This is a genomic window from Streptomyces sp. NPDC100445 (assembly GCF_044759735.1).
Taxonomy (GTDB): Bacteria; Actinomycetota; Actinomycetes; order Streptomycetales; family Streptomycetaceae; genus Streptomyces.
In genome coordinates this window covers 428,828-479,723 of the sequence record NZ_JBIVZV010000005.1, presented here as the reverse complement: position 1 = coordinate 479,723, position 50,896 = coordinate 428,828, and the positions used below count along the sequence as shown (strand labels likewise).

44 protein-coding genes (1 of these 44 only partly in view) are annotated in these 50,896 nt (G+C 73.6%); 18 read left to right on the top strand and 26 right to left on the bottom strand.

Annotated features, from left to right (window positions below; genetic code table 11):
- Nucleotides 1-217, top strand: a 217-nt coding sequence (locus tag ACIQVT_RS16275) for a hypothetical protein (protein ID WP_403752960.1), incomplete at its 5' end; no start/stop codon positions are given.
- Between the two features lie 93 nt (nucleotides 218-310).
- On the opposite strand, the gene ACIQVT_RS16270 is transcribed toward ACIQVT_RS16275, so the two are convergent.
- A complete protein-coding gene (locus ACIQVT_RS16270; protein ID WP_403752957.1) occupies nucleotides 311-1,315 on the bottom strand; it encodes a stage II sporulation protein M in 1,005 nt (334 codons plus the stop codon).
- A gap of 142 nt (nucleotides 1,316-1,457) precedes the next feature.
- On the opposite strand from ACIQVT_RS16270, the gene ACIQVT_RS16265 reads away from it, so the two are divergent.
- Nucleotides 1,458-2,378: an RDD family protein gene (locus tag ACIQVT_RS16265; RefSeq protein WP_403752954.1), complete on the top strand. Its 921-nt coding sequence runs from the start codon at nucleotides 1,458-1,460 to the stop codon at nucleotides 2,376-2,378.
- A gap of 46 nt (nucleotides 2,379-2,424) precedes the next feature.
- Here the strand turns inward: ACIQVT_RS16265 and ACIQVT_RS16260 are convergent, their stop codons facing one another.
- From ACIQVT_RS16260 to ACIQVT_RS16225, 8 genes are all read right to left on the bottom strand, one after another.
- Nucleotides 2,425-3,039 carry a hypothetical protein gene (locus ACIQVT_RS16260; RefSeq protein ID WP_403752951.1) on the bottom strand — a complete coding sequence of 205 codons (615 nt, stop codon included), beginning with the start codon at nucleotides 3,037-3,039 and terminating at the stop codon, nucleotides 2,425-2,427.
- A 165-nt stretch (nucleotides 3,040-3,204) separates the two neighbouring features.
- The gene (gene ahcY / locus ACIQVT_RS16255; protein WP_403752948.1) at nucleotides 3,205-4,662 is read right to left on the bottom strand and encodes an adenosylhomocysteinase; all 1,458 of its coding nucleotides are present in this window, start codon (nucleotides 4,660-4,662) and stop codon (nucleotides 3,205-3,207) included.
- Between the two features lie 557 nt (nucleotides 4,663-5,219).
- A complete protein-coding gene (locus ACIQVT_RS16250; RefSeq protein WP_403752945.1) occupies nucleotides 5,220-6,200 on the bottom strand; it encodes a cation diffusion facilitator family transporter in 981 nt (326 codons plus the stop codon).
- 141 nt (nucleotides 6,201-6,341) lie between these two features.
- Nucleotides 6,342-7,493 (bottom strand): mannose-6-phosphate isomerase, class I, encoded by a 1,152-nt coding sequence (gene manA / locus ACIQVT_RS16245; protein ID WP_403752942.1) that lies wholly within the window; start codon nucleotides 7,491-7,493, stop codon nucleotides 6,342-6,344.
- 101 nt (nucleotides 7,494-7,594) lie between these two features.
- A complete protein-coding gene (locus tag ACIQVT_RS16240; RefSeq protein WP_403752939.1) occupies nucleotides 7,595-8,722 on the bottom strand; it encodes an SIS domain-containing protein in 1,128 nt (375 codons plus the stop codon).
- 128 nt (nucleotides 8,723-8,850) lie between these two features.
- Nucleotides 8,851-9,021 (bottom strand): Trm112 family protein, encoded by a 171-nt coding sequence (locus ACIQVT_RS16235; protein ID WP_403752936.1) that lies wholly within the window; start codon nucleotides 9,019-9,021, stop codon nucleotides 8,851-8,853.
- Between the two features lie 70 nt (nucleotides 9,022-9,091).
- Nucleotides 9,092-10,456 carry a phosphomannomutase/phosphoglucomutase gene (locus ACIQVT_RS16230; protein WP_403752933.1) on the bottom strand — a complete coding sequence of 455 codons (1,365 nt, stop codon included), beginning with the start codon at nucleotides 10,454-10,456 and terminating at the stop codon, nucleotides 9,092-9,094.
- A 147-nt stretch (nucleotides 10,457-10,603) separates the two neighbouring features.
- On the bottom strand, nucleotides 10,604-10,981 hold the full coding sequence (locus ACIQVT_RS16225; RefSeq protein WP_403752930.1) for a DUF3499 domain-containing protein: 378 nt from the start codon (nucleotides 10,979-10,981) through the stop codon (nucleotides 10,604-10,606).
- Between the two features lie 398 nt (nucleotides 10,982-11,379).
- On the opposite strand from ACIQVT_RS16225, the gene ACIQVT_RS16220 reads away from it, so the two are divergent.
- Complete coding sequence (locus ACIQVT_RS16220) at nucleotides 11,380-11,766, top strand: metallopeptidase family protein (protein WP_403752927.1); 387 nt, start codon at nucleotides 11,380-11,382, stop codon at nucleotides 11,764-11,766.
- Nucleotides 11,767-11,867: 101 nt separating this feature from the next.
- Here ACIQVT_RS16220 and ACIQVT_RS16215 read toward each other — a convergent pair whose 3' ends face one another.
- The 3 genes from ACIQVT_RS16215 to ACIQVT_RS16205 form a co-directional block, all read right to left on the bottom strand.
- Nucleotides 11,868-13,361, bottom strand: coding sequence for a DUF5719 family protein (locus ACIQVT_RS16215; RefSeq protein ID WP_403752924.1), 1,494 nt, complete (start codon nucleotides 13,359-13,361; stop codon nucleotides 11,868-11,870).
- A complete protein-coding gene (locus ACIQVT_RS16210; protein WP_403752921.1) occupies nucleotides 13,358-17,026 on the bottom strand; it encodes a glycosyltransferase in 3,669 nt (1,222 codons plus the stop codon). The genes ACIQVT_RS16215 and ACIQVT_RS16210 overlap by 4 nt, the downstream gene beginning before the upstream one ends.
- A gap of 236 nt (nucleotides 17,027-17,262) precedes the next feature.
- Entirely contained in the window at nucleotides 17,263-17,526 is a 264-nt protein-coding gene (locus tag ACIQVT_RS16205; protein ID WP_003975777.1) for a WhiB family transcriptional regulator, read from the bottom strand.
- Nucleotides 17,527-18,202: 676 nt separating this feature from the next.
- On the opposite strand from ACIQVT_RS16205, the gene ACIQVT_RS16200 reads away from it, so the two are divergent.
- The 4 genes from ACIQVT_RS16200 (at nucleotide 18,203) to ACIQVT_RS16185 (ending at nucleotide 22,284) form a co-directional block, all read left to right on the top strand.
- Complete coding sequence (locus tag ACIQVT_RS16200; RefSeq protein ID WP_403752918.1) at nucleotides 18,203-18,745, top strand: cysteine dioxygenase; 543 nt, start codon at nucleotides 18,203-18,205, stop codon at nucleotides 18,743-18,745.
- A gap of 135 nt (nucleotides 18,746-18,880) precedes the next feature.
- Nucleotides 18,881-19,864, top strand: a complete 984-nt coding sequence (cofD, locus tag ACIQVT_RS16195) for a 2-phospho-L-lactate transferase (protein ID WP_403752915.1) — start codon at nucleotides 18,881-18,883, stop codon at nucleotides 19,862-19,864.
- Complete coding sequence (locus ACIQVT_RS16190; RefSeq protein WP_403752912.1) at nucleotides 19,861-21,210, top strand: coenzyme F420-0:L-glutamate ligase; 1,350 nt, start codon at nucleotides 19,861-19,863, stop codon at nucleotides 21,208-21,210. The genes cofD and ACIQVT_RS16190 overlap by 4 nt, the downstream gene beginning before the upstream one ends.
- A 57-nt stretch (nucleotides 21,211-21,267) precedes the next feature.
- Entirely contained in the window at nucleotides 21,268-22,284 is a 1,017-nt protein-coding gene (locus ACIQVT_RS16185; RefSeq protein ID WP_403752909.1) for a DNA-3-methyladenine glycosylase family protein, read from the top strand.
- Nucleotides 22,285-23,070: 786 nt separating this feature from the next.
- Here ACIQVT_RS16185 and ACIQVT_RS16180 read toward each other — a convergent pair.
- Entirely contained in the window at nucleotides 23,071-24,153 is a 1,083-nt protein-coding gene (locus ACIQVT_RS16180) for a sugar phosphate nucleotidyltransferase (RefSeq protein ID WP_403752906.1), read from the bottom strand.
- Nucleotides 24,154-24,322: 169 nt separating this feature from the next.
- Nucleotides 24,323-25,708: a peptidoglycan recognition protein gene (locus ACIQVT_RS16175; RefSeq protein WP_403752903.1), complete on the bottom strand. Its 1,386-nt coding sequence runs from the start codon at nucleotides 25,706-25,708 to the stop codon at nucleotides 24,323-24,325.
- A 129-nt stretch (nucleotides 25,709-25,837) separates the two neighbouring features.
- Here ACIQVT_RS16175 and ACIQVT_RS16170 point away from each other — a divergent pair, with 129 nt between their 5' ends.
- From ACIQVT_RS16170 to ACIQVT_RS16155, 4 genes are all read left to right on the top strand, one after another.
- Nucleotides 25,838-26,593 carry a TIGR03089 family protein gene (locus ACIQVT_RS16170; protein WP_403752900.1) on the top strand — a complete coding sequence of 252 codons (756 nt, stop codon included), beginning with the start codon at nucleotides 25,838-25,840 and terminating at the stop codon, nucleotides 26,591-26,593.
- Nucleotides 26,594-26,714: 121 nt separating this feature from the next.
- Nucleotides 26,715-27,887 (top strand): LCP family protein, encoded by a 1,173-nt coding sequence (locus ACIQVT_RS16165; protein WP_403752897.1) that lies wholly within the window; start codon nucleotides 26,715-26,717, stop codon nucleotides 27,885-27,887.
- A 231-nt stretch (nucleotides 27,888-28,118) separates the two neighbouring features.
- Nucleotides 28,119-29,912 carry an LCP family protein gene (locus ACIQVT_RS16160; protein WP_403752894.1) on the top strand — a complete coding sequence of 598 codons (1,794 nt, stop codon included), beginning with the start codon at nucleotides 28,119-28,121 and terminating at the stop codon, nucleotides 29,910-29,912.
- A gap of 82 nt (nucleotides 29,913-29,994) precedes the next feature.
- Nucleotides 29,995-31,641 (top strand): LCP family protein, encoded by a 1,647-nt coding sequence (locus ACIQVT_RS16155; protein ID WP_403752891.1) that lies wholly within the window; start codon nucleotides 29,995-29,997, stop codon nucleotides 31,639-31,641.
- A gap of 64 nt (nucleotides 31,642-31,705) precedes the next feature.
- On the opposite strand, the gene ACIQVT_RS16150 is transcribed toward ACIQVT_RS16155, so the two are convergent.
- A complete protein-coding gene (locus ACIQVT_RS16150) occupies nucleotides 31,706-32,734 on the bottom strand; it encodes a glycosyltransferase family 2 protein (RefSeq protein WP_403752888.1) in 1,029 nt (342 codons plus the stop codon).
- A 251-nt stretch (nucleotides 32,735-32,985) separates the two neighbouring features.
- Between ACIQVT_RS16150 and ACIQVT_RS16145 the strand changes: the two genes are divergently transcribed.
- Entirely contained in the window at nucleotides 32,986-34,368 is a 1,383-nt protein-coding gene (locus tag ACIQVT_RS16145; protein WP_403752885.1) for an LCP family protein, read from the top strand.
- 58 nt (nucleotides 34,369-34,426) lie between these two features.
- On the opposite strand, the gene ACIQVT_RS16140 is transcribed toward ACIQVT_RS16145, so the two are convergent.
- A complete protein-coding gene (locus tag ACIQVT_RS16140; RefSeq protein ID WP_403752882.1) occupies nucleotides 34,427-34,975 on the bottom strand; it encodes an acyl-CoA thioesterase in 549 nt (182 codons plus the stop codon).
- Between the two features lie 117 nt (nucleotides 34,976-35,092).
- On the opposite strand from ACIQVT_RS16140, the gene ACIQVT_RS16135 reads away from it, so the two are divergent.
- Entirely contained in the window at nucleotides 35,093-36,370 is a 1,278-nt protein-coding gene (locus tag ACIQVT_RS16135) for an LCP family protein (protein ID WP_403752879.1), read from the top strand.
- Nucleotides 36,371-36,438: 68 nt separating this feature from the next.
- Here ACIQVT_RS16135 and ACIQVT_RS16130 read toward each other — a convergent pair whose 3' ends face one another.
- Together ACIQVT_RS16130 and ACIQVT_RS16125 are read right to left on the bottom strand one after the other, a co-directional pair.
- Nucleotides 36,439-36,801 (bottom strand): four-helix bundle copper-binding protein, encoded by a 363-nt coding sequence (locus tag ACIQVT_RS16130; protein ID WP_403752876.1) that lies wholly within the window; start codon nucleotides 36,799-36,801, stop codon nucleotides 36,439-36,441.
- Between the two features lie 173 nt (nucleotides 36,802-36,974).
- Entirely contained in the window at nucleotides 36,975-38,147 is a 1,173-nt protein-coding gene (locus ACIQVT_RS16125) for an acyl-CoA dehydrogenase family protein (RefSeq protein ID WP_403752873.1), read from the bottom strand.
- A gap of 190 nt (nucleotides 38,148-38,337) precedes the next feature.
- On the opposite strand from ACIQVT_RS16125, the gene ACIQVT_RS16120 reads away from it, so the two are divergent.
- Nucleotides 38,338-39,681 carry a UDP-glucose dehydrogenase family protein gene (locus tag ACIQVT_RS16120; protein WP_403752871.1) on the top strand — a complete coding sequence of 448 codons (1,344 nt, stop codon included), beginning with the start codon at nucleotides 38,338-38,340 and terminating at the stop codon, nucleotides 39,679-39,681.
- Nucleotides 39,682-39,772: 91 nt separating this feature from the next.
- Here ACIQVT_RS16120 and ACIQVT_RS16115 read toward each other — a convergent pair whose 3' ends face one another.
- Nucleotides 39,773-40,279, bottom strand: a complete 507-nt coding sequence (locus ACIQVT_RS16115) for a CGNR zinc finger domain-containing protein (protein ID WP_403752868.1) — start codon at nucleotides 40,277-40,279, stop codon at nucleotides 39,773-39,775.
- An 84-nt stretch (nucleotides 40,280-40,363) separates the two neighbouring features.
- Here ACIQVT_RS16115 and ACIQVT_RS16110 point away from each other — a divergent pair, with 84 nt between their 5' ends.
- Nucleotides 40,364-40,723, top strand: a complete 360-nt coding sequence (locus tag ACIQVT_RS16110) for a VOC family protein (RefSeq protein ID WP_403752865.1) — start codon at nucleotides 40,364-40,366, stop codon at nucleotides 40,721-40,723.
- A gap of 67 nt (nucleotides 40,724-40,790) precedes the next feature.
- Nucleotides 40,791-41,177, top strand: coding sequence for a VOC family protein (locus ACIQVT_RS16105; RefSeq protein WP_403752862.1), 387 nt, complete (start codon nucleotides 40,791-40,793; stop codon nucleotides 41,175-41,177).
- 3 nt (nucleotides 41,178-41,180) lie between these two features.
- On the opposite strand, the gene ACIQVT_RS16100 is transcribed toward ACIQVT_RS16105, so the two are convergent.
- The 3 genes from ACIQVT_RS16100 to ACIQVT_RS16090 are packed head-to-tail and all read right to left on the bottom strand — an operon-like array spanning nucleotide 41,181 to nucleotide 44,022.
- Nucleotides 41,181-42,368: a dipeptidase gene (locus ACIQVT_RS16100; RefSeq protein WP_403752859.1), complete on the bottom strand. Its 1,188-nt coding sequence runs from the start codon at nucleotides 42,366-42,368 to the stop codon at nucleotides 41,181-41,183.
- Nucleotides 42,365-42,886: a 5-(carboxyamino)imidazole ribonucleotide mutase gene (purE, locus tag ACIQVT_RS16095; protein ID WP_403752856.1), complete on the bottom strand. Its 522-nt coding sequence runs from the start codon at nucleotides 42,884-42,886 to the stop codon at nucleotides 42,365-42,367. The genes ACIQVT_RS16100 and purE overlap by 4 nt, the downstream gene beginning before the upstream one ends.
- Nucleotides 42,883-44,022 (bottom strand): 5-(carboxyamino)imidazole ribonucleotide synthase, encoded by a 1,140-nt coding sequence (locus tag ACIQVT_RS16090; protein ID WP_403752853.1) that lies wholly within the window; start codon nucleotides 44,020-44,022, stop codon nucleotides 42,883-42,885. The genes purE and ACIQVT_RS16090 overlap by 4 nt, the downstream gene beginning before the upstream one ends.
- A gap of 183 nt (nucleotides 44,023-44,205) precedes the next feature.
- Between ACIQVT_RS16090 and ACIQVT_RS16085 the strand changes: the two genes are divergently transcribed.
- Nucleotides 44,206-44,712 (top strand): GtrA family protein, encoded by a 507-nt coding sequence (locus ACIQVT_RS16085; protein WP_403752850.1) that lies wholly within the window; start codon nucleotides 44,206-44,208, stop codon nucleotides 44,710-44,712.
- A 61-nt stretch (nucleotides 44,713-44,773) separates the two neighbouring features.
- On the opposite strand, the gene ACIQVT_RS16080 is transcribed toward ACIQVT_RS16085, so the two are convergent.
- Nucleotides 44,774-46,045, bottom strand: a complete 1,272-nt coding sequence (locus ACIQVT_RS16080; protein WP_403752847.1) for an ATP-binding protein — start codon at nucleotides 46,043-46,045, stop codon at nucleotides 44,774-44,776.
- 71 nt (nucleotides 46,046-46,116) lie between these two features.
- Entirely contained in the window at nucleotides 46,117-46,794 is a 678-nt protein-coding gene (locus tag ACIQVT_RS16075) for a response regulator transcription factor (protein ID WP_030653180.1), read from the bottom strand.
- Nucleotides 46,795-47,283: 489 nt separating this feature from the next.
- Here ACIQVT_RS16075 and ACIQVT_RS16070 point away from each other — a divergent pair, with 489 nt between their 5' ends.
- Nucleotides 47,284-48,789: a peptide MFS transporter gene (locus ACIQVT_RS16070; RefSeq protein ID WP_403752843.1), complete on the top strand. Its 1,506-nt coding sequence runs from the start codon at nucleotides 47,284-47,286 to the stop codon at nucleotides 48,787-48,789.
- Between the two features lie 922 nt (nucleotides 48,790-49,711).
- Here the strand turns inward: ACIQVT_RS16070 and ACIQVT_RS16065 are convergent.
- Nucleotides 49,712-50,281, bottom strand: a complete 570-nt coding sequence (locus ACIQVT_RS16065) for an ATP-binding protein (protein ID WP_403752840.1) — start codon at nucleotides 50,279-50,281, stop codon at nucleotides 49,712-49,714.
- 340 nt (nucleotides 50,282-50,621) lie between these two features.
- On the bottom strand, nucleotides 50,622-50,896 hold the 3' portion of the coding sequence (locus ACIQVT_RS16060) for an STAS domain-containing protein (RefSeq protein ID WP_356817472.1). It continues 103 nt past the right edge of the window; only the last 275 of its 378 coding nucleotides appear in the window; its start codon lies beyond the right edge, outside the window — the gene reads right to left on this strand; it ends in the stop codon at nucleotides 50,622-50,624.

Here is a 50,896-nt window from a genome sequence, read left to right as displayed (position 1 = left end):
TCTATCAGATCTTTCCGATCCGATTTCCTCGGTGCTTTCCAGGTTCCCGCTTCCGCGTTTCCCTTTCCGGCGGTTCCGACTTTATCAGAAGTTCTTGGCCGGTCTGACCGGCCGTTCATTTCCGAGTAATCGGAGGATGCTTCTCGATATGCCGTTCACGGCTTTTGAAGAAGCTGGTGGATTCTATCGGCTGCCGCCGGACGCTGTCCAGCTCTAGGCAACTGTTTGAATCTACCTCCCCGCTCCCGCCGTGTCAACGGTTCTTGCGGGGCGAAGAGGAGACTAGCAGCTCCGGCGGGCCGGACGCACATCAGGCGGCCGTGGGCACCGAGGCGCTGCGGTCGGCCGCTTCGAGGTCGCCCGTCTCGCCCGCGCGTGCCGCCCGGCCGCCCAGGACGTAGACGTACGCCAGGAACGCCAGCTCGACCACGACGCCGATGCCGATGCGCGCCCAGGTGGGCAGGCCGGAGGGGGTGACGAAGCCTTCGACGGCGCCGGAGACGAACAGCACCAGGGCCAGGCCGATCGCCACGCCGACGGCGGCCCGCCCCTCCTCGGCGAGGGCGGCGCGGCGGGTGCGCGGTCCGGGGTCCACGACGGTCCAGCCGAGACGCAGACCCGTACCGGCGGCGACGAACACGGCGGTCAGTTCGAGCAGGCCGTGCGGCAGGACCAGGCCGAGGAAGGTGTCGAGGCGGCCGGCCGCGGACATCAGTCCGAAGCCGACGCCCAGGTTGAGCATGTTCTCGAGGAGGATCAGGAGGACCGGCAGGCCCAGGAAGACGCCCAGGACCAGGCACAGGGTGGCCGCCTGCGCGTTGTTGGTCCACACCTGGGCGGCGAACGCGGTCGCGGGGTGGCTGGAGTAGTAGGTCTCGTACTGGCCGCCGGGGCGGGTGAGCTCCCGCAGCCGGCCGGGGGCGGCGACGGCGGACTGCACCTCGGGGTGGGTGCCGATCCACCAGCCCAGGAGGACGGCCACGGCGGTGGAGACGAGCGCCGTTGGCACCCACCAGTGCCGGGTCCGGTAGACGGCCGCCGGGAAACTCCGGCCCAGGAAGCGCGTGACGTCGCGCCACGAGGCGCGCCGGGTTCCGGTGACGGTGCTGCGCGCGCGTGCCACGAGCCGGCTGAGCCGCCCCGTCAGTCGCGGGTCCGGGGCGCTGGACCGGATGAGGGAGAGGTGGGTGGCGGCGCGCTGGTAGAGGGCGACCAGTTCGTCCGCCTCGGCGCCGGTGAGGCGGCGCCGGCGCAGGAGAGCGTCGAGACGGTCCCATTCGGCTCGGTGCGCGGAGACGAAGACGTCCAGGTCCATCGGGTCTGTCTGCTCCTCGGCTGATCGCCCACGGCTCGTCGTGGCTGCTCGTGGCTGTTGTCAGCCTGTCGTACCGAGACGCGACGCGCCCACAGCTTGGCAGACTTGCGCCTCAGGGGACGGACCGGGGAAGGCGGCGGGCGTGAGCGAGCTGGTGACGGGCGAGGCGGTGGCGCTGGAGCTGCGGCCCGCGAGGCTGCCGAGCAGGGCGCTGGCCGTGCTGCTCGATCTGGTGGTGGCCGTCTTCGCCTATCTCCTCGTGATCGTGGCGCTGATGCTGTCGACCGCGTCGATGGACGGGGCGGCGCAGGTGGCGCTGTCGATCGCGGCGTTCCTGCTGGTGCTGGTCGGCGGGCCGATAGCGGTCGAGACGCTCAGCCACGGGCGTTCGCTGGGGAAGGCGGCGTTCGGTCTCCGGGTGGTGCGGGACGACGGCGGGCCGGTCCGTTTCCGGCACGCGCTGGTGCGGGGCGCGGTCGGGACGGTCGAGATCCTGCTGACGTTCGGGGTAGTGGCCTGCGTCGCCTCGCTGGTGTCGGCGCGGGGACGGCGGCTCGGGGACGTGTTCGCGGGCACGCTGGTCGTGCGCGAGCGGATACCCGCCGGACCGGCCGGGTTCGTGCCGCCTCCGCCTCCGTGGCTCGCCGGGCGTTTCGCGGGGCTGGACCTGTCGGCGGTCCCGGAGGGTCTGTGGCTCGCCGTTCGGCAGTACCTCACGCGGATGCGGGAGCTGGATCCGTCGGTGTCGACGGGAATGGCGCAACGGCTCGCGGCCGACCTGGCGGCGCGTACGGGGGCTCCCGTGCCGGTGGACCTCCCGCCGGCCGCCTTCCTGGCGGCCGTGGTGCACGAGCGGCAGTCCCGCGAGATCCGGAAGGCGTTCGGCGGCGGGTTCCCCCCGCCCGTGGGACAGCCGGGTTTCCCGGCCCGGCGTCAGGTTCCGGCCGTCCGGCCGGTCCCGGCGTCGTCGGTGCGGGAAGAACCGGCGGCCGGCCGCCCGGTCGACCGTACGGCCGAACGCCCCGCGGAGCGCCCGGCCACCGGGTTCGCGCCGCCGGCGTAGGGCGTCGCGGGACGGGGCCGCTTCCGGCGACGGCGCGGTGTCGTGGTCAGGGGAGGACCGACGGGGGTGACTCGAGCTCCTCCAGCTCGATACCTGGCGCGGCCAGGACGACGTCGCCGGCGAGGTGCACGGTGTGCCGTTCGCCCGTGTCCAGGGCTGTGACCTGGTATTCGTCCACGGTCAGGGGGCCGTTGTCAGTGGCGTGTGCTTCGCTGTTCACCAAGGCCCAGGACTGGTCCACGGTGCGGGGGGCGAGGACCGGGTCGGTGAGGGCCACGAGGCGGACCCGGGTCGCGGCGGAGGAGGGGGTGAGGCGCAGCAGACGGGCGGTCGCCACGAGGAACGCGGGGGACGTGCCGGTGAAGGCGTGGGCGCGCACATTGCCTTCGGTGGCATCGGCGCCGGTGGGGTCGGTCCGGACCCAGGTGACGCCGTCGAGGGCGGCGCCGCGCACCTGCCAGCCACCGGCGTGGAGTTCCATGCGGATGGGGCGGCCGAGGTCGTCCAGGGCGAGGTCGACCGAGCCGCGGTGGTCGCCGGCGGGGGTCGTCAGCCGGGAGACGTAGCGCCAGCCGGACGGGCCGGGGGCGCACTGGAAGTGTTCGTCCGCGAAGGGGGTGTGATCGTGCGGATCGTGGAGCGAATAACGGCCGCGGGGCATGGGGGTCCTGGGTCTTGACGGGCCGACGGCCGGCCGGCCGGTCGTGTGGCGGCGGGGCAAAGGGGCAGGCCCCCGGCACGGGGGTGCGGGGGCCTGCCTCGGGAACTGCTGCCGGGGACGGTGCGTCGGTGCGCCGGCGCACCGTTCCCGGGCCGGGCTACCGGCTCAGTAGCGGTAGTGGTCCGACTTGAACGGGCCGTCGACGTCGACGCCGATGTACGCGGCCTGCTCCGGGCGGAGCTTGGTGAGCTTGACGCCGAGCGCGTCCAGGTGGAGGCGGGCGACCTTCTCGTCGAGGTGCTTGGGCAGCACGTAGACGCCGGTCGGGTACTCGTCGGGCTTGGTGAACAGCTCGATCTGGGCCAGGGTCTGGTCCGCGAAGGAGTTGGACATCACGAACGACGGGTGACCGGTGGCGTTGCCCAGGTTCAGCAGGCGGCCCTCGGAGAGCACGATGAGCTTCTTGCCCTCGGGGAACGTCCAGGTGTGGACCTGCGGCTTGACCTCGTCCTTGACGATGCCGGGGATCTTGGCGAGGCCGGCCATGTCGATCTCGTTGTCGAAGTGGCCGATGTTGCCGACGATCGCCTGGTGCTTCATCTTCGCCATGTCCGACGCGAGGATGATGTCCTTGTTGCCGGTGGTGGTGATGAAGATGTCGGCGGTCTCGACGACCTCGTCCAGGGTGGTGACCTGGTAGCCGTCCATGGCCGCCTGGAGGGCGCAGATCGGGTCGATCTCGGTGATGATCACGCGGGCGCCCTGGCCGCGCAGGGACTCGGCGCAGCCCTTGCCCACGTCGCCGTAGCCGCAGATGACGGCGGTCTTGCCGCCGATCAGGACGTCGGTGGCGCGGTTGATGCCGTCGACCAGGGAGTGGCGGCAGCCGTACTTGTTGTCGAACTTCGACTTGGTGACGGCGTCGTTGACGTTGATCGCCGGGAAGAGGAGGACGCCGTCGCGCTGCATCTCGTACAGGCGGTGGACGCCGGTGGTGGTCTCCTCGGTGACACCGCGGATCTCGGAGGCCAGCTGGGTCCACTTCTGGGGGTTCTCGCCCAGGGTGCGGTGCAGCAGCTGGAGGATGACGCGGTGCTCGTCGGACTCGGCGGTCTCCAGGCCGGGGACCTTGCCGTCCTTCTCGTACTCGACGCCCTTGTGGACGAGGAGGGTGGCGTCACCGCCGTCGTCGAGGATCATGTTCGGGCCGCCGGTGGGGGTGTCCGGCCAGGTCAGCGCCTGCTCGGTGCACCACCAGTACTCCTCCAGGGTCTCGCCCTTCCAGGCGAAGACCGGGATGCCCCGCGGGTCGTCCGGGGTGCCGTCCGGGCCGACGGCGATGGCGGCGGCCGCGTGGTCCTGGGTGGAGAAGATGTTGCAGGAGGCCCAGCGGACCTGGGCGCCGAGCGCGACCAGGGTCTCGATGAGCACGGCGGTCTGCACGGTCATGTGCAGGGAGCCCGTGACGCGGGCGCCGGCCAGCGGCTGCGCCTCGGCGTACTCCTTGCGGAGCGCCATCAGGCCGGGCATCTCGTGCTCGGCGAGGGAGATCTCCTTGCGGCCGAACTCGGCCAGCGAGAGATCGGCGACCTTGAAGTCCTGTCGGTTGTCGACAGTCGTCATTGCGAGCTGCTCCTCGGGATCGGGGCGAGGTGGGTACGGCTGGTCTGCGCGGCGGCGGACACAGGGGTGCCCGAGAGGAGGGCACAGGCATGCCCACGTGCGCGCAGCGCAGTCCGTCGGAGGCCCTCTCTCCCTCGGCCGGTCCGCCTGGGACCGCCCGACCGCCATCAGCAGCGACGTCTGGCTCCGTCCCAAGCTACACCGCGGGGCCCGTTCGCCCCCAGTCCGCGTCCACGCCCTTCGGGCCGTGCGGGCGGCGGTGCGAAGGCCGGTCCGGGGGGTCGACGGGTGGGGGCGGGCCGTGCGGCGGGGGGCGGCGGACCGGTCTGATCTGCGGCTTCTCACCCCGGGGGCGGAGGTGGTCAGCGGTGGCGGCGCCGTTCCCGGGGCGTGCCGGGTGCGGCGGGCGCGGCCGGAAGCGTGAGGAGATCGACGTGATCGGTTCGCCCGAGGCCGGTGATCGCCGCCGGGGGCGGCCGTGGTGCCGGTCGGCACCGGGACGGGACCGGGGCGCGGCGTCCCGGTCCCCCCTGGCGGCGTCAGCGGGCCCCGCGGGATCAGTGGTCGGTGGCGCGGGGGTTCGGGCCGCCCGGGGTGGCCGCGGGGTCGGGGCCCTGGGCGGCCTCGGCCTCGCTGTAGATGTCCGGCTCCAGGTAGATGACGCGGGCGATGGGGACGGCGGCGCGGATGCGGGTCTCGGCGGCGTTGATGGCGTGCGCGACCTGCGCGGCGGTGTCGTCGTGCCGGACGGCGATCTTGGCGGCGACCAGCAGTTCCTCGGGGCCGAGGTGCAGGGTGCGCATGTGGATGATGCCGGTGACCGTGGCACCGTCGACGGTGGCGGCCTCGATCTTCCTGACGTCGTCGAGGCCGGCGGCCTCGCCGAGCAGCAGCGACTTGGTCTCGGCGGCCAGGACGAGGGCGATCAGCACGAGCAGGACACCGATGCAGACGGTGCCGACGCCGTCCCAGACGCCGTCGCCGGTGAGCAGGGACAGGCCGACGCCGCCGAGGGCGAGGGCCAGGCCGATGAGCGCGCCGAAGTCCTCCAGGAGGACGACGGGCAGCTCGGGCGCCTTGGCGCGGCGGATGAACTGGGCCCAGGAGAGGGTGCCGCGTGTCTCGTTGGACTCCTTGATGGCCGTGCGGAAGGAGAAGCCCTCGGCGAGGATCGCGAAGGCGAGCACGCCCACCGGCCAGTACCAGTGCTCCAGTTGATGCGGGTGACGGATCTTCTCGTAGCCCTCGTAGACGGCGAACATGCCGCCGACCGAGAACAGGACGATGGAGACGAGGAAGGCGTAGATGAACCGCTCGCGGCCGTAGCCGAAGGGGTGCTGCGGGGTCGCCTCCCGCTGTGCCTTCTTGCCGCCGACAAGCAGCAGGAACTGGTTGCCCGAGTCGGCGAGCGAGTGCACGCCCTCGGCGAGCATCGAGGAGGAGCCGCTGAACGCGAACGCCACGAACTTCGATGCCGCGATCGCGAGATTGGCGCCGAGTGCCGCCACGATCGCCCTGGTACCGCCTGACGCGCTCATGTGTCCGCGTTGTCCCTTCGCCTCTGTCGCCCTCGTACGTCCGTGTCGTCAGGACGTGTGCCCGGCTTTGCCCGGCCTTTGCCGCTGGATCATTCTCGCAGTTCGGCCGGGCCGCCCCGGGTCACCCGTCCACAGCCCCGGTCATACGATCACAGTGGCGCGGAAAACCGTCCCGGCGCCCGAGATCTCCGCCTTCTCGCCGGCCGGGACGAAGACCGACTCGCCGGGGCCCAGGTCCTCTTCCCCGGCCTGGACGGAACCCGCCGTGCAGAGCAGGATCTGCGGGGTGTCCCGGGTGACGTCGTGGGTGGCGCCGCCCTCCGGGAGGACGTACCGGGACAGGCGGAACTCGTCGATCGGCGTCTCGTACACCTCCTCGCCGTCCTCACCGGCCGTGGGGCGGAGCACGCCCGGGTCGCTCGGCTCGAAGCGGACCACCCTGAGGAGTTCGGGGACGTCGACGTGCTTGGGGGTGAGCCCGCAGCGCAGGACGTTGTCGGAGTTGGCCATGATCTCGACGCCGAGTCCGTCGAGGTAGGCGTGCGGGATGCCGGCCCCCAGAAAGAGGGCCTCGCCGGGCTGGAGGCGGACGTGGTTGAGCAGCATGGCGGCGAGGACGCCGGGGTCGCCCGGGTAGTGGTGGGCGATCTGGGCGTAGGGGGTGTAGGCGCCGCCGAGGCGGACACAGGCTGCGGTGGCCTCCGCGACCGTGCGGGCCGTTTCCTGCCGGTCGGCGCCGAGAACGGCGGTCAGGACCTCCCGCAGGGCGGCGTCCCCGGGCCGCGCGCGCAGCAGGTCGACGTAGGGCGCGAGCGAGGCGACGCCGAGGCCCTCCAGCAGGCCGGCGGCCTCGGCCGGGTCGCGGAAGCCGCACAGGCCGTCGAACTCGGTGAGGGCGCAGATCAGTTCGGGCTTGTGGTTGGCGTCCTTGTAGTTGCGCTGCGGGGCGTCGACGGGCACACCGCGCCGCTCCTCGTCGGCGTACCCCTGCCCGGCCTGCTCCAGGTCGGGGTGGACCTGGAGAGAGAGCGGCGCGCCGGCGGCGAGGATCTTGAGCAGGAACGGCAGGCGCGGGCCGAACCGGCCGACCGCGGCGGCGCCGAGTTCGCGCTCCGGGCCGGCGTCGATGACCTCGGCGAGCGTCCCACGCGGGGTGCGCGAGGGGGCGCCCGGGTGGGCACCCATCCACATCTCCGCCTGGGGTTCCCCGGTCGGCTCGGTGCCGAGCAGGCGCGGGATGGCGGTGGGGGAACCCCAGGCGTAGGGGCGGACGGTGTTGTCGAGGCGGTCCATGTGTCTTCTCTGTCTCCGTACGTACGCTGCTCGGCCGGCGCCGGTGGCTACGTCGGTCGCGGCGCCGGTACGGGCACGGCTGGTCCGGCCCGGAGCAAAGATCAGGCTCCGGAAGCGAGCGCCAGGTAAACGGCGGCGAAATCCGTGACGGCGATCAGTTCCGCGAGGGTCTCGAGTTCGCCGCCTTCCTCGGGTTCCAGCTCGCTGATCGGCGTGTCGTGGTCGAGGGCCAGGTCACGGGCAGCGGGCGCGGCGGTGAGCCCACTGGTCGGGCGGTCGCGGAGCAGCACCACGCGCGCGTGCAGCGCGGGCGGCTCCTCCACGCGGTCACGGAAGAAGTCCTCCGGATCGGCGCTGGCGGCCAGCGGGCCGGCCAGCAGGGCGCTGTGCGCGGCGAGCGCCTCGGGCAGCTCGGCGACCAGGGCGGGCCGGCCGGCGAGTTCGGCGAGGGCGGCGGCGAAGCGGCGGCCGGCCGGGCCCGCCGAGGTGCCTTCCGTCCAGACGACGGGGAGGGCGTCGGCGAGTTCGGCGGCCAGGGTCTTGGCCGGGTTGCCGTAGGTGGCGATCGCGGGACCGCAGCGTTCCGCGACGCGGTCCAGGCGGTCGGCGATCTTCTCGACGGCTTCCGGCGGGGCGTCGAGCAGGCCGACGCGGTCGAGGAGGGCCAGCAGCGGGGTCAGCAGCGCCCAGAAGACGCCCGGGGCCGATCCGGCGACGGGTTCCTGCTGGTCGTACGGGGCGGTCGCCATCGGTACGAACAGGCCGTGCGCGCCGGCGACGGCCTCGGCGAGCGGGGTGCTCGGCGGCGCCACGGCGACGACCGAGCAGCCGCGCCGGTAGGCCTGCTCGGCGAGGAGCGAGAGGCTCGGTTCGGTGCCGTCCGGGGTGGTGATCAGCAGCAGGTCCACGGAGCCGGCCCAGCCGGGCAGTTCCCAGCGCAGGGCGCCCGGCGCGGGGGCGACGCCGGTGGGGGCCAGTCGGACGACGGGGCTGCCGGCGCCGGCCAGCGTGCCGAGGAGGTCGGCGGTGTGGGTGGCGGCGACACCCGGGCCGGCGATCAGCACGGCGCGCGGGCGGCCGTCGGGGGTGAGGCCCCCGATGCCGGCCTCGGCGGCGTGCCGGGCGGCGGTGCGGACGCGGGCGCCCGCCTCCGCGGCGCCGCGGAGCAGTCCCCGGCGGTCGGCCGCGGAGAGACCCTCCGGGGTGTCGAGCAGCGATTCGTCCAGCATGGGCGGCAGCCTCCATCGCCGGGGGGACCTGGCAGAGCCTTGCGGGGGGTGCGGGGCGCCTCGCCGCCACGGGGACAGGGCCTCGTGGCCGCGACGTGCGGGGCCTCGCTACGGCGTGCGGGGTGCCGTCACTCGGGGCGGCGGGCCTCGTCCACGAGGAGGACCGGGATGTCGTCGCGCACGGGGTAGGCGAGGCCGCAGTCCTGGCTCGTGCAGACCAGCTCGGCGTCCCGCTCCTCGAGGGGTGCGTGGCAGGCCGGGCAGGCGAGGATCTCCAGGAGGCCGGCTTCGAGCGGCATGGGGTGTCCCTTCGGGGGCGTACGGGTGTCTGTGGATGCCCGGTCAGCGTACCGCCGGCGGGCGGGCCGCTCAGCCCCTGATGATCGCCAGGGCCTCGTCCCTGATCTTCCTCATGGTGGCCTCGTCCTTCGCCTCCGCGTTGAGGCGCAGGAGTGGCTCGGTGTTGGAGGGGCGGACGTTGAACCACCAGTCGGCCGCGGCGACGGTGAGGCCGTCGAGGTCGTCCAGGGTGACGTCGGCGCGGCCCTCGTACGCGGTGCGGATCGCGGTGAGGCGGGCGCCCTGGTCGGCGACGGTGGAGTTGATCTCGCCGGAGCCGGCGTAGCGGTCGTACTGGGCCACCAGGCCGGACAGCGGGCCGTCCTGCCCGCCGAGGGCCGCGAGGACGTGCAGGGCGGCCAGCATGCCCGTGTCGGCGTTCCAGAAGTCCTTGAAGTAGTAGTGGGCGGAGTGCTCGCCGCCGAAGATCGCGCCGGTTCGGGCCATCTCGGCCTTGATGAAGGAGTGCCCGACCCGGGTGCGGGCGGGGGTGCCGCCGTTCTCCCGGACGACCTCCGGGACGGTGCGGGAGGTGATCAGGTTGTGGATGACCGTGCCGGTGCCGCCGTTGCGGGCGAGTTCACGGGCGGCGACCAGCGCGGTGATCGCGGACGGGGAGACGGGGTCGCCGTTCTCGTCCACGACGAAGCAGCGGTCGGCGTCGCCGTCGAAGGCGATTCCGAGGTCGGCGCCCTCCGCCGGGACCCGCTTCTGGAGGTCGACCAGGTTCGCCGGGTCCAGGGGGTTGGCCTCGTGGTTGGGGAAGGTGCCGTCCAGCTCGAAGTACATCGGGACGAGGGTCAGGGGCAGGCCGGCGAAGACCGGGGGGACGGTGTGGCCGCCCATGCCGTTGCCGGCGTCGACCACGACCTTCAGCGGGCGGATCGAGGTGAGGTCGACCAGGGAACGCAGGTGGGCCGCGTAGTCCTCCAGCGTCTCCCGCGAGGACAGGGTTCCCGGCCGGGCCGCGGGCTCGGGAGCGCCCTCCTCCAGCCAGCGCTCGGCCAGCTCGCGGATCTCGCCCAGTCCGGTGTCCTGGCCGACGGGGGCTGCGCCCGCGCGGCACATCTTGATGCCGTTGTAGCGGGCCGGGTTGTGGGAGGCGGTGAACATCGCGCCCGGGAGGTCCAGCGCGCCCGAGGCGTAGTAGAGCTGGTCCGTGGAGCACAGGCCGATCTCGGTGACGTCCACGCCGAGGTCCGCCGCGCCGCGCGCGAAGGCGCGGGAGAGGCCGGGGGACGAGGGCCGCATGTCGTGGCCGACGACGATGGCCGCGGCCCCCGTGACCTGTGCGAATGCGGCGCCGAACAGTGCGGCCAGGTGCTCGTCCCACTGGTCGGGGACCACACCGCGCACGTCGTACGCCTTCACGAGCTGCGACAGATCGACAGTCACGGCCAACCCTTCCGAAGTCCTATGGGTGCCCACAAACTACCCGTCCGGGGTGCGGGGGCGGCGCGCGGACACCGGCTGGGCGCGGAACCGGGGGGGCGGGCGCGCGGAGCAGAACCGTCACGCCTGGCGCGGTGGCGAGGGTGGAGTTCAGTTGTCCGGGGAGCGCAGGACGCGGAGGTGACCGCGGCGGGCCACCTCCATGGGGTCCACGGAGCGGGCCCCGCCGCCGCCCGCGCCGGCCGCGCGCTGCTGCGGGCGGGCCGCCTCGCGCACGGCGTTGGCAAGCGCTTCCAGGTCGTCACCACTGGGCCGCGCGGGGGCGGAGCCGTCGAGGAGGCGGACGACCTCCCAGCCGCGCGGGGCGGTGAGGCGCTCGGAGTGCTCGGCGCACAAGTCGTAGCAGTGGGGTTCGGCGTAGGTGGCGAGCGGGCCGAGGACCGCGGTCGAGTCGGCGTAGACGTACGTCAGCGTCGCGACGGCGGGTCGGCCGCAGGCGGTGCGCGAACAGCGACGTACAGGGCTCACGACGTTGGACGGTACCGCACTCTTGAGCGGGCCGCGACGACTCTCCCCCAGGTCACTCCACCGTGTCGTGGTGTGAGACGCCCCACACGCCGCTCCGGAGCGGCCCCGCCGGCCCGGGCGGGAGGGCCTGCCGAGGGTGCCGGGGCGCGGGAGAAGCGGTCATATGTCGGTACGAACGCCGCCGCTCACCCGCCGTCGGGCGGGCCGGGAAGGGTACGGCAACGAGCCGGACCCCGGCCGGAACGGTCGTCCCGCGACACCGGTGATCACCGCGGGTTGCCGTGTGCAGCCGGACGGGCGCAGGCTGCGGGGACTACGCTTCCCCGGTGATGGACAACCGTGTACCGCCCCGTGCCGCCGGACCCGGACCCCGTCGCCGTGATCGCCACGGGCGGGGTATGCGGGGGCCGATCGCGCCGCCGCAGGTGCCGCTCGCGGCCAGCCGCGCCGAGATGTTCGCGGACCTGGTGCAGGACTCCGTGGACCGTCTGGAGCGGCGCTGGCCGCAGGTGGCCGACATGGACTTCCTGGTGCTGGAGGTGCCCCGGCTGGAGGGCCGGGGCGAGGACGCGGCGTGGAGCGACGAGGCCGTGCCGCTCGGGGGGACCGTACCCGCGCGGGAGGGCCGGCGGGCCGGGGTGGTCGTCTACCGGCGGCCGGTGGAGATCCGGACCAAGGGACGTGACGAGCGGGCCGCGCTGGTGCACGAGATCGTGGTGGAACAGGTGGCCGAGCTGCTCGGGCTGACGCCGGAGACCGTGGATCCGCGGTACGGGGAGGACTAGCGCCTCCCGTCCGGACCGGCCACGGGTCCCGGCGGGAGATCCTGGGGCGGGGAGCCGGCGGAACCACCCGACCGGCCGCCCCGGATCACCCGCCCGGACGCCTACTTCTGGAGGACGGACAGGTCCTCCCGCGTCTCGGGGACCGCCACCGTGCCGTGGTCGTCCGCCAGGGTCTGGACGGTGAAGGCCGCGACGTCCGTGCCGGACGCGGTGAGCGTGCGGGCCGCGTAGACGGGACCGCCGGATTCGGTCCGCACCGTCAGCGCGTACGTGCCTCTCAGGCCGCCCGGGACCAGGTCGGTGATGTCCTCGGTGGTGCCGGGTTTCACCGTGTACGTCTTGGTGACGGGGGTGCCGCCCTCGCTGCCGGCCGACGCGGTGACCTCGACCGTGGCCGTGGCGGTGGGGGCCGTCAGGGCGAGGGTCGCGTGCTTCGCCCGGTTGTCGGCCGCTGTGGCGCGCGCGCCGACCGGGGCGGTGGCCGGGATGAACGCCGTCTCCTTCTTGTCCCCCTTGCCCCGGACGACGCGGAGCGCCGCGACGACCGGGACCGGTCGGCCGGTGGGGGTGAGGACCAGGGAGCCGGCCTCGCCGCGGGTGACGTCGCCGAGGTCCACCGCGCCCGTCATGCCGGACTTGACGTGGAGGGTCTCGTTGCCGGCCGGGGTGATCAGGCCGTCGGGCGAGGCCAGGCGGATCTTCAGGTCGGCGTCGTCGTCGCCGGGGGTGAAGGCGATGAGGCGGACGTCGGTGGCGTCCTTCGGGATGCCGGGCAGGACCAGGCTGCCGGCCGGGTCGGCGGCCGCGGCCAGCCAGTCGCCGCCCGTCTTGTCGTCCAGGGCCCGTACGGCCGCGCCGACCCGCCCGCTGCGGACGCCGACGTGCACGGTCAGGTCGGCCTGCCGCTCGTCGGTGAGCGTGGGGAGCAGGAAGGCCTTGCTGGTGTGCGGCCGGACGGTGAGGTTCTCGCCCAGCGGGGACTTGATCGCCCCGTCCGGACCGAACAGCTCTATGTCGACGACGGCGGTGGAGTCGTCGGGGTTGGTCAGGTGGACGTAGTCGGTGCGGCCGGCGGCCGTGGCGGCGCCCGGGAACCAGAACTCGGTGTCCGCGCCGGTGCAGCCGACGCCCTGGAGGCCGCGGCCGGTGCCGGCGGCGATCTCGGTGGTCTCCTGGACCGTCCAGCCGGGCGCGAACCCGCCGTCCGCCGTGCCGGCCAGCGCGGGGGCGGCGCCGGAGGTGTCACCGGTGGCCGGCGTGCCCGGCGCCTTCGGGGTGAGCACGGGCGGAGTGGCCTTCGCCTTGCCCGCCTTGCCCTTCCCGCTCCCGGCCGTCTCCCCGCCGGCCGCCACGAACCGCGCCGAGCCGGTGTGCGCGGCGCCCTCGGTGACCGGGGTGAACGAGGTGTACGTCGTGTCGGCGATGTCCGAGTCGCTGGGGGCCGGGCAGAGCAGGCCGGTGCGCTCGACGGGCAGCCGGGCGGTCGTCCGGGGGGCGGGGGCGCCGGACGCGGCCGGCGTGGTGACCGCGGCGAACGCGGTGACGGCGGCCAGCGCGGCCGTGCCGGCCGCCAGGGACAGGGTGGTGCGGTTCACTGCTGGCTCCCGTCGGGGCGCTCGGTGCCGGTCCCGTGGGGACGGGCCGGGTCGTAGCCCTGCCCGGCGGGGTCGTGGGCGGGGTCGTAGGCCGGCGGGTACTCCTGGCCGTAGCCCTGCTGCTGGTAGGCCGCCGGGTCGTACGGCGCCGGGCCGGCGCCGCCGTCGTAGGCGTACGGGTCGTAGGGAGCCGCCTGGTAGGGATCGGGCTGCTGGTACGCCGGCTGGTCGTAGCCCGTCCCGGTGCGGTACGGGTCCGTGCCGTGGCCGCCGTCCCCGGTGTCGCCGTAGGAGGCCGGGTCCCACTCGTCGTAGGACTGCTGGTGGGGCACGGCCGCCGGGGGCTGCTCGGCGGGTGCGGGCGCGGCGGGCGGGTCGCCCGCGGCCGGTTCCTCGGCCTGGGCACGCAGCCGGCGGGCGCGGCGGCCCTCGCCGGCGGTGGCCTGGGCGGGCACGGGCTGCTCCTCGGGCAGGTCGTCGTCGACGTCGCGGCGGCGGCCGGGGAGGGCGAGGACGACCAGGACGACGGCGAGCGCGCCCTGGGCCCACAGCCAGGCGGTGTGGGCGAGCGGCGCGTCGTAGGTGACGTCGAGCCTGCCGCCGGCGGACGGCAGCCGGAAGCCCTGGGCCCAGCCGTCGACCGTGGTCGGGGTGAGCGGTCTGCCGTCGAGGGTGGCCGTCCAGCCGGGGGCGGCACTGTCGGCCAGGCGCAGGACGCGGTCGCCCGAGCCGGCGGGGACCGTGGTGTGGACCTCCACCGGTCCCGCGGCGACCGGCCGGGCCGGACCGCGGCCGGCGGCGGGCACGACGGCCGCGCGGGAGACCTCGCGGTCGACGCGCCACAGCGCGTTGCCGCCCTGCCGGCTCAGCCGGGACAGGCCGGGAGTGGCGTCGAGGACCCGGGTGATGTCGCGGGGTGCGCCCTGGTGCACGAGGACGTAGCGCACGGCGAAACCGCCGAGCTGGTCGGCCTGGTCGGCGCCGGAGCCGGCGACCAGGTCGGCGACCACCTTGTCCAGGCGGGTCTCGGCGCCGTCGGCGGCGGCGAGTTCGGCGTCGCCCATGCGGGCGCCGGAGCCCCGGACCAGGCTGTAGCGCACGCGCGCGGTGGAGTCGCTGTCCAGGACCAGGGTGCGCGCCCGGTCGCCGGTGTCGGAGTCCTCGGCGACGAACGCGGGCACCTGTGCCGGGTCGCGGCGCTCCAGGGGGCCGTCGGCGCCGCCGATCACCCAGCCCGCGGCGACGAGCAGCGGGCCGGCGGCGGCGGCGAAGGCGATCAGGGCGGCGACGGGCTGGCGCCAGCCGAAGCTCTGCTCGGCCACGCGCGCGCGGGCGCCGTCGGCGCCGAGGGCGGCGGCGGCCAGCAGGGCGATGCCGTAGACGAGGGTGGCCGGTCCCGCCCAGGTGGAGCGGTTGGACAGGACGGCGAGGACGAGGCCGACGAGGGCGGCGGTCCAGGCGGCACGGATGCCGAGCTGCCGTTCGGAGCGCAGCAGGGCGGCGAGCGCGGCGAGCACGATGCCGATGAGCATCAGGCCGTGCACGGTGCCGGGTCCGCCGGGGCCGGCGCCGAGCAGATCCGTCGCGGAGGCCGAGGAGGCGCCGTACTCCAGGCCGGCCTCGCGGAAGAAGCCAGTCGGCAGCAGCGTCAGCGACCAGGGCGCCAGGAGCAGCAGCGGGGTGCCGAGCTGGACGAGGAATCGCGGGCCGTGGGCGACGAGCTCGCGGCGGCGCAGGACCAGGACGCCCAGGCCGAGGACGAGGGCGGCGGGCCACACGATCGGCGTGAAGGCCGTGGCGACGCTCAGCAGCAGCGCGTACGCCCAGGTGGCCCGCCAGCTGCCGGGTGCGCCGGTGCGGTGGCCGAGGCCGCTCGCGGCGGTGCCCGCGCGGGCGATGAGCGGGAGCAGCACCGCGAGGACGGCGGTGCCGACGCGGCCGCCGGCCAGGGCGCCGGTGACGGCGGGCAGGAAGGCGTAGCCGACGGCCGCCCAGGCGCGCAGCAGCCGGGAGGTGACCAGGGGGCGGGAGGCGAAGTAGGCCGCGCATCCGGCGAGCGGCACCGAGCCGACCAGCAGGACGGTGACGGCGAATCCGGCGGAGCCGAACAGGAGGGAGCCGAGGGCCGCGACGAACGCCAGGTAGGGCGGTGCGGAGGAGGTGCCGCCGGAGCCGACCGGGTGCCAGGCGTCCAGGTAGCGGGACCACAGGTCGCCGGCGTCGGCCGGGGCGGGCAGCAGGGCGCCGCCGGCGAGGGCCCCGCCGCCGAGCAGGGCGCGGCAGGCGGCGAGGGAGACGAGCAGCAGGACGAGGAAGAGCACCGGTCCGGGTCTGCGGGCGATCCGCCGGAGCCGGGCGAACTGCTCGACCTCCAGGAAGTCGGCGTCGTCGCCGCCGGGCCCGGACTCCACGGCGCCGCCGTGCCGGCCGGCCGAGGTGGTGTCGACGTCGGAGTCGGTGGCGAAGTGGCCCGCGAGCTGTTCCACGGTGGCCCGGACGGTGGCGCCGGGCGGCGGGAACAGGCCGCGCAGCTCGCCCTTGTCGGTCCGGGCGGGGCCGCGGCGGCGCCGGGCGGCGATGATCCGTTCGGGGCGCAGCAGGGTGCTCAGCAGACCGCGGATCTCGTCCAGGGCCTGTCCGGGGACCTTGCCGACGAGGTAGGCGAGGGTGCGCAGGACGGTGCCGACCAGGATGCGCGCCAGTACCCAGGGCAGCGCGGCAGTACGGGTGTTGGCGAGCAGGGTGTAGACGGCGCCGGCCTTGTCGACCTTGTGCGGGGAGGCGGCTGTGCGGCCCGCGCAGTCGACGGTGCGGCGCTCCCGGGAGGCGGCCTCGGCGTGCCGGACGACGGCGTCGGGGGCGACCAGGACGCGGTGGCCGGCGGTGTGGGCGCGCCAGCACAGATCGACGTCGTCGCGCATCAGGGGCAGCCGGCGGTCGAAGCCGCCGAGCTGTTCGAAGACGTCGCGGCGGACGAGCATGCCGGCGGTGGACACGGACAGCACGGTGCGGACGTGGTCGTGCTGGCCCTGGTCCTGTTCGCGGCGGTCCAGGCCGGTCCAGCGGCGGCCGGAGTTGGCGAGGGTGACGCCGACCTCCAGCAGCTGCCGGCGGTCGTACCAGCCGCGCAGCTTGGGGCCGACGATCGCGACGTCGTCGCGGCCGAGTTCGAGTTCGGTGTCGACGACCCGGAGCAGCTGGGCGAGGGCGTCGGGTTCGGGGGCGCAGTCGTCGTGCAGCAGCCAGAGCCACTGGACGGGTTCGCCGTGCGGCAGTTCGGGCAGGTCGTAGGCGTCGTCCCGCCAGCTGCGGGTGACCGGGTCCCAGCCGCTGGGGCGCTTGAGGTACGGCAGGTCCTCGGGGGTGAGGACGGGCGCGGTGCGGCACGCCTCCTCGACGGCCTGGCCGAAGCCGGTGCGGCGGGCGAGGTGCAGCACGTCGGCGTCGCCGAGGGCGTCGGTGAGCAGCTGGGCGGAGCCGTCCGCGCTGCCGGTGTCGGCGGCCACCGCGTACTGGACGGGGCGCTCCTGGCCGAGCAGCCCGGCGAGGGCGTCGGGCAGCCAGCGGGCGCCGTCGTGGGAGACGAGGACCGCGGTCACCACATGGCGCGGGAACTCAGGGGTGGCGGTGCCGTCTTGGGCCGCCGTATGGCTGTGCACGGACATCGAGGTACGGGCCCCGGTTCGATGGACTGCGGTGGACGTCCGCGCCTCCTCGTGCGTCGAGGGGACGGCGGGGCGTCTCGGACGAGCGACCACACTATCGGCTGACCATGACGACGGCCCGCCGCCTGTGGACAACCCACCGGCGCCGGGCCGTTCGTGACGTTCCCGTGTGTACGCGTGCGTGTGTGCGTGCGCGGGAAGCCGTACGCGTGCGGCCAGTCCGCGGACCGCTGCGCTCAGACGGCGGCCTTCTTCAGCCGGCGGCGCTCCCGCTCGGACAGGCCGCCCCAGATGCCGAAGCGCTCGTCGTTGGCGAGGGCGTACTCGAGGCACTCGGAGCGGACCTCGCAGGCGAGGCAGACCTTCTTGGCCTCTCTGGTGGAGCCGCCCTTCTCGGGGAAGAAGGACTCGGGGTCGGTCTGGGCGCACAGCGCGCGCTCCTGCCAGCCGAGTTCCTCGTCCGCGTCGTCGACCAGCAGTTGCTGCACCAGCTCGGTCATGTGCGCCCCTCGTCCGTCTTTCACGTCCCCGTGCGTGGCCGTTACCGATTCCGGCTGAACGACACGAGTGAAATTACAAGTGTGCTGCTCCGGGCGAGTCAAGCCGAGATCTGCTATTGGGCCCGTTATTCACTCTGCGGAACCAAGGCCGTGCGGAAAGTGTTCAAATCGGCATAAACCTTGACACACAGACGGGACCGGCAGGGCGGCCCGGATCCCGTACACCCGTCTGTACGGAGAAGGACGTCCCCGTGTTCGATCGCGTTCCGTGAGGCTCGAGCGCTCGGATGTGCCCCATGTGTCCCGGCATCCCGGTGAACAAACCTTTCACCTGACAGAAGAACCGGATGAGGTGAAACACGTCCCACATACCGGGCCACGAGTTGACACCGCGGGTGTGAACCGGTGTCCTAGTGGGCATGCTCGCGAACTCGGCACCCGCCTCGACCCGCTCCGCCGGGTCCCTCGGTGCCGCCCGCGCGCGCTGTAGCTGTTGCTGCTGTCCCAGCTGTTGAGCCGAGCCCGCTCCGGCTGTCCCCGAGTCCATCCCGGCTCGGCCGCGTTCCACGCCTCGTGATCCCCGCACCGGGGCACCCCGCCCGCCCGTGACCCGGACGGACCGCACGCGTCACCCAGCTCCGGCCCCCCACTCTTCACCGAGGACCACCGCACCCCGATGAACAGCGACAACGACCTCCAGATCGCCGGCGACCTCCTCGAAGTCCCGCATCTGCTCCAGCCGCCGCGCGAACACCCGGCCACCGTCGCCGAGTTCGTGGGACTCGCGCGCTCGATCGCCGCCGACCGCGACCAGTGGGCGCACCTCGTCCGCTACGACGCCACCACCCGCTGGTACCACCGGCTGCGCACCGGCCCCGGGTACGAGGTGTGGCTGCTGTCCTGGGTGCCCGGGCAGGGCAGCGGGCGGCACGACCACGGCCGCTCCTCCGGGGTGCTGACCGTCCTGGAGGGCGCCCTCACCGAGCGCACCGCGCACGGCACGCGCGTGCTGACGGCGGGCGCGGCGGACACGTCGCCGCACGGGGGCGGCGGGGAGTGGGGACGGGTGTTCGCACCGGGGTACGTGCACGAGGTCGTCAACGACACGCTGGAGCCGGCGGTCAGCCTGCACGTGTACTTCCCGGGGCTGACCGAGATGCCGATGCACGACTCCCCGCACTGCGAGGCGCGCACCGGGCCGCACCCGGTGACCGCCTGACCGCTGACCGCCTGCCGGGCTGCCGGGCTGCCGGGCTGCCGGGACCCGCGCCCGGGAAGCCCTGCCCGAAACCCGTCGGCGGCGCGTCCGGTGACTGCCTGACGTGTTGTCGTACCCGCCTGCGAGACTTGCCCCATGCGCATTGTGGTTCTGGCAGGCGGCATCGGTGGTGCCCGTTTCCTGCGTGGTCTGAAGCGGGCCGCGCCGGACGCGGACGTCACGGTCATCGGCAACACCGGCGACGACATCCATCTCTTCGGGCTGAAGGTCTGCCCGGACCTGGACACGGTGATGTACACGCTGGGCGGCGGCATCAACGAGGAGCAGGGGTGGGGGCGGGCCGACGAGACCTTCCACCTGAAGGAGGAGCTGGCGGCCTACGGCGTCGGGCCCGAGTGGTTCGGGCTGGGCGACCGGGACTTCGCCACGCATATCGTGCGGACGCAGATGCTCGGCGCCGGCTATCCGCTGAGCGCGGTCACCGAGGCGCTGTGCGACCGCTGGCGCCCGGGCGTGAAGCTGATCCCGATGACCGACGACCGCGTCGAGACGCACGTGGCCGTCACCCTGCCCGGCAGCGACTCCGCCGCGGGCGACGGCGAACGCAAGGTGATCCACTTCCAGGAGTACTGGGTGCGGCTGCGCGCCTCCGTCCCGGCCGAGGCGGTCGTCCCGGTCGGTGCGGACCAGGCCAAGCCGGCGCCGGGCGTGCTGGAGGCCATCGCGGCCGCGGACGTCATCCTCTTCCCGCCGTCCAACCCCGTCGTGTCCATCGGCACGATCCTGGCCGTGCCCGGCATCCGCGAGGCCATCGCCGAGGCGGGCGTGCCCGTGGTGGGCCTGTCCCCCATCGTCGGTGACGCGCCCGTGCGCGGGATGGCCGACAAGGTGCTCGCCGCGGTCGGCGTGGAGTCGACGGCCGCCGCGGTCGCCGAGCACTACGGCTCCGGGCTGCTGGACGGCTGGCTGGTCGACACCGTGGACGCCGGCGTGGTGGAGCGGGTCGAGGCCGACGGCATCCGCTGCCGGGCCGTGCCGCTGATGATGACGGGCCCGGAGGAGACCGCGCAGATGGCGCGGGAGGCGCTGGCGCTGGCCGAGGAGGTGCGGGGAGCGTGAGCGAGGAGCGCCCGGAGTACTCGGTCCGGGCCCTGTCGGGCATCCCCGAGGTGCGGCCGGGTGACGACCTGGCCAAGCTGATCGCCGCGGCCGAGCCGGACCTGGCCGACGGTGACGTGCTGCTCGTCACCTCCAAGATCGTCTCCAAGGCCGAGGGCCGGGTGGTCCGGGCGGCCGACCGGGAGGCCGCGATCGACGCCGAGACGGTCCGGGTGGTGGCCCGGCGCGGCGCGCTGCGCATCGTGGAGAACCGGCAGGGCCTGGTCATGGCCGCCGCCGGGGTCGACGCCTCCAACACCCCCGCGGGGACGGTGCTGCTGCTGCCCGAGGACCCGGACGCGTCCGCGCGCGCCCTTCGCGCCGGTCTGCGCGACGCCCTCGGTGTCGACGTCGGGGTCGTCGTCACCGATACCTCCGGGCGGCCCTGGCGCACCGGGCTGACGGACGTGGCCATCGGCGCGGCCGGGGTGCGCGTGCTGGACGACCTGCGCGGCGGCACGGACGCGCACGGCAACCCGCTCAGCGCGACCGTCGTCGCCACGGCGGACGAGTTGGCCGCCGCCGGTGACCTGGTCAAGGGCAAGACGGCCGGCCGGCCGGTGGCCGTGGTGCGCGGCCTGGCGCACCTGGTGACCCCGGCCCGGGACGGCCGGGACGGGGACGGCGGCGCCGCCGCCGCGGCGGACGACGAGGGCGCGCGGGCGCTGGTGCGCATCGCGCGGGACGACATGTTCCGGCTCGGCACCTCGGAGGCGGTCCGGGAGGCGGTGACGCAGCGGCGCACGGTCCGGGCGTTCACGGACGAGCCCGTGGACCCCGGCGCGGTGCGCCGCGCGGTGGCCGCGGCGGTCACCGCGCCCGCCCCGCACCACACCACGCCGTGGCGGTTCGTGCTGCTGGAGTCGGCACGGTCCCGCACCCGGCTGCTGGACGCCATGCGGGACGCCTGGGTGGCCGACCTGCGCCGGGACGGCCGGAGCGAGGAGTCCGTCGCCCGGCGCGTCCGGCGCGGGGACGTGCTGCGCGACGCGCCCTGCCTGGTCGTGCCGTGCCTCGTCATGGACGGCTCGCACACCTACGGGGACGCGCGGCGGGACGGCGCCGAGCGGGAGATGTTCGTCGTCGCGATGGGCGCGGGCGTGCAGAACCTGCTGGTCGCGCTGGCCGGGGAGCGGCTGGGCTCGGCCTGGGTGTCGTCCACGATGTTCTGTCGGGACGTGGTGCGCGAGGTGCTGGAACTGCCGGCCGGCTGGGACCCGATGGGCGCGGTGGCGGTCGGTCACCCGGCCGGGGAGCCGGGACCGCGGCCGCCCCGGGACGCGGAGGCGTTCCTCGAGGTGAGGTGAGAGCCGCCGGACACCGCCTACCCTCGTAGGACAGCCCCGGCAGCCCTAGGACCCCCAGTGGCAGGACGTTTCCCCCAGCGCCCCACGCGTACGACCGTGCGCGGCGGGCATGCCGTCGTGCCCGCCGGGAGCGGGGTGCCGCGGCAGGCGACCGCGCCGGTGCGGGTCCGGCGGTGGGTGCCGGACGGCCCCCTCGACCTGGGGCTGGTCCTCGGACCGCTGCGGCGCGGGCCCGGCGACCCGACGTTCCGGGTGACGGCGGACGGGTCCGTGTGGCGTGCCGCGCGTACGCCCGCCGGGCCGGGCACGCTGCGGGTGCGCGCGCACGGCGGCGAGGTGCTCGGCGAGGCGTGGGGGTCCGGCGCGGACTGGCTGCTGGAGCGGTTGCCCGAGCTGCTCGGTGCCGCCGACGATCCCGGCGCGTTCGTGCCGCGGCACCGGCTGGTGGCGCTGGCACGGCACCGGCGGCCGGGGCTGCGGCTGACCCGGACCGGGCTGGTGCTGGAATCGCTGATCCCGTCCGTGCTGGAGCAGAAGGTCACCGCGGACGAGGCCTACCGGGCGTGGCGGCTGCTCGTACGGCGGTTCGGTGAGCCGGCGCCGGGGCCCGCGGGCACGGGGGAACGGCCGATGTCCGTGATGCCGGCGCCGCGGACGTGGGCGCTGATCCCCTCCTGGGAGTGGCACCGCGCCGGCGTCGACGACAAGCGGGCGTCCACGATCCTGCGGGCCGTGCGGGTCGCCGCGCGGCTGGAGCAGTCGGTCGGGATGTCGGCGGCGGCCGCCCGGGCCCGGCTGGAGGTCGTGCCGGGGGTGGGGCCGTGGACGTCGGCCGAGGTCGTGCAGCGCAGCCACGGGGCGGCGGACGAGGTGACGGTGGGGGACCTGCACCTGCCGGGTATCGTGGGGTGGGCGCTGGCCGGGGACCGGGACGCGGACGACTCCGTGATGCTGCGGCTGCTGGAGCCGTACGCCGGGCAGCGGCACCGGGCGGCGCGCCTGATCCTGCTGAGCGGGCACCTGCCCGCACGGCGGGTGCCGAAGATGCCCCGGGTGGACATCGGCTTGCTCTGAGGACGCGCCGTCGGGCCGGGCGCCGTCGGCCGGATGTCGCCGACCGGGCGCCGTCAGGCGGGGCACCCTCAGCTGGATGCCGTCAGCCGGGCATGTCGGGTCGAGCACCGTCCGCCGGGCACCGTCAGGCTGGGCGCCGTCAGCCGGGTGCCGTCGGCCGGGCACCGGACGGGCGTCGTCAGTCGGACACCATCAGGCCGGACACCGCCCGGCCGGCCATCCTCAGCCGGATGCCGCCAGCCGGGCACCCTCGGCGGATGCTGTCAGCCGGGTGCCGTCGGCCGGGCGCCCTCAGGCCAGGCACCCTGAGCCGGGTGCTGTAGCCGGGCACGTCAGGTCGGACACCGGCCGCCGGGCGCTCTCAGCCGGGCACCGTCAGGCTGGACGCCGCCAGGCTGGGTCTCATCAGCCGGGCACGTCAGGTCGGACACCGGCCGCCGGGCGCTCTCAGCCGGGCACCGTCAGGCTGGACGCCGTCAACCGGGTGCCGTCGGCAGGGCACCGGACGGGCGCCGCCAGCCGGACACCGCCAGGCCGGCCATCCTCAGCCGGATGCCCGAGCGCCCTCGGCGGACGCCGTCAGCCGGGCACCGCCAGGCCGGGCACCCTCAGCCGGACGCCGTCAGCCGGGCACCTTCGGCGGATGCCGTCAGCCGGGCACCGTCAGGCCGGGCACCCTCGGCCGACGCCGTCAGCCGGGCACCGTCCAGGCCGGGCGTCCTCGGTGGATGCCGTCGGCCGGCCGGGGCGGGACGCCCGTCCTGGGTCCGGCCGGGGCCGTCGTGGTCAGCGGTCCGGGGAGAAGCGCAGTGCGGCCGGTGGGATGCGGGCGTCGCACCAGACGCGCGCTCCCTCGCGCAGTTCGTTGTCGGCGCCCACGACCGCGCCGTCGCCGACCACCGTGCCGGTGAGGACGGAGCGCTCGCCGACGCGGGCCCGGGCGCCGACGAGGGAGTCGGTGACGACGGCGTCGGGTTCGATGACGGCGCCGGGGAGGATGGCCGAGCCGGAGATCCGCGCGCCCGGCGCCACGTACGCGCCCTCGCCGACCACCGTGCCGCCGGTCAGCTTCGCGTCCGGCGCGACGGTGGCCGTGGGCAGGACCAGGCGGTCGCCGCGGCGGCCCGGGACGGCCGGGGACGGGGCGCGGCCGAGGACCAGGTCGGCGGAGCCGCGGACGAACGCGGCGGGGGTGCCGAGGTCCAGCCAGTAGGTGGAGTCGACCATGCCCTGGAGGTGGGCGCCGGCGGCCAGCAGGCCGGGGAAGGTCTCGCGTTCCACGGAGACGGGGCGGTCCGCCGGGATCGTGTCGATGACCGAGCGGCGGAACACGTACGCCCCCGCGTTGATCTGGTCGGTGACGATCTCCTCCGGCGCCTGCGGCTTCTCCAGGAACGCCTGGACGCGGCCGGTGGCGTCCGTGGGGACGAGACCGTAGGCCCGCGGGTCCGTCACCCTCGTCAGGTGCAGGGAGACGTCCGCGCCCGTCGACTCGTGGGTGGCGACGAGGGCCCCGATGTCGAGGCCGGTCAGGATGTCGCCGTTGAAGACCAGGACCGGGTCGTCGGGGCCGGAGCGCAGGCGGGAGGAGACGTTGCGGAGGGCGCCGCCGGTGCCGAGGGGTTCCTCCTCGGTGACGTACTCCAGGTGCAGGCCCAGTGCGGAGCCGTCGCCGAAGCAGGGCTCGAAGACCTCGGCGAGGTAGCTGGTGGCGAGGACGATGTGGTCGACGCCCGCCGCCGCGGCCCGCGCCAGCTGGTGGGTGAGGAACGGCACCCCGGCGGCCGGGACCATCGGTTTGGGCGTGTGCACCGTGAGTGGTCGCAGCCGCGTGCCCTTGCCGCCGACCAGGAGGATCGCTTCTGTCACCTGTCGTCTCTGCTTCCTGCCGGGTCCGGCCGCACCACTCGTCGACCGTCGTTTCGGCCGGTCAGTGTATGCAGAGCGGGCGACGACACCCTTCGACGGGCGCGCGGCCCCCGTCGGATGGCCGCACGCTTTCCCCCCGGTGGAGGCGGTGCGGGCCCCGCGCGCGGCCTCAGCGCCCTTGGTAGCGCGCGGCGCTGGAGCGGGCCGTGCCGAGCTTGGCGTAGAGCCGTTTGCCGGGGCACGCGGTGGCGAACCCGTCCCGGTGGCCGGAGATGACGTGGAACCGCACGGTCCGTCCCCGCGGGTAGCGGTTGCCGCCGCCCGACGTCAGCGAGGTCCGCCCGCGCGGATCGCCGCCGTAGAGCCCGAGTTTCCAGGCGGTGAGCCGGGCGACGGACTTCACCGCGGCGCTCGACGGCTTGGCCGAACCGTAGGTGCCGATCACCGCGATGCCCATGCTGTCGGTGTTGAACCCGAGGGTGTGCGCGCCGAGGACCGCCTTGGCCACGCCGCCGGCCCGGCCCTCGTAGAGGGTTCCGCACTTGTCGACGAGGAAGTTGTAGCCGATGTCCCGCCAGCCCGCGCTGCGCACGTGGTAGCGGTAGATGCCGCGGACGACGGCGGGGGCCTGGGCGCAGGTGTAGCGGTTGCCGGAGGCGGTGTGGTGGACGAAGGCCGCCTTGACCTTTTCGGTGTAGACGAACCCGCGGCGGCGCAGCGACTCGTCGGCGCCCCAGCCCCGGCGGGTGACGATGCGCGGGCGCGGGCCGATGTGCGGCTTCGCCCGGGCGGTGCCGGTCAGGCGGGTCGGTTCGCGATCGGTGTCCCGCCGGTCCGGTTCCGGGACCACGGTGGCGCCGGAGCGGGTGGGGCCGGTGCCGGCGGCCGGGGCGGCTCCCGCGCCGGGGAGGGCGCGCGCCGAGCCGGCCGGTGGCGCCTTCCTCTCCTCGCCTGGGTCGACCAGTTCCAGGCGCAGTCCCGGCGGCAGCACGGTCCGCGGCGTTCGCCCGCGCCCGTCCGGGGTGCCCCCGGTGCCGCCGTCCGCGCGCACCCGGAGGTCGACTCCGTCCGAGTCGCCCACCCAGAGCGGCGCGGTGGCCCCGCGCACCCGGCGGGCGGAGCGCTCGGCCGTGCCCGGGTCGGCGCCGTGGTCGGCGTTGTGCGCCTCGACGTCCTGCCAGCGGGACCACTTACCCGTCGCGACGGAGCGTGTGCGCACCCGGACCCGTCCGGGCAGCGTGGCGTCCGGGTCGTTCCAGACGACCCCGACGAGCGCGAACCGGCCGACCTGCGCCCGGTACAGCCCCTGGTCGGGGGCCGTGCCGCCGACCCGCTCGGCGGTGAGCGGCACAAGAGGCAGCGACCGGGTGCCGCCCGGGATCTCACCTCCGGCCGGTCCGCCGGCGGTGGCGGCTCCCGGCGTCCGCCCGGACCCGGCGGTCACGGCGGCGGCCGGCGGCGCGGGCGTGAGGGCGACGACCACGGCGCAGGCGAGGCCGATCGACCGGACGGCGAGCGGGAGGGCGCCGGCGGCGGAAGTGAGGTGTCCACGCATGGGCCCGATCGTGGACACAGTGCTCCGGCCCTGTCCATCGGGGAACTGGCGGGCCGGCGGGGGCCGTTCCGCCGAACCGGTGGCCGCTCCACGCGGTGCGCGCGCCGGCCCGCGCGTACCCTGTGCCGGGTGAACGCCACCGATCGCACCCCTGCCGACCTGCTGACTTCCGCACTGGCCGCGGACCCCGGCCGCCCGCTGGTGACCTTCTACGACGACGCCACGGGCGAACGCGTCGAACTGTCCGTGGCCACCTTCGCCAACTGGGTGGCCAAGACCGCCAACCTGCTCCAGGGCGACCTGTCCGCCGGGCCCGGCGACCGGGTCGCGCTGCTGCTGCCCGCGCACTGGCAGACGGCGGTGTGGCTGCTGGCGTGTTCCTCGGTGGGCGCGGTGGCGGACGTCGCGGGGGACCCGGCGGCCGCCGACGTCGTGGTCAGCGGGCCGGACTCCCTTGAGGCCGCGCGGGCCTGCCGGGGTGAGCGGGTGGCGCTGGCGCTGCGCCCCCTGGGCGGGCGGTTCCCGCAGGCGCCGCAGGGGTTCGCCGACTACGCCGTGGAGGTGCCGGGGCAGGGCGACCGGTTCGCGCCGTTCGCGCCGGTGGACCCGCGGGAGCCGGCGCTCGTCGTCGCCGGGCGGGAGTTCGGCGCGGCGGAGGTGGTCGAGCGGGCCTCGGCCGAGGCGCCGGCGCTGGGGCTGACGGGGCCGGGGTCCCGGCTGCTGTCGGGACTGCCGTACGACACGTGGGAGGGGCTGGCCGCCGGGCTGTTCGCGCCGCTGGCCGTCGGGGGCTCGGTGGTGCTGTGCCGGCACCTGGAGCGGCTGGACGAGGACGGTCTCGCGCAGCGGGTGGAGAGCGAGCGGGTGACGGCCCTCCGGCGGTAGCGCCGCGGCGGCGCCGTTCCCCCGGCCGGCGTACCCCGGGGCGCCGCGCGGGCCGGTTCCCGCCATGGTCGTAGGAGCAGGAGGACGTGACGCCCGTACGCCGTGAGGGGGTGGCCCCGCCGTGACCGACCCCTCGGACAGGTCCCCCGGTCCCGGAGCCTCCGCCACCGGTACCGGGCTCTCCCGGCGCCGGTGGCGGCGCCGGCTGCGGTTCTCGGCGCTGGGGGCCGTCCTGCTCGCCGTGCTGGCCGGCGGGGCCTGCTGGGCGGTCTACGCGAAGCTCAGCGCCAACATCACCGCGGACGACGCGGCCGCCGCCGAACTGGCGCGGTACGAGCGGGAGCGGCCCACCGCGCTGGTGCGGGACGCGCAGAACATCCTGCTCATCGGGTCCGACACGCGGGCCGGTGAGGGCAACGGCGCGTACGGGCGGGACCTGGGCAGCGAGCGGTCGGACACGACGATCCTGCTGCACCTGGCCGCCGACCGGCGCAGCGCCACCGCCGTCTCCCTGCCCCGGGACCTGATGGTGGACGTCCCCGGCTGCCGGCAGTCCGACGGCACCCGCAGCGACCCGGTGTTCGCGATGCTCAACCACGCCTTCCAGGTGGGCGGCTCGGCGTGCACGATCCGCACCGTCGAGAAGCTGACGGACATCCGCGTGGACCATCACGTGGTCGTGGACTTCAGCGGGTTCAAGGACATGGTGGACGCCGTCGACGGGGTCCAGGTGTGCCTGCGGGAGCCCGTCGACGACGCGGCGGCGAAGCTGAGGCTGCCCGCCGGGAAGGTGACGCTCGACGGGGAGCAGGCGCTCGGGTACGTGCGCGCCCGCAAGACGCTCGGCGACGGCAGCGACACCGAGCGGATGGAGCGCCAGCAGCGCTTCCTCGGGGCGCTGGTGGGCAAGGTGCGCGGTGACGACGTCCTGCTGAACCCGGTGAAGCTGTACCCGGTGCTGGACGCGGCGACGTCGTCGCTGACCACCGACCCGGAACTGGCGAACCTGCGCGGGCTGTACCAACTGGTGCGCGGACTGCGCGACGTCCCCACCGACCGGGTGCAGTTCCTGACCGTGCCCAGGGAGTCGTACGTCTACGACTCCAACCGGGACCAGCTCGTGGAGCCCGCGGCCGAGCGGCTGTTCGCGCGGCTGCGGGCCGACCGGCCGGTCGCGGTGGCCCGGGACGCGCACAGCGGGGACACAGGGAAGCCCGGCGAGGACGGCAAGAGCGACCCCTCGCCGATGCCCACCTTCCGCGGGAACACGGCCGCCGAACAGACCTGCGGGTAAGAGGCTGACCAAGACAAGCGCCTTCCGGCCGGAAAATGGGCGGGATTGCCCGGTTGTAGGGAGGTGGAATTTGTCACCGGCGTCGCCCGACGCCGAACCGGGCGGATAGTGTGAGCGATCCGGTGCACCTGGCCGCGAGGTCCGACCTGGGGTCGTGCACTGTTTCACCGAGACCCGAGCGCCTGATTGGGGGAAGGCGCCGCGTGGCCCCGACGGAGGATTCGGACAACCGTGGACGCGCAAGGCCGTGGGCGGGCGGACAACATCGATCCCGCAGACCAGTGGGTGCTCAATCCGAACACCGGCGAATACGAACTGCGACTGACCCCTTCCCCAGCGCAGTCGCCGGTCCCCGGACCGCGCAAGCCCTCACCCCGTGACGGGGGTCGCGCGACGGGCGGCCGTGCCCGGCCGCCGGCCGACGACGCCCGGCCGGAGCCCCGCACGCGCGGCACCGACGTGCCGCAGCCGCGCTCGTCCCGGCGCCGGGGCGGCGAACCGGAACCGGCGCAGGGGCGACGCGCCGCCCGTGAACCGGAACCGGCGCAGAGCCGGCGCGCCGCCCGGCGGCCGGTGAAGAAGAAGTCCCGGACGAAGAAGGTCCTGCTGTGGACCGGCGGCAGCATGGCCTTCGTGCTGGTCGCGGTGACGGCCGCCGGCTACCTCTACGTCAGGCACCTGAACGGCAACATCACGTCGGTGTCCGACGACGGCGCCGGCACCGGCGGCTTCAGCAAGGACCAGGCGATCAACATCCTGCTGATCGGCACCGACAAGCGCACCGGTAAGGGCAACGAGGGGTACGGGGACTCGGGGAGCGTCGGGCACGCCGACACCACCATCCTGCTGCACCTGTCCAAGGACCGGTCGAACGCCACCGCGCTGAGCATCCCGCGCGACCTGATCACCGACATCCCGGACTGCCCGACGCAGCAGGCGGACGGCTCCCGGAAGGTCATCCCCGGTACGCCGGGCGCCCGGTTCAACCAGAGCCTCGGGCAGGACGACCGCACGCCGAGCTGCACCATGCGCACGGTGACGGCGCTGACCGGGATCACGCCGGACGACTTCATGGTCGCGGACTTCAACGCGGTCAAGACGCTGACCGAGGCGGTCGACGGGGTCGAGGTCTGCCTGGCCAAGGACATCGACGACGCCGACTCCCACCTGAAGCTGTCCAAGGGCACCCACACCATCTCCGGCGAGCAGGCGCTGGCGTTCGTCCGCACCCGGCACTCGGTGGGCTTCGGCGGCGACCTGAGCCGGATCGGGCTCCAGCAGCAGTTCCTGGGCGCGCTGATGCGCAAGCTCAAGGGGAACTCCACGCTCACCAGTCCGACGAAGATGCTGAAGCTGGCGGAGGCGGGCACCAAGGCGCTCACCGTGGACGACAAGCTGGACAGCATCGGCAAGCTGAAGGACCTGGGCCTGGAGCTGGGCAAGCTCAACCCGAAGAACCTGACCTTCACCACGGTGCCGGTCAAGGACAACCCGGCGGAGAAGGTCCACGCCACCGTGGTGCTGGACGAGGCGAAGGCACCCGCGGTCTTCGACGCCGTCCGCAACGACGTGTCCTTCACCGAGGTGAAGAAGCGGCAGAAGGCCGCGAAGGACGCCCAGGCGGCCCGGCTCAAGGGCACCAAGGCACCCGCCTCCGAGGTCCGGGTGCGCATCCTCAACGGCGGCGCCGTCACCGGCAGCGCCCAGGCGGTGCTCAACTGGCTCCAGAACGACGTGGGCGTGACCAAGTCGGAGAACGCCGGCAACGCCCCGGCGGCGCTCGGCAGGACGACGCTGGAGTACGCTCCCGGCCAGGCGGCCCAGGCGCGCCGGCTGGCCGCGCTGATGGGACTGTCCGGATCGGCGCTGAAGCCGGGCCGCAGCGTGACCAACTCCCAGGGGCTTCCGGCGATGACGCTGACCCTGGGCAAGGACTTCAAGGGCGCGGGAGTGTCGCTCACGGTGCCGACGAAGGCGCCGGAGGTGGACAAGTCCACCGCGGACAAGGTCAAGTGCGCCTCGTAGGTAACCCTGCGGGCCCGTCGTGCGTCTAACCGGACGCGGGACGGGCCCGTTGTCGGGCGCAAGGGGTGGGGAGGGCAGGGAGTTGACGCAGAGCGAGGTGCGCGGACGGGCTGCGGCGGTCGAGGACGCGAAGTCGCGCACGCCGCGGACCGCGGCCGCGTCGGCGGGGCGGGGCCGGCACGGCGGCAGGGGGCGGACCGCTGGTCCGAAGGAGGGGCCGAGACGACGCGGACGGCGGGCCATACGCTGGTCGGCGACCGTGCTGGCCGTGGTGATACTCGGGACGGCGGGCGCCGGCTACCTGTACTACCAGCACCTCAACAGCAACATCGAAAAAGGGGCGCGCACCGGAGGCGACGACTCCAAGGCGCGCCGGACCGAGCCGAACGCGGCCGGTCAGACCCCGCTGAACATCCTGCTGATCGGCTCGGACAGCCGCAACAGCGCGGAGAACGTGAAGCTCGGCGGCAGCAGGGACCACGCCGGTGACCCGCCGCTGGCGGACGTGCAGATGCTCATCCACCTCTCGGCGGACCGCAGAAGCGCCGCCATGGTCAGCATCCCGCGGGACACCCGGGTGGACATCCCCGCGTGCAAGGACCCCGACACCGGCAAGCAGTACCCGGCGACGAACGACATCATCAACGTCACCCTGGCCCGCGGCGGCGCCGGCTGCACGCTGCTCACCTGGGAGAACCTCACCGGGGTCTACATCGACCACTGGATGACGATCGACTTCGCGGGTGTGGTGCGGATGGCGGACGCCATCGGCGGTGTCGAGGTCTGCGTGCGGCAGAACGTGTGGGACCACCCGACGCGGGACGTGCCCGGCGGATCGGGGCTCAAGCTGAAGGCCGGGACGCACAAGGTCTACCACGAGCAGGCCCTCCAGTGGCTGCGCACGCGGCACGCCTGGGGCGACGACCTGATGCGGGCCCGCGCCCAGCACATGTACCTGAACTCGATGATGCGCACGCTGCGCAAGCAGAACGTGTTCACCGACACCGGCCGGCTGATGGACCTGGCGGAGGCGGCCACCAAGTCGCTGAAGGTGTCCGAGGAGATCGGCACGGTCAAGAAGCTGTACGACCTCGGCATGCAGCTGAAGTCGGTGCCGGCCGACCGCATCACCTCGGTGACCATGCCCAACAAGCGGGACCCGCAGAACCGCGACCACGTGGTGCCGGACACGCCCAACGCCGACAAGATGTGGCAGATGCTCCGGGACGACGTGGCGTTCGACAAGAACGGCGGCAAGTCCGGCGCGAAGAAGGGCGCCGAGGACGACAAGCCCTCGCGGAAACCGTCGGTCGAGCCGGGCGGGCTCGGGGTGCTGGTGCGCAACGGCACCCGGACCGCCACACAGCCCGCGGTGGGGCAGCGGGCCTCGGCCATCACCCAGGTCCTCGTCGGCAAGGGCTACACCCGCGCCCAGGCCGACGCCTCCGGCAGCCTGGCCGAGGACAAGACGGCCGTACGGTACCCGAGCGCCGACCTGGAGGGCGACGCGCAGACCCTGGCCGCGGCGCTGGGCATCCCGATGAGCGCGGTGCACCGGTCGACGGACGTCTCCGGGGTCACGCTCGTCGTCGGCGCGGACTGGCGCAGTGGCAGCAGCTACTCCGCGAAGTCCGAGCCGAAGGCGGGCGACCTGCCGGACAACTCCGACGCGGTCAACGGCTCGGACACCAAGTCCTGCATGCCGGTGTACAGCGTGTACCGGTGGTAGCCGGGTGAACGGCGAGGGGCCCCACCCGCCGGGGTGGGGCCCCTCGCCGTTCACGTGCGGCCGGTCAGGCGGCGTCCGGGACCGCCGGCCGCCGGGAGGCGATGACCTTCCGCGCCAGGGACCGGGGGCTGGTGAGGAAGCCCCAGCCCCAGCACATGTGCATGGTGGCGAGGGCCACCGGTATCCGCAGCCGGGCCGCCAGGGGCAGCCCTCGGCCGGCCGGGACGGAACCCGCGGCGATCGCCGCCAGGTAGCCGCCGGGGACCAGCAGGCCCCACGGGGTCACGGCGGCGCCCACCACGATCCCCGCCGCGATCGCGCACACCGCCACCGGCGGGGCGAGGTAACGCAGGTTGATGGAGCCCGAGTGGTAGCGGGCGACGACGTGCCGCCAGCGGCCGTAGTCCTTGTACTGCTTCGCCAGCGCCCGTACCGACGGCCGCGGCCGGTACGACACCCTCAGCTCGGGCGAGAACCAGATCAGCCCGCCCGCCTCACGGATCCGGAAGTTCAGCTCCCAGTCCTGGGCGCGGATGAACTCCTCGTTGTAGCCGCCCTGCCGTTCCAGGGCCTCCCGGCGGAAGACGCCGAGGTAGACCGTCTCGGCGGGGCCGGCCCGGCCGCCGGTGTGGAAGGCGGCGTTGCCCACGCCGATCTTCGAGGTCATCGCGGCGGCGACCGCGTGCTCCCAGTCGTTCTCGCCCTCGGCGTGCATGATGCCGCCGACGTTCTGCGCGCCGGTCTCCGCCAGGAGGCGGACGGCGGTGGCGATGTAGTCGGGCGAGAGCATGCCGTGGCCGTCGACGCGGACCACGACCGGGTGCCGGGAGGCTTTGATCGCCGCGTTCAGCGCGGCGGGCGTGCGACCGGTGGGATTGGGGACGGTGTGCACGCGCGGGTCTTCGTGCACCAGCTCGGCGGCGATCTCGTCCGTGCGGTCCGTGGACGGACCGAGGGCGATCACGACCTCCATCTCACCGGCGTACTCCTGCGCGAGGATCGCTTGGACGGCCCCGCGCAGATGCCGCTCCTCGTTGAGGACGGGCATGATCACGGACACAGCGGGGAGCCGCACGTCGGGCTTGGCGTTCATAGGAGAGTCACGTTACCGCGAACGGGGGACACCGGTGCGCGCCGCCGGGGCACCGCGGCGGGCTGGAGATCGTATCGGCCTACTGTGCTCACGGATCCCACGTACGGCCTCGTCCGGAGGTGTCCCCCTTGCCCAGCCCGCCCAGGTCGCCCGCGCGTCCGCAGCCCCGACCGCAACCGCCCCGCCGTGTGCCGCGCCCGCCCGAGCGGCCGGTGCACTCCGTCCGGCCACCCCGGCGTCCGCGCTGGGCCATGCGGGCGGTGACCACCCTGTCGGTCGTGGTGCTCGCCTCGGCCGGCATCGGCCACGCGGTCGTCAGCAGCCTGGACGCGGGCATCGCCCGGATCGACGCCTTCAAGGACATGAAGAACCGGCCCCGCGCCGGTCACGGCATGAACGTCCTGCTCGTCGGCACCGACGGCCGCGACAAGATCGGCGAGCGGGAGCGGCGCGCGTACCGGCTGGGCGGCGAGCCCTGCCACTGCACCGACACGATGATGATCGTGCACATCGCGGCGGACCGGGACCGGGCCACCGTGGTGAGCCTGCCGCGCGACTCCTACGCCGAGATGCCGGCGCACGTCGACCAGAACTCCGGGCAGCGCCACGGCCCGCACCCGGTCAGGCTCAACGCGGCCTACGCCGAGGGCGGCCCCCAGCTGACCATCCGCACGGTCGAGAACATGACCCACGTGAAGATCGACCACTACCTGGAGGTCGACTTCACCAGCTTCATGCGGACCGTCGACGTGCTCGGCGGGGTGAAGGTGTGCACGCCGACGCCGCTGAAGGACTCCTACACCGGCCTGGACCTCCCGCCCGGCACGCGCACGCTGATGGGCGGGCAGGCGCTCCAGTACGTGCGGGCGCGGCACGTCGACGGGGCCAGCGATCTCGGCCGGATGAAACGGCAGCAGCGGTTCCTGGCCGCGCTGCTGGAGAAGGCGACCTCCTCCGGGGTGCTGCTGAACCCGATGCGGTTCCGGGACGTGACCCGGGCGGTGCTCGGCTCGGTCCGCGCCGACGCGGGGTTCGGCACCGACGAACTGCTCGACCTCGGCCGCGCGATGCGGAACTTCTCCCCCTCGTCCTCGGAGTTCACCACCGTGCCGCTGGCGCAGCTGGACTACCGGGTCAAGGGCATCGGCTCGACCCTGAAGTGGGATCAGGCGAAGGCGGCCAGGCTGTTCCAGTCGCTGCGCGACGACGAACCGCTCACCGCGGACCGCCCGCACCGGGGCCCCGCGCCGGTGCCGGTGGAGGTGGCCCCGGACCGGATCCGGGTGCAGGTGGAGAACGGCTCCGGCACCGCCGGGCTGGCCAAGCGGGTCGACGCCGCCCTCGTGGCGAACGGTTTCGCCACCACCCGGCAGCCGGTGACCGCCCCCGGCCGGGTCCGGCACACCGTGATCACCTACGACCCCCGCTGGGACCGCTCCGCGCTCTCCCTCGCCGCGGCCCTGCCGGGCAGCGAGCTGCGGGCGGCCCCGGGCCAGGGCCCGCTGCTGAAGGTGGTCGCCGGGCCCGACTTCGGCGACGCGCGCAAGGTGCGCAAGGTCCGCTTCGAGGACCCGGGGCAGCCGGAGCAGAACGTGGTGCGGGGCAGCGAGGTGGTCTGCTCGGGCACCGCGTAGGACGGGGCGGCCCGGTGACGGACCGGGCCCGCGCCCGGCACGGCCCGAACGAGAGGCCCTAGTCCTCGAAGCCCTCCGCGGCGCGCTTCTCGCGCAGCTCGCGGATCGCCCGGCGGCGGGCCAGCCGGTGCGTGCGGCGGATCTGGGCCTCCTGGTAACGGCGGCGGTCGCGGTCGGTCTCCGGCATCACCGGCGGCACCCGGCGCGGGCTGCCGTCGGCGTCCACGGCCGCGAAGACCAGGTAGGCCGAGCCGACCTGGGTGGCCGGGTCGGACTCGTTCCAGCGTTCGGCCAGGACCCGGACGCCGATCTCCATGGAGGTCCGGCCGGTCCAGTTCACCTGCGCCTTGACGTGGACCAGGTCGCCGACGCGGACCGGCTCCAGGAACACCATCTCGTCCATCGACGCGGTGACGGCGGGTCCGCCGGAGTGCCGGCCCGCCACCGCGCCCGCCGCGTCGTCCACCAGCTTCATGATCACCCCGCCGTGCACCGTCCCCAGCAGGTTGGTGTCGTTGTGGGTCATGATGTGACTGAGCGTGGTGCGCGAGGCGGACGTGGGCTTGCCCGGGATGTCCGTTTCCCTGTCCATGGCCTGGTCTGTCATGCCCTCCACCTTATGCCGAGCACCGTTCGCGGAATTTGTGTCGGGTTCGCAACAGCGGCGCCCTGATTCCCCGACAGCCCTTGGGAGCGGACGGCGGCGCCCTGCACACTGGGGCCCATGAATGACTGGCCCGAGGGATGGTCCGACCACAACGGGGGCACGCGCCACGGACGCGGCGGTGCCGGCGCGCCGCCCGAGGGCGCGCGCGTGATGCGCCAGGTGCGGCGGAACCCGTCGGCACCGCCGTACGGCGCCGGCGTGCCGCAGCAGCCCTCGTACGTCGACGGACGCGGGCACGACGACGGCGGCCCGGACGCGTACGACAGCGGCTACAACACCGGCCAGGTCTACGGCGCCCCCGGCGGCCGCGGCCCGGGCGGCACCGGCACAGCGGCCGGCCGCGCCCCGCGCCCGGCGCCGAACTGGCGGCGCCGGATCAAGTGGACGGCGATCACGGTGGCGACCGTGGTGGTCGTCACGTCGGTCGCGACCTACTTCTGGGCCGACTCCAAGCTGCGCCGCGAGGTGGACCTGTCCACCGTCATCGACCGGCCGGAGGCGGGCGACGGCACGAACTACCTGATCGTCGGCTCCGACAGCCGGGAGGGCATGTCCAAGGCGGACGAGAAGAACCTGCACACCGGCGGCGCCGAGGGCAAGCGCACCGACTCGATGATGATCCTGCACGTCGGGAGCAACGGCGACACGCTGGTCTCGCTGCCGCGCGACTCCGACGTGGAGATCCCCTCGTACCGGGGCTCGACGTCCGGGAAGACCTATCCCGCCCGGGGCCGGCACGAGAAGCTGAACGCGGCCTACGCCGAGGACGGGCCGACCCTGCTGGTCCGCGCGGTCGAGTACAACACCGGCCTGCACATAGACCACTACGTGGAGATCGGCTTCCAGGGCTTCGCGAACATCGTGGACGCGGTCGGCGGGGTCGACATCACCATCGACAAGGCCTTCAAGGACAAGTGGTCCGGCGCCGACTTCAAGGCCGGCAAGCAGACCCTGAACGGCAGGCAGGCCCTCGCCTTCGTCCGCACCCGGCACGCGTTCGCCGCGTCCGACCTCCAGCGCACCAAGAACCAGCAGAAGTTCCTGGCCGCCCTGGCCCACCAGGTGGCCACCCCGTCGACGGTCCTGAACCCCTTCAAGCTCTACCCGACCATGGGCGCGGGCCTGGACTCCCTCATCGTCGACAAGGACATGTCGCTGTGGGACCTGGCCTCCATGTTCTGGGCGATGAAGGGTGTCAGCGGCGGTGACGGCACCTCGATGAACATGCCGATCTCCGGTTCCGCCGGCGGCAACCTGCTCTGGGACAAGGCGAAGGTGAAGACCCTCGTCAAGGAGCTGAACGACGACGAGAAGGTCACCGTCGCCGGCAGCTGAAGGCGCGAGGGCGCGGTGCAAGGGCACCCGGGGAGGGTGCCCTTGACGCGTGGCCCGGCCGGGCCGTGTCACATGGTGGCGCCCGCCATGGCGCGACAGGTCTCCGCGCAGCGGCGACACGCCTCGGCGCAGCGCATCATCTGCTGGTCGTCCGGCATGGACATGCACGCCTCGGCGCACATGTCGCAGACCTTCGCGCAGAGCATGCTCATCTCGCCGGCCATGGGCGAGCGCCGCATCATCATGTCGGCGCACATCCGGGTCGCCTCGGAGCAGTCCATGAGCGCGCGCATGACCTGCATCTGCGCCTGCCCGCCCTGCTGCATGCAGGAGCTCATGGTCTCCTCGCACATGCTGTGGCAGCTCATGCAGGCCTCGATGCAGTCCTGCATCTGCTGGGTCATGGCGGGCATCATTCCGGACTGGGTCATGGCTCCTCCTCGGAGGCGGTGGGGGTCCGGGGCGGCCCCCGTCTGGTTCCGTCCTACGTCCCGCACGGCGGCCGCGCACGTCGGCCTACCGCCCTACGGCCCAGCGGACCGACGGACCATGACCACAGCCCCCGGCGCGCGCGCCGGGGGCTGTGGAGGGTGACCGCGTCCCGTTACGGCAGGTTCCTCGCCATGACGATCCGCTGCACCTGGTTGGTGCCCTCGTAGATCTGGGTGATCTTCGCGTCGCGCATCATGCGCTCCACCGGGTAGTCACGGGTGTAGCCGTAGCCGCCGAGGAGCTGGACGGCGTCGGTGGTGACCTCCATGGCGGTGTCGGAGGCGAAGCACTTGGCGGCGGCGCCCAGGTAGGTGAGGTCCTTCTCCTCGCCCCCGGCGGCGACGCGCTCGGAGGCGGCGGCGGCCTGGTAGGTGAGGGCACGGGCCGCCGAGATCTTCATGGACATGTCGGCGAGCATGAACTGGATGCCCTGGAAGTCCGCGATCGGCTTGCCGAACTGCTTGCGCTCCTGGACGTAGCCCTTGGCGTAGTCGAGAGCGCCCTGGGCGACACCGAGGGCCTGGGCGGCGATGGTGATGCGGGTGTGGTCCAGGGTCTTCATGGCGGTGGCGAAGCCGGTGCCCTCCTCGCCGATCATGCGGTCGGCGGGGATGCGGACGTTGTCGAAGTAGACCTCGCGGGTGGGCGAGCCCTTGATGCCGAGCTTCTTCTCGGGGGCGCCGAAGGAGACGCCCTCGTCGGACTTCTCGACCACGAACGCCGAGATGCCCTTCGAGCGCTTCGACGGGTCGGTCACGGCCATCACCGTGTAGTACTCCGACACACCCGCGTTGGTGATCCAGCGCTTGACGCCGTTGAGGATCCAGTGGTCGCCGTCGCGGACCGCCTTGGTCTTCATGCCGGCCGCGTCCGAGCCCGCGTCCGGCTCGGAGAGGCAGTACGAGAACATCGCGTCGCCCTTGGCGAGCGGGCCCAGGTACTTCTTCTTCAGGTCCGCGGAGCCGGAGAGGATCACCGGGAGCGAGCCGAGCTTGTTGACGGCCGGGATCAGCGAGGAGGACACGCAGACGCGGGCCACCTCCTCGATGACGATGACCGTGGCGAGCGCGTCGGCGCCGGCCCCGCCGTACTCCTCGGGTACGTGCACCGCGTGCAGGTCATTGGCGACCAGGGCGTCCAGCGCCTCCTGCGGGAAGCGGGCCTCCTCGTCCACCGCCGCCGCGTACGGCGCGATCTTCGCCTCGGCCAGGGCCCGGACGACGTCACGGAGCATGTCGTGCTCCTCGGTCGGGCGGTACAGGTCGAAGTCAGCCGTTCCGGCCACGGTCTCTCACGCTCCAAAGACGCAGTGATACTGACGCTAATTACCGTTAAGTAACTGAATTTTAGAGCTCTGCCGCGAACACGCCTACGTGAGTTTGGCGACAGCGGGAAAAGTGCCCGGTGACCGGCCCGACTATGCTCAGGCACCGCATGACCGAGCAGGACCGACGGACCGGAGCTGGAGCACCCGCATGAGCCTGAAGATCACCGTGATCGGCACCGGTTACCTGGGCGCCACCCATGCCGCGGCCATGGCCGAGCTGGGCTTCGAGGTGCTGGGGCTGGACGTCGTACCGGAGAAGATCGCCATGCTGGAGCGCGGAGAGAGCCCGATGTACGAGCCGGGCCTGGAGGAGCTGCTGCGCCGGCACGTGGCCGGGATCGAGGGTTCCACCGGGCGGCTGCGGTTCACCATGGACTGGGCGGAGGCCGGCGCCTTCGGCGACGTGCACTTCGTGTGCGTGAACACGCCGCAGAAGCACGGTGAGTACGCCTGCGACATGTCGTACGTCGACTCCGCGATCGCCTCCCTCGCCCCGCACCTGCACGGCCCGGCGCTGGTCGTCGGCAAGTCGACGGTGCCGGTGGGGTCCGCCGGCCGGCTGGCCGGCTACCTCGCCGAGCACGCCCCGGCCGGCGGCGACGCCGAACTCGCCTGGAATCCGGAGTTCCTGCGCGAGGGGTTCGCCGTCCAGGACACCCTGCACCCGGACCGGATCGTCGTCGGCGTGCGCAGCGAGCGCGCGGAGAAGCTGCTGCGCGAGGTGTACGCGGGTCCGGTCGGCGACGGCGCGCCGTTCGTCGTCACCGACTTCCCGACCGCGGAGCTGGTGAAGACGGCCGCGAACTCCTTCCTCGCCACCAAGATCTCCTTCATCAACGCGATGGCGGAGGTCTGCGAGGCCGCGGGCGGTGACGTGGCGCGGCTCGCGGAGGCCATCGGGCACGACGACCGCATCGGCCGGAAGTTCCTGCGCGCCGGCATCGGCTTCGGCGGCGGCTGCCTGCCCAAGGACATCCGGGCGTTCATGGCCCGCGCCGGGGAGCTGGGCGCGGACCAGGCACTGACGTTCCTGCGGGAGATCGACTCCATCAACATGCGCCGGCGCGGCCAGATGGTGGAGATGACCCGGGAGGCGCTCGGCGGCGGCTCCTTCCTCGGTAAGCGGGTGGCGGTGCTCGGCGCCACCTTCAAGCCGGACTCGGACGACGTCCGTGACTCGCCCGCGCTGAACGTGGCCGGCCAGATCCACCTCCAGGGCGGCCAGGTGACCGTCTACGACCCGAAGGGCATGGCCAACGCTCGCAAGGTCTTCCCGACCCTGGGCTACGCCGAGACGGCGCTGGAGGCGGCCCGGGGGGCGGACGTGGTGCTGCACCTGACCGAGTGGCAGGAGTTCCGCGAGCTGGACCCGGTGGCGCTCGGTGAGGCCGCGGCGGACCGGGTCCTGCTGGACGGGCGCAACACGCTGGACCCGGAGCTGTGGCGGCGGGCGGGGTGGACGTACCGGGCGATGGGACGCCCGACGGCGTAGCGCGCGACCGCGTGGCGGGTGACGCCGGTTCGGCCGAGGCTCAGTCGGCCGAACCGGCGTCCTTGCGCATTCTGCCCCAGACGGCGCCGGCTCAGGATCCCTTCGCGCGGTACCGGCGCATCTTCGCGCGGGAACCGCACACCCGCATCGAGCACCAGCGCCGGCGTCCGGCGGGGCTGCGGTCGTAGTACGCCCAGTGGCAGGTGTCGGCCTCGCACGCCTTCAGCCGGGTCCAGGTGCCGGCGACGAGCGCCTCGGCGACGGCGGCGGCGACCCGGGCGGGCAGCGGGCCCCCGTCGGCGGGGGCCAGGCGGGCCGAGCCGTCGGCGCCGTCGACGGTGACGTACAGCGGGGCCCGGGCCAGCAGGGCGGCCAGCGGGGTCACCGTGCGGTGCGGCGGGTGGCCGGCGTGGGCGAGCAGCGCGGCCCGCAGCGACTCGCGCAGCTCGCGGGCCTCGGCCAGCGCGCCGCCCGTGATCCCCAGGCGGGCGCGGCCCTCCGCGGTGTCCAGCGAGTCGGCGCCCGTCTCGACGTCCAGCGTGTTCACGAGGGACTCGATCAGGGCCAGACCGCCGGGAGCGGCCGATCTCTCGCTCATGCTTGCGACGTTACCCCCGATGCGGGAGCATGCGGTGACCGTTACCGGTTACCCGTCTACACAGGTAACACAAGGAGGTGCGTCATGGCTCTCGCCGAGTTCGGTGTGGTGGTCCTGGACTGTCCGGACCCCCTCGCGCTGGCCGGTTTCTACGCCGCCGTGCTGGGCGGCGCGGTGGAGGGGGAGGGTGAGTGGGTGGACCTGAGGGTGCCCGGCGGGCCGGCGCTGGCCTTCCAGCGGGCGCCCGGGTGGGTGCCGCCGCGCTGGCCCGCCCCGGACGCCTCGCAGCAGTTCCACCTGGACCTGGTGGTGGACGACCTGGACGCGGCCGAGAAGGGGGTGCTGGAGCTGGGGGCGGAGCCGCTGGACACGGCGGACCGCTCGCGCGGCTTCCGTGTCTACGCCGACCCGGCGGGGCACCCGTTCTGCCTCTGCGCCCGCTGACCGGGCGCACCCGTATTCGTATTCGTACTCGTACTCGTACCAGTTGGTCGTATCCGAAGGAGACATCATGGCGTCCGTCGCCCGTCTGCGTTCCGTCGTGCTCGACTGTCCCGATCCGCACGCGCTGGCCGCCTTCTACGCGGCCGTGGCCGGCGGCACCCCGCAGGCCGAGGACGACGACTGGGTCGCGCTGCGGGTGCCGGACGGGCCGCGGCTGGCCTTCCAGCGGGTCGAGGGACACACCCCGCCGGAGTGGCCCCGCGCGGACCGCAACGGCCAGCAGTTCCACCTGGACTTCGACGCCGGCAGCACCTGGGCGGAGCTCGACGCGGCGCACGAGCGGGTGCTGGCGCTCGGCGCCCGCCCGCTGGAACTGGCCGACCGGGAGAAGCGGGACTTCCAGGTGTACGCCGACCCGGCCGGGCACCCGTTCTGCCTGTGCCGCATCGAGTGACGGTCAGCCGTCGAGCGATCCTATGGTGGCGAGGGACGGCGCCCGGGTGGCCTGGAGGTCACGGGCCACGTCCTCCGCCGCGCCCAGCACGCGCACCGCGTTCTGCCAGGTCAGCTTGGCGAGGTCGGCCCTGGACCAGCCTCGGTCGAGCAGTTCGGCGAGCAGGTTCGGATAGCCGGAGACGTCGTCCAGGCCGTCCGGGGTGAACGCGGTGCCGTCGTAGTCGCCGCCGATGCCGAGGTGGTCGACGCCGGCCACCTCGCGCATGTGGTCCAGGTGGTCCGCCACCGTGGAGACCGTGGCGACGGGACGCGGGGTGCGTTCCTCGAACTCGCGGTGCAGCCTCATCGCCTCCGGGCCGGTGTCCAGGTGGTGGAGGCCGTGGGCGCGCAGGTTCTCGTCGGCCGCGGCCGTCCAGTCGACGGCCGCCTGGAGCACGAACTTCGGCACGAACGTCACCATGGCCACGCCGCCGTTGGCGGGCAGCCGCTCCAGGACGTCGTCGGGGATGTTGCGCGGGTGGTCGCAGACGGCGCGGGCCGAGGAGTGCGAGAAGATCACCGGCGCGGCGGCCGTCTCCAACGCGTCGCGCATGGTCGTCGCCGCGACGTGCGAGAGGTCGACCAGCATGCCGGTGCGGTTCATCTCCCGGACGACCTCACGGCCGAACGCGGTGAGACCCCCCGCCCTCGGCTCGTCGGTCGCCGAGTCCGCCCAGTCCACGTTGGAGTTGTGGGTGAGGGTCATGTACCGCACGCCGAGCGCGTGCAGGCCGCGCAGGGTGCCCAGCGAGTTGGCGATGGAGTGGCCGCCCTCGGCCCCCATCAGCGAGGCGATACGGCCCTCACCGCGCGCCCGGGTCATGTCCGCGGCGGTCAGCGCGGGCGCCAGGTCCGCCGGGTAGCGGGCGAGCAGCTGCCGGACGCAGTCGATCTGCTCCAGCGTCGCCGCGACCGGCTCGGGCTCCTCGGCGGGCACGTACACCGACCAGTACTGCGCGCCGACGCCGCCCTCGCGCAACCTCGGCAGGTCGGTGTGCAGGTGGGCGTCCTGGGGTACGGCGATGTCGAGCTTGTCCAGGTCGTACCCGGCCGCCTTGCGCAGCGCCCAGGGCAGGTCGTTGTGGCCGTCGACGACCGGGAACTCGCGCAGCAGCTCCCGGGCGCCGGCCAGGGACGTCGGCGCGGTCACTTGCCGAAGCCGAAGCCGCTCGCGCCCTCCACCTTGGAGCGCAGCCGCTTGCCCTTCTCGGTGGCCTGGTCGTTGAGTTCCTGCTGGAAGTCGCGCATCCGGTGCAGCAGGTCCTCGTCGTGCGCGGCGAGCATCCGGGCCGCGAGGAGGCCGGCGTTGCGGGCGCCGGCGACGGAGACCGTGGCGACCGGGACACCGGCGGGCATCTGCACGATGGACAGCAGCGAGTCCATGCCGTCCAGGTACTTCAGCGGCACCGGCACGCCGATGACCGGCAGCGGGGTGACGGAGGCGAGCATGCCGGGCAGGTGGGCGGCGCCGCCCGCGCCGGCGATGATCGCCTTCAGGCCGCGGTCGGCGGCCTGCTCCCCGTACGTGATCATCTCGCGGGGCATGCGGTGCGCGGAGACGACGTCGACCTCGTAGGGGATCTCGAACTCGTCCAGGGCCTTGGCGGCGGCTTCCATGACGGGCCAGTCGGAGTCCGACCCCATGACGATGCCAACAACGGGGCTCATTCGGTGATGGTGCCTCTCAGGTAGCCGGCTGCGTGACGGGCGCGCTCCAGCACGTCGTCCAGGTCGTCGCCGTAGGTGTTGACGTGTCCGACCTTGCGGCCGGGCTTCACGTCCTTGCCGTACATGTGGATCTTGAGCTTGGGGTCGCGGGCCATGCAGTGCAGGTACGCCCCGTACATGTCCGGGTAGTCGCCGCCCAGGACGTTGACCATGACCGTCCACGGCTGGCGGGGACGCGGGTCGCCGAGCGGCAGGTCGAGGACCGCGCGGACGTGGTTGGCGAACTGGGAGGTGACGGCGCCGTCCATGCTCCAGTGGCCGGAGTTGTGCGGGCGCATGGCCAGCTCGTTGACCAGGACGCGGCCGTCGCGGGTCTGGAACAGCTCCACGGCGAGGTGCCCGACGACACCCAGTTCCTTGGCGATGGTCAGCGCCAGCCGCTCGGCGTGCAGGGCGAGGGTCTCGTCCAGGTCCGGCGCGGGGGCGATCACGGTGTCGCAGACGCCGTCGACCTGCCGCGATTCCACCACCGGGTAGGCGACGGCCTGGCCGTGCGGGGAGCGCACGACGTTGGCGGCCAGCTCGCGGACGTAGTCGACCTTCTCCTCGGCGAGGACCGGCACGCCCGCGCGGAACGGCGCGGCGGCCTCCTCGGCGGAGCCGACGACCCACACGCCCTTGCCGTCGTAGCCGCCGCGGACGGTCTTGAGGACGACCGGGAAGCCGTCGCCCTCCGCCGCGAAGGCGGCCACGTCCGCGGGATCGCTCACGATCCGGTGGCGTGGGCAGGGGATGCCGATCGCGTCGAGCCTCGCGCGCATCACGCCCTTGTCCTGGGCGTGCACCAGCGCGTCCGGGCCGGGGCGGACGGGGATGCCGTCCGCCTCCAGGGCACGCAGGTGCTCGGTCGGCACGTGCTCGTGATCGAAGGTGATCACGTCACAGCCGCGCGCGAACTCGCGCAGCGTGTCCAGGTCGCGGTAGTCGCCGATGACGACATCACCGACGACCTGCGCCGCGGAATCCTGAGGAGTGTCACTGAGAAGCTTGAACCTGATGCCCAACGGGATGCCCGCCTCGTGCGTCATACGCGCGAGCTGCCCCCCGCCGACCATGCCGACTACCGGGAACGTCACACCCCTAGCGTATCGGCCACGGCGGCGCGGCCGGATACCGTCCCGGTCCCGATCTCTTACCCAGCGCTTTCCCGGCTCTTTCCGACCCGTTCCCGGGACGTGTCCCGGCCCACGGGCATCGGTGCCCCGGCCCGGATAGCATGACCGCGACGACCGGAACCTACCGACGGGAGCTGCACAGCCATGGAACCTCGTTCCGGGGGGCTGCAACGGCTCGTACGCGAGGTGGCCAAGTTCGGGGCCGTCGGCGGTGCCGGCGTCCTCGTCAATCTCGGCGTCTTCAACCTGGTCCGGCACGTCTCCGGGCTGCCGGTGGTGCGGGCCAGCGTCATCGCGACCGTCGTGGCGATCGTCTTCAACTACGTCGGTTTCCGCTACTGGACCTACCGGGACCGTGACAAGCACGGCCGCACCAAGGAACTCTCGCTGTTCCTGCTGTTCAGCGTGATCGGCCTGGTGATCGAGAACGGCCTGCTGTACCTGGCGACCTACGGCTTCGGCTGGGACAGCCCGCTCCAGAGCAACGTCTTCAAGTTCGTCGGCATCGGTGTCGCGACGCTGTTCCGGTTCTGGTCGTACCGCACCTGGGTGTTCCGGGCGCTGCCCTCCGACGAGGCGGAGTCGATCCTCGCGGCCGAGGCGGAGCAGCCTGCACCGCGCTCCTCGGAGCGGCTGCGGCGCGTGCGCTGACGGGAGCGCCGGAGCGCGTGCGCTGATCGGGACGTCACGGCGCGTCCGGTGACGGGGGCGCTCAGCGGACCGTCGGCCGGTCCTCGTCCGGGGTCCGCGCCGGGGGCGTGCGGGACAGGAACAGGCCGAAGACCGGGGGCTGCGCCTGGAGCAGTTCCAGCCGGCCGCCGTCGGCCTCCGCGAGGTCCCGGGCGACGGCCAGGCCGATGCCCGTGGAGTTGCGCCCGCTGATGGTCCGCTCGAAGATCCGCGCGCCGAGGTCGGCCGGCACGCCGGGCCCCTCGTCGGTGACCTCCACCACGGCCTGGTTGCCGGTGACCCGGGTTCGCAGGGCGACGGTCCCGCCGCCGTGCATGAGGGAGTTCTCGATCAGCGCGGCCAGCACCTGCGCGACCGCGCCCGGGGTGCCGACCGCCTGGAGGTGCCGTTTGCCGGAGCTGACGACCGCCCGGCCGGCGCTGCGGTAGGCGGGCCGCCACTCGGCGAGCTGCTGCTGGATGACCTCGTCGAGGTCGAAGGTGACGGCGGAGCCGGTGCGCGGGTCGCGGGAGTTGGTCAGCAGCCGCTGGACGACGTCCGTCAGCCGCTCCACCTGCGTCAGCGCGATGGTCGCCTCCTCCTTCACCGTGTCCGGGTCGTCGGTGAGGGTGATCTCCTCCAGCCGCATCGACAGGGCGGTCAGCGGCGTCCGGAGCTGGTGGGAGGCGTCGGCGGCCAGCCGCCGCTCGGCGGTCAGCATGCGTCCGATCCGCTCGGCGGAGGCGTCCAGCACGTCGGCGACCCGGTCCAGCTCGGGGACGCCGTAGCGCTTGTGCCGGGGGCGCGGGTCGCCGGAGCCGAGGCGCTCGGCGGTCTCGGCGAGGTCGGTCAGCGGGGAGGCGAGCCGGCTGGCCTGGCGGACGGCGAGGAGTACGGCGGCGACCACGGCGAGCAGCGCCACCAGCCCGATGATCAGCAGGGTGCGGCCGACCTCGCGGGTCACCGCGGAGCGCGGCTCCTCGACGGTGACGCTCTCGCCCTCCTCGCCGGTCTGCCGGGCGCGGATGACGTCACCCTCCGGCGGGGTGCCGATCTCGATGGGCGGCCGGCCGGGCATGCGGATCACCGCGTACTGCTCCTTGCTGACCGGATTGCGCAGCACGTCCGCGTTGACGTTCTCGGCGGCCAGGATCCGGCTGTCCACGATGCTGGCCAGCCGCACCGCCTCGGAGTACACCCGCTCCTGGGCGCTGTTGCTGATCGTCCGCGTCTCCACGATCACCAGGGAGACACCGAAGACGGCGATCACCACCAGGACGACGGCGAGGGTGGACTGGATGAGACGTCGGCGCATGGTCGGTCACCTGTGCTGTCGCTGGGTCCGGGCTCGGCTCTGCTAGCTCGGCCGGGCCGGCCGCGGCCGGCTCAGCTCTTCTCGAAGCGGAAGCCCACGCCGCGGACCGTGGCGATGTACCTCGGGTTCGCCGCGTCGTCACCGAGCTTCTTGCGCAGCCAGGAGATGTGCATGTCGAGGGTCTTGGTCGAGGACCACCAGGTGGTGTCCCACACCTCGCGCATGAGCTGGTCCCGGGTCACCACCCGGCCGGCGTCGCGCACCAGGACCCGCAGCAGGTCGAACTCCTTGGCGGTGAGCTGGAGTTCCTCGTCGCCCATCCAGGCCCGGTGCGACTCCACGTCGATCCGGACCCCGTGCGTGGCCGGCGGCTGCTGCGGCTCGGCGGCGCCGCGCCGCAGCAGGGCCCGGACCCGGGCGAGCAGTTCGGCGAGCCGGAACGGCTTGGTGACGTAGTCGTCGGCGCCCGCGTCCAGGCCGACGACGGTGTCCACCTCGTCGGCCCGCGCGGTCAGGATGAGGATGGGCACGGTGTGGCCGTCGGCGCGCAGCCGGCGGGCGACCTCCAGGCCGTCCATGCCGGGCAGGCCGAGGTCCAGCACGACCAGGTCGACACCGCCCTGCATTCCGGCGTCGAGCGCGGCGGGTCCGTCCTCGCGCACCTCGACCTCGTAACCTTCCCGGCGCAGGGCGCGGGCCAGCGGCTCCGAGATGGACGCGTCGTCCTCGGCGAGCAGTACACGGGTCATGGAGTGATGGTAGACCGCCCGCGGAAGGTGCCGGGGCATGATCACCTCCCCCGCTTCTTACCTTCGCGGCCGACTGGTACGAACCATTGACCTGGGGATGGGATCGTAGGAGAGACCTTCGAATTCCCTCGCGCGGTTCCCGCGACACCTGTGATCCGCGTCTCAAGTCCTTCCATATCCGGCAGTGTCCTGCCGTATGGTGACCTGAACGCCTGTAGTACACCGGGGGCCTTCCGCGGACACTGTCGCTGAAGGTCCCATTCGTGTGCGGGCTGACCAAGGTCAGCCTTGAAAGGAATGACCTCTGGCCGGGCCCCGGACGCAGCGACGCGCCGGGGCGTGGATCCCGGTGGTCGCCGCCCGCCGCTTCCGTGATCCGGAACGGACTCCCCCTGGGCGTGGGGGTGGACGGCCGACCCCGCCGGTGCCGGCCGCACCCCCACCGGGCGCGCACGCTCGACCGCGCGTCCCGACCAGCAAGGAACGACCATGGCGTCCAGCCTGACGAAGGACTCGGTCCGCCCGGGCACCCCCGGGTCCGGGAAGACCTTCTTCGGCCACCCCCGCGGACTGGCCACTCTCTTCATGACCGAGATGTGGGAGCGCTTCTCCTACTACGGCATGAGGGCCCTGCTCCCGCTGTACCTGGTGGCCCCGGGTGGCCTGCACATGAACGCGGGCACGGCGACCGCGATCTACTCCGTGTACGTGTCGCTCGTCTACCTGCTCGCCCTGCCCGGCGGCTGGTTCGCCGACCGGGTGCTCGGCCCCCGCAAGACCGTGGCCGTCGCCGGTCTGGTCATCATGCTCGGCCACCTGTGCCTGGCGCTGCCCGCCGCCGCCAGCTTCTTCGTCGGCCTGGGGCTCGTCGCCATCGGCTCCGGCCTGCTGAAGGCCAACATCTCCACCATGGTCGGCCACCTCTACAAGGGCCCGGACGACCCGCGCCGGGACGCCGGCTTCACCCTGTTCTACATCGGTATCAACCTCGGTGCCTTCGTCGCGCCGCTGGTCATCGGCACCGTCGGTGAGAACGTCAACTGGCACCTGGGCTTCGCGCTGGCCGCGCTCGGCATGGCGCTGGGTCTCGCCCAGTACCTGCTCGGCGGACGCCACCTGAACCCGCGCAGCAGCGAGGTCCCCACCCCGCTGTCGGCCGCGGAGAAGGCCGCCACGCTGCGCAAGGGCCTGATCTGGCTGGCCGTCGCCGCCGTCTTCTACGGCGCCGTGAGCTTCTCCGGCCACTTCACCCTGAACTGGGCGCTGATCCCGCTCACCCTGATCGGCCTGATCGTGCCCATCCTGGTCATCGCCCGGATCCTGCGCGACAAGGACCTGGCCCCGGCGGAGCGCTCGAAGGTCTCGGCGTACATCTGGTTCTTCGTGGCCGCCGCCGTCTTCTGGATGATCTACGACCAGGGCGGCTCGACGATGTCGATCTTCGCCCAGGACTCGGCCAGGAACTCGATCGCCGGCTGGACCTTCCCGGTCTCCTGGTACCAGTCGGTCAACCCGGTCATGATCATGGCCCTGGCGCCCGTCTTCGCCTGGCTGTGGCTGTGGCTGAACCGGCGCGGCAAGGAGCCGAGCACGATCGTGAAGTTCTCCTCCGGCCTGGTGCTGGTGGGCGCGTCCTTCTTCCTCTTCCTCGCCCCCCTGTCCATCGCCCAGGGCGGTCACAAGGCCGCGGCGCTGTGGCTGGTCGCGATCTACTTCGTGCAGACCGTCGGTGAGCTGACGCTGTCCCCGGTGGGTCTGTCGGTGACGACGAAGATGGCGCCGAAGAAGTACGCCTCCCAGATGATGGGCGTCTGGTTCCTCGCGGTCACCGCGGGCGACTCGATCACCGCGCTGCTGTCCAACCCGGCCGTCGGCGGCGTCAACCTCGACAGGATGGGCTTCGTCGCCCTCGAGGCCGTGCTCGCCGTGATCGCCGGTTTCGCGGTGTGGATGTACCGCAACAAGGTCAAGAAGCTCATGGGCGACGTGAACTGACCCCCGGCGAGACCGAAGGAGGGCCACCGCATCCCGGCGATGCGGTGGCCCTCCGGGCGTTCCGGGTGCCTACCGTGCCCTCGGGGGGCGGGCGGTGAGCGCCGGGCGGGCGGCACGGGCACCGGGTACGCGACACGGTGTCCGCCGCCTCCCACACCCCCTACCGGACGGGACCCGGGGGTGCCGGCCGAGCGGCTGAAGTACCGGTTCTCCTTCAGGCGGAGGCCGACCGTTCCCACAGCGGCGCGCTCGGGCCCGGCGACTACCGCGCGCGTGCGGCGCTCGCCCGGCACGCCGCCGACCCGCGCGTGCCGGAGCAGGCGGCGGCACCGGGTGCCCTCCACGGGGCTCACGGCCGCACAGGGCCGTACCGGACCCCTTCCGCGACCGTCGGGCGCTCACCTGGCACGGGTTCCCGCCGTGCGGGCAGGCCGGCGCGTGAGCGGGTGGGCAGGCAGGGAGAGCCGGACCGGACGTACGGTCCGCGCCCCCCGGGCCGTCGACGCGCTCGCCGCACGGCAGTGTGCGGGCAAGCGGGCGCGCAAGCGTGCGGGCCAAGCGGGCGCGCAAGCGGACGGGGAGGCCCGGTGAGCCGGCACGCGGTTCGCGGCCCAGGCCTGGCACCACGCCTCGCCGCGTTGTCGTCGAGCCGAACGAGAGGCCCTGGTTCTCGCCGGAGGTCCGACAGCGCCGTACCCGGCGTTCCTGGCCCTCGCGCTTCGTGGCACGGACCCGGCCGGGTCGGGCGGGTGTCTCGGCGAGAGGGGGTCGGGCCGTGCCGCCAAGCCCTGGCCCCGGTGCGTCGGTGGCATCGGGGGTGTACGGGCGGGCGAGGCCAGGGCGGGGTGGGCGTCGAAGTGAGAGGGCGTGCCGGCCGCGGAACGGGCGGCGCTCGCGCGCCGCCTCGTGCCCGTGGCAACGGTCAGGCGGGCGCGCCCATTTCCGCCCAGACGGTCTTGCCGGGACGGTCGGCGGCGCGGATCACGCCCCAGTCCAGGCACAGCCGCTCCACGATGAACATGCCGTGTCCGCCGGGGCGGCCGGCGCGGTGCGGGGTGCGCGGGGCGGGCTGCCCGTCGCCGCGGTCGGAGACCTCGACCCGGATCACCTTGTTGTCGCAGGAGAGGAACAGCTCGTCCGGACCGCCGGCGTGCAGGCAGGCGTTGGTGACCAGTTCGGAGACGACGAGCAGGACGTCCTCGGCGGCGGCCCGCTGGTCCGGGGAGTCGGCCGGCAGCCAGTCCCACGCGTACAGCGCCTGGCGGGTGAAGTCGCGGGCGAGGGGCACGACACCGCTCTCGCCCTCCAGACGGAGTCTGCGGACCTGCCGGCTCCGTTCCTGCGGGGTGCCGCCGGTCGGACCGGACGGCACGGACGGCGCGGCTGCCCCCGTGGCTGCGCCGACGGCCGGCGCAACCCCCTCGGACGCCCCGGAAGCGCCGCTGGGCTCCGGGCCGCGGTCGCCCGGCGAGTAAGGCCGGGTGGTGCTCATCAGCGCTTCACCTCACCGATTCACCAGTTCATGAGCTAAAAAGTGCGGTCAAAAGTCCGGCACCGCCGGTGCCGGGTGGTACGTCGTCCGGCCGTCGCCCGCGCGTCGTCCACGCGGGGTCCTGTGACCACCGGTCCGCCGAGGCAGGTCCCGTCCAGGCCGTTCGCCGGGCCCGACGGGGTCCGGCGGCCGGCGGCCGTCCAGGTCGCCTCGTGGTTCTTCTGCCCCCTCCTGCCCGACCGATCCGGCGGAACACCCCTGTGTTCGGCGTGACGCGTGCAACGCCCGGAAACTGTCGGCGCCCGGTGCCCGCGGAAGCGGGCCGCGCGGGGGCGGCGGCTCAGTCGGCACCGTCGGCCAGGGCCGCCTCCAGGGAGTCGTGCACGGTGAATACCGCCTCGGCCCCCGTGATCTCGAAGACGCGGGCGACCACCGGCTGCATTCCGGCCAGGTGGACGCCGCCTCCGGCGGCCTCCGCCTTCAGCCGTGCGCCGAGCAGGACGTTCAGCCCTGTGGAGTCGCAGAACTCCAGGCGTGAGCAGTCCACGACGAGCCGCGCGAAGCCCTTGGCCAGAAGGTCGTCGAGGGGCTCACGCAAAAGATCGGCGGTGTGGT

Bases quoted from the DNA above. Each gene is read 5' to 3' on its own strand.
- ACIQVT_RS16270 (WP_403752957.1), bottom strand. From the start codon at position 1,315: ATGGACCTGGACGTCTTCGTCTCCGCGCACCGAGCCGAATGGGACCGT.
- ACIQVT_RS16260 (WP_403752951.1), bottom strand. From the start codon at position 3,039: ATGCCCCGCGGCCGTTATTCGCTCCACGATCCGCACGATCACACCCCC.
- ahcY (WP_403752948.1), bottom strand. From the start codon at position 4,662: ATGACGACTGTCGACAACCGACAGGACTTCAAGGTCGCCGATCTCTCG.
- ACIQVT_RS16250 (WP_403752945.1), bottom strand. From the start codon at position 6,200: ATGAGCGCGTCAGGCGGTACCAGGGCGATCGTGGCGGCACTCGGCGCC.
- manA (WP_403752942.1), bottom strand. From the start codon at position 7,493: ATGGACCGCCTCGACAACACCGTCCGCCCCTACGCCTGGGGTTCCCCC.
- ACIQVT_RS16240 (WP_403752939.1), bottom strand. From the start codon at position 8,722: ATGCTGGACGAATCGCTGCTCGACACCCCGGAGGGTCTCTCCGCGGCC.
- ACIQVT_RS16235 (WP_403752936.1), bottom strand. From the start codon at position 9,021: ATGCCGCTCGAAGCCGGCCTCCTGGAGATCCTCGCCTGCCCGGCCTGC.
- ACIQVT_RS16220 (WP_403752927.1), top strand. From the start codon at position 11,380: ATGCGGGGGCCGATCGCGCCGCCGCAGGTGCCGCTCGCGGCCAGCCGC.
- ACIQVT_RS16210 (WP_403752921.1), bottom strand. From the start codon at position 17,026: ATGTCCGTGCACAGCCATACGGCGGCCCAAGACGGCACCGCCACCCCT.
- ACIQVT_RS16205 (WP_003975777.1), bottom strand. From the start codon at position 17,526: ATGACCGAGCTGGTGCAGCAACTGCTGGTCGACGACGCGGACGAGGAA.
- ACIQVT_RS16200 (WP_403752918.1), top strand. From the start codon at position 18,203: ATGAACAGCGACAACGACCTCCAGATCGCCGGCGACCTCCTCGAAGTC.
- cofD (WP_403752915.1), top strand. From the start codon at position 18,881: ATGCGCATTGTGGTTCTGGCAGGCGGCATCGGTGGTGCCCGTTTCCTG.
- ACIQVT_RS16175 (WP_403752903.1), bottom strand. From the start codon at position 25,708: ATGCGTGGACACCTCACTTCCGCCGCCGGCGCCCTCCCGCTCGCCGTC.
- ACIQVT_RS16150 (WP_403752888.1), bottom strand. From the start codon at position 32,734: ATGAACGCCAAGCCCGACGTGCGGCTCCCCGCTGTGTCCGTGATCATG.
- ACIQVT_RS16145 (WP_403752885.1), top strand. From the start codon at position 32,986: ATGCGGGCGGTGACCACCCTGTCGGTCGTGGTGCTCGCCTCGGCCGGC.
- ACIQVT_RS16140 (WP_403752882.1), bottom strand. From the start codon at position 34,975: ATGACAGACCAGGCCATGGACAGGGAAACGGACATCCCGGGCAAGCCC.
- ACIQVT_RS16135 (WP_403752879.1), top strand. From the start codon at position 35,093: ATGAATGACTGGCCCGAGGGATGGTCCGACCACAACGGGGGCACGCGC.
- ACIQVT_RS16130 (WP_403752876.1), bottom strand. From the start codon at position 36,801: ATGACCCAGTCCGGAATGATGCCCGCCATGACCCAGCAGATGCAGGAC.
- ACIQVT_RS16120 (WP_403752871.1), top strand. From the start codon at position 38,338: ATGAGCCTGAAGATCACCGTGATCGGCACCGGTTACCTGGGCGCCACC.
- ACIQVT_RS16115 (WP_403752868.1), bottom strand. From the start codon at position 40,279: ATGAGCGAGAGATCGGCCGCTCCCGGCGGTCTGGCCCTGATCGAGTCC.
- ACIQVT_RS16110 (WP_403752865.1), top strand. From the start codon at position 40,364: ATGGCTCTCGCCGAGTTCGGTGTGGTGGTCCTGGACTGTCCGGACCCC.
- ACIQVT_RS16105 (WP_403752862.1), top strand. From the start codon at position 40,791: ATGGCGTCCGTCGCCCGTCTGCGTTCCGTCGTGCTCGACTGTCCCGAT.
- purE (WP_403752856.1), bottom strand. From the start codon at position 42,886: ATGAGCCCCGTTGTTGGCATCGTCATGGGGTCGGACTCCGACTGGCCC.
- ACIQVT_RS16085 (WP_403752850.1), top strand. From the start codon at position 44,206: ATGGAACCTCGTTCCGGGGGGCTGCAACGGCTCGTACGCGAGGTGGCC.
- ACIQVT_RS16080 (WP_403752847.1), bottom strand. From the start codon at position 46,045: ATGCGCCGACGTCTCATCCAGTCCACCCTCGCCGTCGTCCTGGTGGTG.
- ACIQVT_RS16075 (WP_030653180.1), bottom strand. From the start codon at position 46,794: ATGACCCGTGTACTGCTCGCCGAGGACGACGCGTCCATCTCGGAGCCG.
- ACIQVT_RS16070 (WP_403752843.1), top strand. From the start codon at position 47,284: ATGGCGTCCAGCCTGACGAAGGACTCGGTCCGCCCGGGCACCCCCGGG.
- ACIQVT_RS16065 (WP_403752840.1), bottom strand. From the start codon at position 50,281: ATGAGCACCACCCGGCCTTACTCGCCGGGCGACCGCGGCCCGGAGCCC.